The sequence below is a fragment of the Limnohabitans sp. genome (assembly GCF_044361645.1).
GTDB lineage: Bacteria > Pseudomonadota > Gammaproteobacteria > Burkholderiales > Burkholderiaceae_C > Limnohabitans_A.
The window spans coordinates 1-45,283 of sequence record NZ_JBIKIL010000014.1; the positions used below are offsets into that span (position 1 = coordinate 1).

The 45,283-nt window shown below is 59.1% G+C and carries 42 protein-coding genes, 3 tRNA genes and 1 pseudogene; 22 read left to right on the plus strand and 24 right to left on the minus strand.

Features of this window, described 5'->3' with window-relative positions; all coding sequences use genetic code 11:
* Positions 1-108, minus strand: a 108-nt coding sequence (gene rpmB, locus ACIQ39_RS03785) for a 50S ribosomal protein L28 (protein ID WP_396433321.1), incomplete at its 3' end; no start/stop codon positions are given.
* 389 nt (positions 109-497) lie between these two features.
* On the minus strand, positions 498-1,457 hold the full coding sequence (gene trxB, locus ACIQ39_RS03790; protein WP_396433281.1) for a thioredoxin-disulfide reductase: 960 nt from the start codon (positions 1,455-1,457) through the stop codon (positions 498-500).
* 205 nt (positions 1,458-1,662) lie between these two features.
* Between trxB and ACIQ39_RS03795 the strand changes: the two genes are divergently transcribed.
* The 7 genes from ACIQ39_RS03795 (at position 1,663) to ACIQ39_RS03825 (ending at position 9,795) form a co-directional block, all read left to right on the plus strand.
* Positions 1,663-4,074 (plus strand): DNA translocase FtsK, encoded by a 2,412-nt coding sequence (locus ACIQ39_RS03795; RefSeq protein WP_396433282.1) that lies wholly within the window; start codon positions 1,663-1,665, stop codon positions 4,072-4,074.
* Positions 4,075-4,079: 5 nt separating this feature from the next.
* Positions 4,080-4,766 (plus strand): outer membrane lipoprotein chaperone LolA, encoded by a 687-nt coding sequence (lolA, locus tag ACIQ39_RS03800; protein ID WP_396433283.1) that lies wholly within the window; start codon positions 4,080-4,082, stop codon positions 4,764-4,766.
* A 15-nt stretch (positions 4,767-4,781) separates the two neighbouring features.
* Positions 4,782-6,080, plus strand: coding sequence for a replication-associated recombination protein A (locus ACIQ39_RS03805; RefSeq protein WP_396433284.1), 1,299 nt, complete (start codon positions 4,782-4,784; stop codon positions 6,078-6,080).
* Between the two features lie 183 nt (positions 6,081-6,263).
* Positions 6,264-7,193, plus strand: coding sequence for a branched-chain amino acid ABC transporter permease (locus ACIQ39_RS03810; protein WP_396433285.1), 930 nt, complete (start codon positions 6,264-6,266; stop codon positions 7,191-7,193).
* 10 nt (positions 7,194-7,203) lie between these two features.
* On the plus strand, positions 7,204-8,280 hold the full coding sequence (locus ACIQ39_RS03815; RefSeq protein ID WP_396433286.1) for an ABC transporter ATP-binding protein: 1,077 nt from the start codon (positions 7,204-7,206) through the stop codon (positions 8,278-8,280).
* 11 nt (positions 8,281-8,291) lie between these two features.
* Positions 8,292-9,077 carry an ABC transporter ATP-binding protein gene (locus ACIQ39_RS03820; protein ID WP_396433287.1) on the plus strand — a complete coding sequence of 262 codons (786 nt, stop codon included), beginning with the start codon at positions 8,292-8,294 and terminating at the stop codon, positions 9,075-9,077.
* Position 9,078: 1 nt separating this feature from the next.
* Positions 9,079-9,795 carry an ABC transporter ATP-binding protein gene (locus tag ACIQ39_RS03825; RefSeq protein ID WP_396433288.1) on the plus strand — a complete coding sequence of 239 codons (717 nt, stop codon included), beginning with the start codon at positions 9,079-9,081 and terminating at the stop codon, positions 9,793-9,795.
* Between the two features lie 2 nt (positions 9,796-9,797).
* On the opposite strand, the gene ACIQ39_RS03830 is transcribed toward ACIQ39_RS03825, so the two are convergent.
* Both ACIQ39_RS03830 and ACIQ39_RS03835 read right to left on the minus strand, forming a co-directional pair.
* The gene (locus ACIQ39_RS03830; RefSeq protein WP_396433289.1) at positions 9,798-10,772 is read right to left on the minus strand and encodes a Bug family tripartite tricarboxylate transporter substrate binding protein; all 975 of its coding nucleotides are present in this window, start codon (positions 10,770-10,772) and stop codon (positions 9,798-9,800) included.
* A 26-nt stretch (positions 10,773-10,798) separates the two neighbouring features.
* Entirely contained in the window at positions 10,799-11,839 is a 1,041-nt protein-coding gene (locus ACIQ39_RS03835; RefSeq protein ID WP_396433290.1) for a CDP-6-deoxy-delta-3,4-glucoseen reductase, read from the minus strand.
* A 47-nt stretch (positions 11,840-11,886) separates the two neighbouring features.
* On the opposite strand from ACIQ39_RS03835, the gene ACIQ39_RS03840 reads away from it, so the two are divergent.
* The 6 genes from ACIQ39_RS03840 (at position 11,887) to ACIQ39_RS03865 (ending at position 16,341) form a co-directional block, all read left to right on the plus strand.
* Positions 11,887-12,849, plus strand: coding sequence for an SDR family oxidoreductase (locus ACIQ39_RS03840; protein ID WP_396433291.1), 963 nt, complete (start codon positions 11,887-11,889; stop codon positions 12,847-12,849).
* Complete coding sequence (locus ACIQ39_RS03845; protein ID WP_396433292.1) at positions 12,846-13,247, plus strand: RNA-binding S4 domain-containing protein; 402 nt, start codon at positions 12,846-12,848, stop codon at positions 13,245-13,247. Before ACIQ39_RS03840 ends, ACIQ39_RS03845 begins: the two co-directional genes overlap by 4 nt.
* A gap of 799 nt (positions 13,248-14,046) precedes the next feature.
* Complete coding sequence (locus ACIQ39_RS03850) at positions 14,047-14,745, plus strand: hypothetical protein (protein WP_396433294.1); 699 nt, start codon at positions 14,047-14,049, stop codon at positions 14,743-14,745.
* Between the two features lie 59 nt (positions 14,746-14,804).
* Positions 14,805-15,065: a type II toxin-antitoxin system RelE/ParE family toxin gene (locus ACIQ39_RS03855; RefSeq protein ID WP_396433295.1), complete on the plus strand. Its 261-nt coding sequence runs from the start codon at positions 14,805-14,807 to the stop codon at positions 15,063-15,065.
* Complete coding sequence (locus ACIQ39_RS03860) at positions 15,062-15,364, plus strand: addiction module antidote protein (protein ID WP_396433296.1); 303 nt, start codon at positions 15,062-15,064, stop codon at positions 15,362-15,364. The genes ACIQ39_RS03855 and ACIQ39_RS03860 overlap by 4 nt, the downstream gene beginning before the upstream one ends.
* A 158-nt stretch (positions 15,365-15,522) precedes the next feature.
* Positions 15,523-16,341: a hypothetical protein gene (locus ACIQ39_RS03865; protein WP_396433297.1), complete on the plus strand. Its 819-nt coding sequence runs from the start codon at positions 15,523-15,525 to the stop codon at positions 16,339-16,341.
* Here ACIQ39_RS03865 and ACIQ39_RS03870 read toward each other — a convergent pair.
* The 5 genes and pseudogenes from ACIQ39_RS03870 to ACIQ39_RS03890 all read right to left on the minus strand — a co-directional run bounded on the left by ACIQ39_RS03870 (position 16,338) and on the right by ACIQ39_RS03890 (position 21,871).
* The gene (locus ACIQ39_RS03870) at positions 16,338-16,793 is read right to left on the minus strand and encodes a YiaA/YiaB family inner membrane protein (RefSeq protein ID WP_396433298.1); all 456 of its coding nucleotides are present in this window, start codon (positions 16,791-16,793) and stop codon (positions 16,338-16,340) included. The genes ACIQ39_RS03865 and ACIQ39_RS03870 overlap by 4 nt on opposite strands.
* Positions 16,794-16,822: 29 nt before the next feature.
* Positions 16,823-17,899, minus strand: coding sequence for a toxic anion resistance protein (locus ACIQ39_RS03875; protein WP_396433299.1), 1,077 nt, complete (start codon positions 17,897-17,899; stop codon positions 16,823-16,825).
* 778 nt (positions 17,900-18,677) lie between these two features.
* Positions 18,678-18,762: transfer RNA gene (locus ACIQ39_RS03880), tRNA-Leu, on the minus strand.
* A gap of 423 nt (positions 18,763-19,185) precedes the next feature.
* Positions 19,186-19,863 carry an outer membrane beta-barrel protein gene (locus ACIQ39_RS03885; protein ID WP_396433300.1) on the minus strand — a complete coding sequence of 226 codons (678 nt, stop codon included), beginning with the start codon at positions 19,861-19,863 and terminating at the stop codon, positions 19,186-19,188.
* A gap of 62 nt (positions 19,864-19,925) precedes the next feature.
* A pseudogene (locus ACIQ39_RS03890) lies at positions 19,926-21,871 on the minus strand (Ig-like domain-containing protein).
* Between the two features lie 231 nt (positions 21,872-22,102).
* Here ACIQ39_RS03890 and cysM point away from each other — a divergent pair.
* The 3 genes from cysM to ACIQ39_RS03905 are packed head-to-tail and all read left to right on the plus strand — an operon-like array spanning position 22,103 to position 23,816.
* The gene (gene cysM / locus ACIQ39_RS03895) at positions 22,103-23,005 is read left to right on the plus strand and encodes a cysteine synthase CysM (protein WP_396433301.1); all 903 of its coding nucleotides are present in this window, start codon (positions 22,103-22,105) and stop codon (positions 23,003-23,005) included.
* 14 nt (positions 23,006-23,019) lie between these two features.
* On the plus strand, positions 23,020-23,589 hold the full coding sequence (locus ACIQ39_RS03900; protein WP_396433302.1) for an NUDIX domain-containing protein: 570 nt from the start codon (positions 23,020-23,022) through the stop codon (positions 23,587-23,589).
* Positions 23,589-23,816: a sulfurtransferase TusA family protein gene (locus ACIQ39_RS03905; protein WP_396433303.1), complete on the plus strand. Its 228-nt coding sequence runs from the start codon at positions 23,589-23,591 to the stop codon at positions 23,814-23,816. The genes ACIQ39_RS03900 and ACIQ39_RS03905 overlap by 1 nt, the downstream gene beginning before the upstream one ends.
* Before the next feature lie 212 nt (positions 23,817-24,028).
* On the opposite strand, the gene galU is transcribed toward ACIQ39_RS03905, so the two are convergent.
* The 4 genes from galU to ACIQ39_RS03925 form a co-directional block, all read right to left on the minus strand.
* Complete coding sequence (galU, locus tag ACIQ39_RS03910; RefSeq protein WP_396433304.1) at positions 24,029-24,907, minus strand: UTP--glucose-1-phosphate uridylyltransferase GalU; 879 nt, start codon at positions 24,905-24,907, stop codon at positions 24,029-24,031.
* A gap of 25 nt (positions 24,908-24,932) precedes the next feature.
* The gene (locus tag ACIQ39_RS03915) at positions 24,933-28,037 is read right to left on the minus strand and encodes a valine--tRNA ligase (protein WP_396433305.1); all 3,105 of its coding nucleotides are present in this window, start codon (positions 28,035-28,037) and stop codon (positions 24,933-24,935) included.
* 200 nt (positions 28,038-28,237) lie between these two features.
* Positions 28,238-28,861 (minus strand): L-threonylcarbamoyladenylate synthase, encoded by a 624-nt coding sequence (locus ACIQ39_RS03920; protein WP_396433306.1) that lies wholly within the window; start codon positions 28,859-28,861, stop codon positions 28,238-28,240.
* Positions 28,862-28,955: 94 nt separating this feature from the next.
* Positions 28,956-29,810, minus strand: coding sequence for a 3',5'-nucleoside bisphosphate phosphatase (locus tag ACIQ39_RS03925; RefSeq protein ID WP_396433322.1), 855 nt, complete (start codon positions 29,808-29,810; stop codon positions 28,956-28,958).
* Positions 29,811-29,957: 147 nt separating this feature from the next.
* Between ACIQ39_RS03925 and ACIQ39_RS03930 the strand changes: the two genes are divergently transcribed.
* Complete coding sequence (locus ACIQ39_RS03930) at positions 29,958-30,206, plus strand: YfhL family 4Fe-4S dicluster ferredoxin (protein ID WP_396433307.1); 249 nt, start codon at positions 29,958-29,960, stop codon at positions 30,204-30,206.
* A 15-nt stretch (positions 30,207-30,221) separates the two neighbouring features.
* Here ACIQ39_RS03930 and pth read toward each other — a convergent pair whose 3' ends face one another.
* The 7 genes from pth to ACIQ39_RS03965 all read right to left on the minus strand — a co-directional run bounded on the left by pth (position 30,222) and on the right by ACIQ39_RS03965 (position 36,107).
* A complete protein-coding gene (gene pth, locus ACIQ39_RS03935) occupies positions 30,222-30,857 on the minus strand; it encodes an aminoacyl-tRNA hydrolase (protein WP_396433308.1) in 636 nt (211 codons plus the stop codon).
* A gap of 132 nt (positions 30,858-30,989) precedes the next feature.
* Positions 30,990-31,616, minus strand: coding sequence for a 50S ribosomal protein L25/general stress protein Ctc (locus ACIQ39_RS03940; protein WP_396433309.1), 627 nt, complete (start codon positions 31,614-31,616; stop codon positions 30,990-30,992).
* A gap of 100 nt (positions 31,617-31,716) precedes the next feature.
* On the minus strand, positions 31,717-32,694 hold the full coding sequence (locus tag ACIQ39_RS03945) for a ribose-phosphate pyrophosphokinase (RefSeq protein ID WP_396433310.1): 978 nt from the start codon (positions 32,692-32,694) through the stop codon (positions 31,717-31,719).
* Between the two features lie 42 nt (positions 32,695-32,736).
* A tRNA-Gln gene (locus ACIQ39_RS03950) sits at positions 32,737-32,813 on the minus strand.
* Positions 32,814-32,847: 34 nt separating this feature from the next.
* Positions 32,848-33,693 carry a 4-(cytidine 5'-diphospho)-2-C-methyl-D-erythritol kinase gene (ispE, locus tag ACIQ39_RS03955; protein ID WP_396433311.1) on the minus strand — a complete coding sequence of 282 codons (846 nt, stop codon included), beginning with the start codon at positions 33,691-33,693 and terminating at the stop codon, positions 32,848-32,850.
* Positions 33,694-33,765: 72 nt separating this feature from the next.
* Entirely contained in the window at positions 33,766-34,179 is a 414-nt protein-coding gene (locus tag ACIQ39_RS03960) for a lipoprotein insertase outer membrane protein LolB (protein WP_396433312.1), read from the minus strand.
* A gap of 122 nt (positions 34,180-34,301) precedes the next feature.
* Positions 34,302-36,107: a tetratricopeptide repeat protein gene (locus ACIQ39_RS03965; RefSeq protein ID WP_396433313.1), complete on the minus strand. Its 1,806-nt coding sequence runs from the start codon at positions 36,105-36,107 to the stop codon at positions 34,302-34,304.
* Between the two features lie 70 nt (positions 36,108-36,177).
* Here ACIQ39_RS03965 and mutM point away from each other — a divergent pair, with 70 nt between their 5' ends.
* A complete protein-coding gene (gene mutM / locus ACIQ39_RS03970) occupies positions 36,178-36,993 on the plus strand; it encodes a bifunctional DNA-formamidopyrimidine glycosylase/DNA-(apurinic or apyrimidinic site) lyase (RefSeq protein ID WP_396433314.1) in 816 nt (271 codons plus the stop codon).
* The gene (mutY, locus tag ACIQ39_RS03975; protein ID WP_396433315.1) at positions 36,990-38,057 is read left to right on the plus strand and encodes an A/G-specific adenine glycosylase; all 1,068 of its coding nucleotides are present in this window, start codon (positions 36,990-36,992) and stop codon (positions 38,055-38,057) included. Before mutM ends, mutY begins: the two co-directional genes overlap by 4 nt.
* 62 nt (positions 38,058-38,119) lie before the next feature.
* On the opposite strand, the gene rapZ is transcribed toward mutY, so the two are convergent.
* Genes rapZ through ACIQ39_RS03990 form a run of 3 tightly spaced genes read right to left on the minus strand, consistent with a single transcriptional unit; the run spans position 38,120 to position 41,571 of the window.
* Positions 38,120-38,983, minus strand: coding sequence for an RNase adapter RapZ (gene rapZ / locus ACIQ39_RS03980; protein ID WP_396433323.1), 864 nt, complete (start codon positions 38,981-38,983; stop codon positions 38,120-38,122).
* Positions 38,980-40,674 carry a DNA repair protein RecN gene (recN, locus tag ACIQ39_RS03985; RefSeq protein ID WP_396433316.1) on the minus strand — a complete coding sequence of 565 codons (1,695 nt, stop codon included), beginning with the start codon at positions 40,672-40,674 and terminating at the stop codon, positions 38,980-38,982. The genes rapZ and recN overlap by 4 nt, the downstream gene beginning before the upstream one ends.
* Positions 40,675-40,677: 3 nt before the next feature.
* Positions 40,678-41,571 carry an NAD kinase gene (locus tag ACIQ39_RS03990; RefSeq protein ID WP_396433317.1) on the minus strand — a complete coding sequence of 298 codons (894 nt, stop codon included), beginning with the start codon at positions 41,569-41,571 and terminating at the stop codon, positions 40,678-40,680.
* 28 nt (positions 41,572-41,599) lie between these two features.
* Here ACIQ39_RS03990 and hrcA point away from each other — a divergent pair, with 28 nt between their 5' ends.
* Together hrcA and ACIQ39_RS04000 are read left to right on the plus strand one after the other, a co-directional pair.
* Complete coding sequence (hrcA, locus tag ACIQ39_RS03995) at positions 41,600-42,604, plus strand: heat-inducible transcriptional repressor HrcA (RefSeq protein ID WP_396433318.1); 1,005 nt, start codon at positions 41,600-41,602, stop codon at positions 42,602-42,604.
* Between the two features lie 36 nt (positions 42,605-42,640).
* Positions 42,641-42,717, plus strand: a tRNA-Ile gene (locus ACIQ39_RS04000).
* Between the two features lie 526 nt (positions 42,718-43,243).
* Here ACIQ39_RS04000 and ilvA read toward each other — a convergent pair.
* Complete coding sequence (gene ilvA / locus ACIQ39_RS04005; RefSeq protein WP_396433319.1) at positions 43,244-44,791, minus strand: threonine ammonia-lyase, biosynthetic; 1,548 nt, start codon at positions 44,789-44,791, stop codon at positions 43,244-43,246.
* A 288-nt stretch (positions 44,792-45,079) separates the two neighbouring features.
* Between ilvA and ACIQ39_RS04010 the strand changes: the two genes are divergently transcribed.
* The coding region (locus ACIQ39_RS04010; RefSeq protein ID WP_396433320.1) for an OsmC family protein at positions 45,080-45,283 on the plus strand (204 nt) is incomplete at its 3' end.

The window sequence follows — 45,283 nt, forward strand, 5'->3', positions numbered from 1 at the left end:
ACGGTATTGCAGGTTCGGCAGGAACCGGCGCTTGGTTTTGTTGTTGGCGTGGGAAACGTTGTTCCCGGTCATTGGGCCTTTGCCCGTTACGTCGCAAACGCGTGCCATGTGGACACTCCGATACTTTGAAAACAGCCGGTGCCGATGGGCCTCATGCGCAGTTGCATGGGGCCTGGCGCTCCAGCCTCACCTCGCCAAGTTGGGTGGCGGTATCCCAGATCGCTGTATTCGTGGTTCCAAACAGATGCTTGGACGCTTGCAGCAAAGCTTTGGATTATAGCCAGAAAGCGGGTGCTTGGACTCTTTGGACATTCTTTTGTGACAAAACAAGAGGGGTTTCAGCCTTGGCGGTGAGGCGTTGCGGGTGCCTGCCGGGGTTCAAAGGCGCTTCGCTTTGCCACATCACTACGGCAGGCACCCACAAATCTTCGGGAGAGATTCGCTGATGGTGCTCAAACGCCATTTGGCCCGCTGAGCTGCTGCCAAATGGCAGGGCCTCAGCCGTTGTTCTGTTCCAGAAAACGCTGCGCATCGAGCGCGGCCATGCAGCCTGTGCCGGCGCTGGTGATGGCCTGGCGGTACACGTGGTCTTGCACGTCGCCTGCGGCGAACACGCCGGGCACCGAGGTCTGGGTGGCAAAGCCTTTCAGGCCACTTTGGGTCACGATGTAGCCGTTTTCCATGGCGAGTTGGCCTTGAAAGATGTCGGTGTTGGGGGCGTGCCCAATGGCGATGAAGCAGCCTTGCAGTGGTACATCGTGCAAGCTGCCATCTGTCGTGCTTTTCAGGCGCACGCCCGTCACGCCCGAGGCATCACCCAGCACTTCCTCCAGGGTTTGAAAGGTTTTCAACTCGATCTTGCCTGCGGCCACTTTGTCCATCAGTTTGTCCACCATGATGGGTTCGGCCTTGAACTTGTCGCGGCGGTGAATCAAATACACCTTGCTGGCGATATTGGACAGGTACAGCGCTTCTTCGACGGCGGTGTTGCCGCCCCCCACCACACAGCAAACTTGGTCTCGGTAGAAGAATCCGTCGCAGGTGGCGCAGCCGCTCACGCCACGGCCCATGAAAGCGGCCTCTGTGGGCAGCCCCAGGTATTTGGCTGATGCGCCCGTGGCGATGATCAGGCTGTCGCAGGTGTAGCTGCCACTGTCGCCGATCAGGGTGAAGGGGCGCTGGTCGAGTTTCACCGTGTGGATGTGGTCAAACACGATTTCGGTATTGAAGCGCTGGGCATGTTCCAGAAAGCGCTGCATCAGGTCTGGGCCTTGCACGCCGTGCACGTCAGCGGGCCAGTTGTCCACCTCGGTGGTGGTCATGAGTTGGCCGCCTTGGGCCATGCCCGTGATCAAAAGGGGTTTCAAGTTGGCGCGGGCGGCGTAAACGGCGGCGGTGTAACCGGCTGGGCCAGAGCCGAGGATCAGGACTTGTGCGTGTTGAGCGGTAGGAGACATGTAAAAGGCGGTCCGTTAAAGTGACAAGGGGCGAGATGACAATGGCCATGGATCTGAAAATCAAGCCCCATTGTAAGAAGCGCCCAAACTCAAGGCACCAGAGGGCTTTGCCAAGCCTGCTGCGCAGGTCGTGTTGGGTGGTCAAGGGGGTCAATTGCGGGCCGTCAGCTTGGCCTTGTTGATCGGGTAAGCTTGACGCATTCTTATGACTTATTCATTGAACACTTTGACCCGTGGCCCCGCACCCGAGGCGGGCGCCCCCGAGCCACCTTCTTTGTGGTCACGTTTTGCGCAAGAAATTTTGCTGCTGATGGGCGCTGTTGTGGTGTTGCTGTTGACTTTGGCTTTGTGGAGTTACCACCCACATGACCCGGCTTGGAGCACTTCGGGTGAGTCTCAGGTGGTGCACAACTGGGTGGGCCGGTGGGGTGCATGGGTGGCCGACTTGACGTATTTTGTGGCTGGTTATTCGGCCTGGTGGTGTTTGGCCGTTGGCTTTCGGGTTTGGTTGGTGGCTTTGGCGCGTTGGTTGCGCGGCAGCGCTGCACATGGGCGACGCGATGCACATGAGACGGCGGCTTGGCGGCAAAGTTCGTGGGTTTTTTGCTTGGGCTTGCTGATCCTGATGGTGGCCAGCAGTGGTCTTGAGTGGTCGCGCCTGCACCGCCTGGAGTCGAATTTGCCGGGGCACAGCGGCGGGGTGTTGGGTTACTGGGTCGGCTCTGCTGGGGTCAGCGGTTTGGGCTTCAATGCTTCTGCGCTGTTGGGCATTGCCATGTGGGTGCTTTCTTTGTCCGTGGTGTTTCGGTTTTCCTGGGGCCAAGTGGCCGAAAACATTGGCGCACGCCTAGATGGCCTGATCCAGTCGCGACATGCCCAACGCGAGATCCAAGAGGACATGGCTTTGGGCCAACAAGCACTGCGTGAGCGCCAACAAGCTTTGACCCCCTTGGCCATTGAGCCTGCTTGGGACCCGGATGACGCTTTGACCAGCACCCCTCAGACAGAGTTGCCTTTGCCGCCGGTGCCAGTCTTGGCACCCCAAGCTGCAACTCGGGTCATTGAGGCCGGTGTGATGCAAGTGCCGCGCAGCGACAGGGTGGCTAAAGAGCGTCAAAAACCGCTGTTCAACGAACTCCCCGACAGCAAATTGCCGCAGGTGGATTTGCTCGACAGCCTGTCCGCCCGCCAAGAAACCGTCTCGCCCGAAACGCTGGAGATGACCAGCCGTTTGATCGAGAAAAAGCTCAAAGACTTTGGCGTCGAGGTGCGGGTGGTGGCGGCCGCCCCCGGCCCGGTGATCACGCGTTATGAGATCGAACCCGCCACGGGGGTCAAGGGTGCACAGGTGGTGAACCTGGCCAGAGACTTGGCGCGTTCGCTCAGTCTGGTCTCGATTCGGGTGATCGAGACGATTCCGGGCAAGAACTACATGGCGCTGGAGTTGCCCAACGCCAAGCGCCAGTCCATCAAACTGAGTGAAATCTTGGGCTCGCAGGTCTACAACGAAGCCAAGTCCATGCTGACCATGGGCTTGGGCAAGGACATCATTGGCAACCCGGTGGTGGCCGACCTGGCCAAGATGCCCCATGTGCTGGTGGCCGGTACCACCGGTTCGGGCAAGTCGGTGGGCATCAATGCCATGATCTTGTCCTTGCTCTACAAGGCCGAGGCGCGCGATGTGAGGCTCTTGATGATCGACCCCAAGATGCTGGAGATGTCGGTCTACGAGGGCATTCCGCACTTGCTGGCCCCGGTGGTCACCGACATGCGCCAAGCGGCGCACGGCCTGAACTGGTGCGTGGCCGAGATGGAAAAGCGCTACAAGCTGATGAGCAAGATGGGGGTGCGCAATTTGGCCGGCTACAACGTCAAGATCGACGAAGCCACGGCCCGCGAAGTGTTCATCTACAACCCCTTCAGCCTGACACCGGACGACCCCGAGCCGCTCAAGCGCTTGCCCCACATCGTGGTGGTGATCGACGAGTTGGCCGATTTGATGATGGTGGTGGGCAAAAAGATCGAAGAGCTGATTGCGCGATTGGCCCAAAAAGCCCGCGCTGCGGGCATCCATTTGATTTTGGCCACACAACGCCCCAGCGTGGACGTGATCACCGGCCTGATCAAGGCCAACATCCCCACCCGCATCGCCTTTCAAGTCTCCAGCAAGATCGACAGCCGCACGATTCTTGACCAAATGGGGGCCGAGGCCTTGCTGGGCATGGGCGACATGCTGTACATGCCCTCGGGCACGGGTTTCCCGATTCGGGTGCACGGCGCTTTTGTCAGCGACGAAGAAGTGCACCGCGTGGTCAGCTACCTGAAAAGCCAGGGTGCGCCCGACTACATCGAGGGCGTGCTCGAAGGGGGCACGGTGGACGACGACGGCGGCATGTTGGGCGAGGGCGACAACGGTGAAAAAGACCCGATGTACGACCAGGCGGTCGAGGTGGTGTTGAAAAACCGCAAAGCCAGCATCTCCTTGGTGCAACGCCACTTGAAAATCGGCTACAACCGCGCGGCCCGTTTGGTCGAAGACATGGAAAAAGCGGGTCTGGTCAGCAGCATGAGCGGCAGTGGCCAGCGCGACATTTTGGTGCCCGCTCGGGCAGAGTGACACCGATGAAAAACAATTTCTGGTCAAGACACCATGCACTGGCTTTGCTGGGCCAGATCTGCCTGCTGGGGCTGGTGTTGGCATGGGGCGTGCCTGCCCATGCCGATGCGGTGGATCTGTTGGCCCAATACATGAAACAGGCCAGCAGTGGTCGAGCGCAGTTCACCCAGGTGGTCACCTCGCCCAGCCGCGCTGGACAAGCACCCCGTGCCAAAACTTCGAGCGGCAGTTTCGAGTTTCAAAGGCCGGGCAAGTTTCGCTTTGACTACCAAAAGCCATTTGTGCAAGCCTTGGTGGCCGATGGCCAGACGCTGTGGTTGCACGATGTCGATTTGAACCAAGTCACCGCACGCCCGCAGGCGCAGGTGTTGGGGGCCACCCCGGCGGCCTTGCTGACATCGGCGTCCGATTTGCAGGCCTTGAAAAAAGATTTTCAGTTCTCTTCCGAACCCGATCAGGGCGGGTTGAAGTGGGTGAGGGCCACGCCCTTGACACCCGATGGGCCCATTCGCAATGTGATGGTGGGCTTGCGTGCTGCGGCCAGCGGACCGGAGCTGGCCATGCTGGATGTGCAAGACAGTCTGGGTCAGCGCTCGGTGCTCAGTTTTTCCGCGGTCGAAACCAACCCCGTCTTGCCTGCCAGCACTTTTGTCTTCAAGGCGCCGGCAGGGGCGGACGTGATTCGGCCTTGAGGCACAGCTGCACGCATGACAGCGGCACTCCAAACCCCCCAAGCGCCTTTGGCTGAGCGTTTGCGCCCACAGCATTTGGGCGAGGTGATTGGGCAGCAGCATTTGCTGGGCGAGGGCATGGCGCTGCGCCTGGCGTTCGAGTCGGGCCAAGCCCACAGCTGCATTTTGTGGGGGCCGCCCGGCGTGGGCAAAACCACCATCGCCCGCTTGATGGCCCGCGCGTTTGACGCGCAATTCTTGAGCATCAGCGCGGTGCTGGGGGGCATCAAAGACATCCGCGAAGCGGTGGACAAAGCCGAAGCCGCGCGCACCGGCCTGCAGCCCCGGCGCACCATCATGTTTGTCGACGAGGTGCACCGCTTCAACAAAAGCCAGCAAGACGCGTTTTTGCCGCACGTCGAAAGCGGCCTGTTCACCTTGATTGGTGCGACCACGGAAAACCCGTCCTTCGAGGTCAATTCGGCCTTGCTGTCGCGCGCGGCGGTGTATGTCTTGCAACCCTTGAGCGAAGACGACCTGGCCCACATCGTGACGCGGGCGCAGGCCATCCAAGCCATCCCCACCATCGAGCCCGAGGCTTTGGCCCGTTTGCTCGCTTATGCCGATGGCGATGCCCGGCGCATGCTCAACACGCTGGAGACCTTGGCCATGGCGGCCAAGCAAGAGGCCATCGACCCGGTGACCGATGCCTGGTTGATGCGGGTGCTGGGCGAGCGCATGCGGCGCTACGACAAGGGCGGTGAGCAGTTCTACGACACCATCAGCGCCTTGCACAAGTCGGTGCGTGGCTCCGACCCCGATGCTGCGCTGTACTGGTTTGTGCGCATGCTCGATGGTGGGGCCGACCCGCGTTACATGGCCCGCCGCTTGATCCGCATGGCCAGCGAAGACATTGGCCTGGCCGACCCGCGTGCGCTGCGCATGGCGCTGGATGCGGCCGATGTCTACGAGCGCTTGGGCAGTCCGGAAGGGGAGCTGACACTGGCGCAGTGTGTGATTTATCTGGCCATTGCCCCCAAGTCGAATGCGGCCTACAAAGCCTTCAAAGCGGCCAAGGCCTGGGTTAAACAAGACGGCACGCGCCCAGTGCCCATGCACTTGCGTAATGCGCCCACCCAGTTGATGAAAAACCTGGACTACGGCAAAGGCTACCGCTATGCGCATGACGAGGAGGACGGCTTTGCCGCCGGTGAGCGTTATCTGCCACAGGGCATGCCCGAACCGGGCTTTTACAAACCGGTCCGACGCGGTTTGGAAATCAAAATTGCTGACAAATTGGCAGAGCTGCGAAACAAAAACGCGGCCACAGGGTAATTCCCGACGGGATTGAATACCAATCGGATACTTTCAGTCACTACAATCCAGCCACCCCGCCGAGTGCATCGCAACTCTGGCGGGGTTTTTGTTAATGGTCGGTGCCCGCCCACAAGGCGGACCTGAGTTCAGAACAACCGAAGCGAAGACCTGTTAAGCGCGGGTCACCACACGGAGTAATTTATGGACGTCTTCCTCCAGCAGGTCATCAACGGCCTGGTCATGGGCAGCATGTACGCCTTGGTAGCCTTGGGCTACACCATGGTCTACGGCATCATCAACTTGATCAATTTTGCGCACGGTGAAGTGCTGATGGTGGGTGCCCTGACCAGTTGGTCTGTCATCGGCATGATGCAAGGTGCCATGCCCGGCGCACCGGGTTGGGTGATTTTGATTTTGGCGACATTGATCGCTTGTGTGGTGGCTGTGGTGCTCAATTTCACCATTGAGAAAATTGCCTACCGCCCTTTGCGCAACAGCCCCAAGCTGGCCCCATTGATCACGGCCATTGGTGTGAGCATCTTGTTGCAAACCTTGGCCATGATCATCTGGAAGCCCAACTACAAGGCCTACCCCACATTGCTGTCGAGCACGCCCTTCAACATGGGTGGCGTGGTGATCACGCCCACCCAAATCATGATCTTGGGCGTCACCGCCGTGTCGCTGGCCATTTTGATGTGGCTGGTCAACTACACCCGGCTGGGGCGCGCCATGCGGGCCACCTCCGAGAACCCGCGTGTGGCCGCTTTGATGGGTGTCAAGCCCGACTTGGTGATTTCGGCCACCTTTGTCATTGGCGCGGTTTTGGCGGCGATTGCGGGCGTGATGTACGCCTCCAACTACGGCACGGCGCAACACCACATGGGCTTTTTGCCTGGCCTCAAAGCCTTTACTGCGGCGGTGTTCGGTGGCATTGGCAATTTGGCCGGTGCTGTCATTGGCGGCATCTTGCTCGGCCTGATTGAGGCCATTGGCTCGGGCTACATTGGCAAACTCACTGGCGGCGTGTTGGGTAGCCACTACACCGACATTTTTGCCTTCATTGTCTTGATCATCGTGTTGACCCTGCGCCCCTCGGGCCTCATGGGTGAACGTGTGGCCGACCGTGCTTGAGGAGTCAAACATGACCCACCACAAAACGCTTCAATACTTCTTGATTGGTGTTGCCTTGCTGATTTTGCCGCTGGTGCTGCAGACCTTCGGCAACGCCTGGGTGCGCATTGCCGACATGGCCTTGCTCTACATTTTGTTGGCCATTGGCTTGAACATTGTGGTGGGTTACGCAGGTTTGCTTGACCTGGGCTTTGTGGCCTTTTTTGCCGTTGGTGCCTACATGTATGGCTTGCTCTCGTCGCCGCATTTGATCAACACCTTTGCCACCATGGCGGGCATGTTCCCAGAGGGCATGCACATGCCGATTTGGCTCATCTTGCCCGCTGCGGTGGGCTTGGCGGGTTTGTTTGGCATTTTGCTGGGTGCACCCACCCTCAAGCTGCGCGGCGACTACTTGGCCATTGTGACCTTGGGTTTTGGTGAAATCATCCGAATTTTTCTGAACAACCTTGACCATCCGGTCAACATCACCAATGGCCCCAAGGGGCTGTCGCAGATTGATCCCATCACGATTTTTGGCGTCAACCTGGGTCAAAAGCTGACGATCGGTGACTTTGAAATAGCCTCGGTCACTTTGTATTACTACCTTTTTTTAAGCCTAGTGCTGGTGGCCATTGTGGTGTCGCACCGCTTGGCCTTGTCGCGCATTGGTCGGGCCTGGATGGCGATCCGCGAAGACGAAATCGCCGCCAAGGCCATGGGCCTGAACACGCGCAACCTCAAACTTCTGGCGTTTGGCATGGGGGCCACTTTTGGTGGCGTTTCGGGCGCGATGTTTGCCGGTTTTCAGGGCTTCATCTCGCCCGAGTCCTTCAGCCTGATGGAGTCGGTGATGATCGTGGCCATGGTGGTGCTGGGGGGTCTGGGCTATTTGCCTGGCGTGATTTTGGGGGCCGTGTTGTTGTCGGCCTTGCCCGAGGTGCTGCGTTATGTGGCCGGGCCTTTGCAAGAGATGACGGGTGGCCGTTTGGATGCGGCCATCTTGCGCCAATTGCTGGTGGCTTTGGCCATGATCGTGATCATGCTGATGCGACCGCGCGGGCTTTGGCCGGCCCCTGAGCATGGCCAATCGCTCGTGACCAAATGAAGGAGCAGGCCATGAACCCCATTGCCAAGCAAGATACGGTGTTGAATGTGTCGGGTATCTCCAAGCGCTTTGGCGGCCTGCAAGCGCTGACCGATGTGGGCATCACCATCCAGCGCGGCCAGGTGTATGGCCTGATCGGGCCCAACGGCGCGGGCAAGACCACGTTTTTCAACGTGATCACAGGCTTGTACACGCCTGACAGCGGCCGCTTTGAGCTGGCGGGCAAACCTTACCAGCCTACAGCGGTGCACGAAGTGGCCAAGGCAGGCATTGCCCGCACTTTTCAAAATATTCGTTTGTTTGCCGAAATGACGGCCCTCGAAAACGTCATGGTGGGCCGCCATGTGCGCACCCACTCGGGTTTGCTGGGCGCTATTTTTCGCACCCCGGGCTTCAAAGCCGAAGAGGCCGCCATTGCCCTGCGCGCGCAAGAGCTGCTCGACTATGTGGGCATTGGCAAATACGCCGACTACAAGTCCCGCACCTTGTCGTATGGCGACCAACGCCGCCTGGAAATTGCCCGCGCCTTGGCGACTGACCCGCAACTGATCGCGCTGGACGAACCCGCAGCGGGCATGAACGCGACCGAAAAAGTGCAGCTGCGCGAGCTGATCGACCAAATCCGCAAGGACAACCGCACCATTTTGCTGATCGAGCACGATGTGAAGCTGGTCATGGGCTTGTGCGACCGCGTCACCGTGCTCGACTACGGCAAGCAAATCGCCGAAGGCACGCCTGCCGAGGTACAAAAAAACGACAAAGTGATCGAAGCCTATCTGGGCACAGGAGGGCACTGAGATGGCCAATGTTTTTTTGAAAGTCAAAAACCTGCAGGTGGGCTACGGCGGCATTCAGGCGGTGAAAGGCGTGAGCCTTGAAGTCAGTGAAGGCGAGTTGGTCTCGTTGATCGGCTCCAACGGTGCGGGCAAAACCACCACCATGAAAGCCATCACGGGCAGTTTGCCCTTGCAAGCTGGGGACATCGAGTACTTGGGCAAAAGCATCCAAGGCCAAGGCCCATGGGACTTGGTGAAACAAGGCTTGGCCATGGTGCCCGAGGGCCGTGGCGTGTTCACCCGCATGTCGATCACCGAAAACCTGCAAATGGGCGCGTACGTTCGCTCAGACACGTCGGGCATCGCCGACGACATCGAAAAAATGTTCACCATCTTTCCGCGCCTGCGTGAGCGCAAGGACCAGCTGGCGGGCACCATGTCGGGCGGCGAGCAGCAAATGCTGGCCATGGGCCGTGCCCTGATGAGCCGCCCCAAGGTTTTGCTGCTCGACGAGCCGTCCATGGGTTTGTCGCCCATCATGGTGGACAAGATTTTTGAAGTGGTGCGCGACGTGTACGCGCAAGGTGTCACGGTGCTGTTGGTGGAGCAAAACGCCAGCCGCGCCTTGGCCATTGCCGACCGCGCCTATGTGATGGACTCGGGCCTGATCACCATGACCGGCGTGGGCAAAGACATGCTTGAGGACCCGAAAGTGCGCGCCGCTTATTTGGGCGAGTAGTTTCAATCCACCCGTGCCCCGCTGGCCTTGACCACGCTTTCGTAGCGTGTCAGTTCTTTTTTCATGAACGCGCCAAACTGCGCGGCTGTGTTGCCCACCGGCTCGGCCATCAACTGGGCGAATCGGGTTTGGGTCTCGGGCGCTTGCAGCGCGGCCACGAAGGCTTTGTTCAGCCGCTCCAGCACATCACCCGGTGTGGCAGCGGGGGCGACCAAGCCCCACCAGGTGTCGATCTCAAAATTGGCCATGGTCTCGCTCATGGCTGGAATCTCGGGCAGCGCTTTGCTGCGCTGCGCGGTGGTCACGGCCAGCGCTTTGAGGCGACCCGCTTTGATGTTGGCCGCAGCCGTGGCCAAGTTGTCAAAATTGAAGTCCACCTGCCCCGACAGCAAGGCCAGCTGCGCCGGGTTGCCACCGTTGTAAGGAATGTGCACCGCAAAAATACCGGCATCCCGCTTGAACATTTCACCGGCCAGGTGGCCCGCGCTGCCGTTGCCACCCGAGCCAAAGTTGAGCTTGGCGGGCTTGGCCTTGGCATATGCCACCAAATCGGCCAGGCTGTTGATCTTCAGGCGCTGTGCGGTCTCGGCGTTCATCACCAACACGTTGGGCACGCGCAGCATTTGCGTGATGGGCGCGAAGTCTCGGCTGGCATCAAAGGGCATCTTGGCAAACAGCCAGGGGTTGATGGCATGCGTGGCCGTGGCTGCAATGCCGATCGTCAAACCGTCTGGCACCGCCTTGGCCACCAGGTCGGCCCCTAAGTTGCCGCCTGCGCCGGGGCGGTTTTCAATGATCACCGTGCCCAGGCTGTCTTTCACGCGTTCGGCCAAGGCCCGCGCCGTGACGTCGATCGGGCCGCCGGCGGCATAAGGCACGATGATGCGTATGGGTTTGCCTTGTGCCCTGGCAGGGGCCCAAGCAGGGGCGCTGAGTGCGAGGCCGCTGGCGGCAAATTGGCGACGGGTGATGGACATGGGGGTCTCCGTGAAACAAGTCAACTTCAAGCCTTGGCCTTGTCGGCCTCAGAGGTGAACGAGTCGGCATAAAACTCCTCCTCAGGCAGACCGCCTTGCGCCACGTAGTCGCGCTTGGCCGAGTCCACCACGATGGGCGCGCCGCAGGCATAGATCTGATGGCCCGACAAATCCGGCAAGTCTTGCAGCACCGCCTGGTGCACAAAACCGGTGCGGCCGGTCCAGCCGTCTTCGGCCTCGGCGTTCGAGATCACCGGCACATATTTCAGGTGGGGCATCTCGGCCAAGCGCGCTTCTATCCAGTCGGCCATGTACAGGTCAGCAGGTCGCCGACCACCCCAGTACAGCGTGGCGGGGCGGGTGATGGCGCGGTGCTGCATGTGCTCGATCAGCGCCTTGATGGGCGCAAAGCCTGTGCCCGAAGCCAGCAGCACCATGGGCTTGCTGCTGTCCTCGCGCAGGTAAAAGCTGCCGTAAGGCCCTTCGGCGCGCAGGATGTCTTTTTCCTTCATGGTGCTGAACACCGGGTCGGTGAACTTGCCGCCCGGCATGTGGCGTATGTGCAGTTCCACCGTGGGCGGAGCCACCTCCAAGGTGTGCGGCGCATTGGCCATGCTGTAACTGCGGCGCGATCCGTCGCGCAGCAAAAACTCGATGTACTGACCGGCGTGGAACTTCATCACGTCGTTGGCGGGCAGTTGCAGTTTCAGCACGATCACGTCGTGCGATTTTTTTTCCAGAGTGACCACGCGCACCGGCATCTTCTTGACGGGCAAGCCGCCTTCGGCGGTCACTTGTTTGGATTCGAGCACCACATCGCTCAGGGCGGTGGCGCAGCAAGTCAGCACCAGGCCTTGGGCTTCTTCATCTGCAGACAGGGCTTTGTCTTGGTGCGGGCCATGCACCACGGTGCCCGAGATCTTTTTGCATTTGCAAGAACCGCAAGCGCCGTCTTTGCAACCATAAGGCAAGCCAATGCCTTGGCGAATGCCAGCAGCCAGCAAGGTTTCGCTGCCGTCGGCGGTGAAGCTGCGGCCACTGGGCTGCACAGAAATTTGAAAGCTCATCTTTTGGGTATCCTAGAGGGCGTGAATGTGACCCGGAAACCCTGATTTTGCCTTCAAACCAAACCCCCTTGGGCGCACTGCCTGCCCGCTTTCGCCGCCAGCGCGTCTTGATCGTGGGCTGTGGCGACGTGGGCTTGCGCACAGCCGGCCAGTTGGGTGCACCGCAAAGCCAGCGTGTGCGCCTGATGGCGCTGACTTCTTCGCCCGAACGTGTGCGCTTGCTGCGCGCTTGCGGCATCACCCCTTTGCAAGGCAATTTGGACGATGCGGCCAGTTTGAAGCGTTTGGGCGGCATCGCGCACCGGGTGATCCACCTGGCCCCGCCCCCCACCGACCGCCAAGGCGCCTCAGACCGCGACCCGCGCAGCTTGGCTTTGGTGCGTGCTTTGCGTTTGCGCTCGGCCCCACAAGCCCTGGTCTATGGCTCGACCACCGGTGTTTATGGCGACTGTGCAGGTCAAAGCGTCGATGAAACGCGCACCGTGAACCCCCACACCCCCCGCGCCCAGCGCCGGGTGGATGCCGAAAACCTGATGCGTTTTTTGGGGCGCAGCGGCGTGCGGGTGAGCATTTTGCGCATCCCCGGCATCTATGCACCAGACCGCGAAGGCGGCACGCCGCTTGAACGCTTGCACAAAGGCACACCCGTGCTGGTGGCGAACGAGGACGTCTACACCAACCACATCCATGCCAACGATTTGGCGCGGGCTTGTGTGGCGGCCTTGTGGCGCGGTAAACCGCAACGCGTCGTCAACGTTACGGACGACACCGATTTGAAAATGGGCGACTACTTTGACCTGGCCGCCAGCCTGTATGGCTTGCCCAAACCGCCGCGCATTTCGCGCAACGATGCCAACACCGCGCTGCCGCTGATGCTGCTGAGTTTCATGCGCGAGTCTCGGCGTCTGGACAACACCCGCATGAAGCAGGAGTTGCGCCTGCAGCTGCGTTACCCGCATGTGCGCGAGGGTTTGAGCCCGCAGGGCGCTTTGTTTTCGGGGGCGGTATGACTTCTTTGCGCATTGACAAGTGGCTGTGGGCGGCCCGTTTTTACAAAACCCGCAGCCTGGCCAGCGAGGAGATCGTTAAAAACCGTGTGCAGGTCAATGGCCAGGACGCCAAGCCGTCCAAAGAAGTCAAACCCGGCGACACGGTGTGTCTGCGCCAAGGCGCGGTGGCGCGCACGGTGGTGGTGCAGGGCTTGAGCGGCGTGCGCGGCCCAGCCCCTGTGGCCCAGCTGCTTTATGCTGAAACACCTGAGAGCATCGAAGCCCGCCAAAAAGCCGCCGAGCAGCACCGCCTGGCCCGCGAGCCCGCGCTCAGCATCGAACAAGGCCGCCCCACCAAACGCGACCGCAGGCAAATCGAGCGCAATTGGAACGATCGGTGGAGTGCGGGGATTGATTGACTTTTTCTGCTGCTGGTCCATGTTCTGCGTGAACCCAAACTGATGCGAGTCATGTCCCTGCGCCGTGCATCTAAACAGGCAAGGAGGCTGTATGCCCAAAACACACACGAAGCCCGCTGCGACCGATTGGGAGCGTGTCAAGCGTGAAGCCGCCCAAGAAGCGCCTATTGCTCATGCCGAAGACGATGTTCCCTATGACCCCAACGATGCAGCTGCTGCGGCTGCTTATTGGCAACAAGCCAGCATCAAGCGAGGCCGGGGCAGGTCAGCCGTCGCAGTGAAGCGCCCCACCCTGAACATGCGCGTGGATGCCATGTGCTCGAAGCCTTCAAGGCCACGGGGCAGGGTTGACAAACGCGGATCAATGCCGCCTTGCGCGAAGCCGTGGCCCAGGGGTTGACCAAGGCATGAAAGCCACAGAGCCCGCGAAACAGTGAAGGCCTCGGCTGAGGTGGCTCCTAGCTCATCTCCTTGTGTCGGGGAAAATAAGGAAAAAAGGCCAACCCGTGTAGGTCGGCCTTGATTCGTTTGGAACCTGCATGAATGCTGAGTCACCAAAGATGGTGCCCGGGGCCGGACTCGAACCGGCACGCCTTGCGGCGGGGGATTTTGAGTCCCCTGAAGTAGTCATTTTTCTGAGTTGATTGATACTCCCCAAAATGGGGGGCATCCAGTCAGTAAACGGTCTGTATATCAACAGGACGCAGCGGCCCGTTCAAGCAAATCAGCCGCGATTGACTACACCGCCGTCCATGACCTGACGCATGGCTTGCAATAACGTGCCGTCTGCCCTGATGGCGTGGCCTTTACCCTGTTGAAAGACGGCGACAGCAAGAGTCTGCGCCAGAGCTTGACCCGAGTCGGCGGCAAGCACTGGCAGTCTGATACCCGCATCAAGGACTGGCTGTTCACCCGTGCGCTGGGTGAGTGGCCTGCCGCCACTTTGGGCGTAGCAAGGAAGGAAGCCCAAGGCCTGCGCTATTCGGCAGAGCAAGGCATTGACTCAGGTCAGGGCGAAGCATTCGAAAAGTCAGCCAAAGCCCAAGCCAAAACCGCAATAGAACGCGCCGCCAAATTCACCTTTGGTGCACTGATGGCCGATTACGCCAACGAGCTGGAGCGCCAGGGCAAGACTTCACACGCGAAGTTGCGGGGAATGGTCAGGCTGCACCTGATAGATGGTGCACCAAGGCTTGCCAACGCCGCCACCGCTGGCGTGGAATGGGTGCCGACCATCGAACCTGTGGGCCAGTTCCAGGCAAAGCGCATCCGATCAGGCGTGGAGACTGCATTGGCCAGCCCGCGCGTGAGCCAAGAGATTCGCGGTCACCTGCTGAGCCATGGCGTGACCGGTGTGCAAACTGGCCGTTATGACGGGCATGAGTACGCGCCGCAAAAGCTGGAGGCATTGGAAACCCTTCACCGAAACCAGCGCCAGCGTGGTGCATATTTCATCAAGAGCCGTTGCATGGGGGTACGCTATAGGATACTTTTATGAAAATCCGAATTTACGCAGACAGGCAAGCTTCAAAACTTTTGATTGCTTGGCTTTAAGCCTTGAAAGACTTGCGTGCCAAAGCACAAATTCAGGCGCGAATGGTTCGCATGGCTGCTGGCAACTTTGGCGACTGCAAGCCCCTGCGCGATGGCGTGCAAGAGCTGCGTATCGACCATGGGCCAGGGTACAGCGTGTATCTGAGCAGGCAGGGGCCGATTCTGGTGTTGCTGCTGTGTGGCGGCGACAAAGCCGACCCAAGCCGTGACATTGAACGTGCCATTGAATATCTGAAAGACTGGAAAGAAAGAGGCAAACCATGACCGCACCCCGCGATGTGAGTTTTGACGACTACATGGTTAAGGCCATGAAAGACCCCGTACAAGCTGCTGCTTACATTGAGGCCGTGATTGACCTTGAAGACCCGGCCGCACTGCTGGTGGCCCTGCGACATGTGGCCAAAGCGCACGGCATGGCAGAGGTGGCCCGCCGTGCAGATGTGGGCGATAAAACCTTGTTCAAAGCCCTGAGCGCCACCGGAAACCCCACATTGGCCACGGTTCACAAGGTGCTCGCCGCTGTGGGCCTGCGCCTGAGCGTGGAGCCTTTGACGGCTGCATAGCTAATATTGGATGACGTGGACTACAACTGAGAGGCGCACCATGAACCTGCACAGCCCCGCACAACCCCGCACAAGCATTGTCCCGTGCGCATAAATCACGGAAAATGCATTGGATTAAAAGAATTCTTTTATGTTCAATAAAAACTTGCGTGTGAACCATGAACGATCTGAAAAAAAATAAAAACTACGTTGTAGCCAAAGTGCAAGTGAATCGTCGTACCCAAGCTGCCGCGCGTGAGGCCCAGCCAGTTGTGGCGCGTTCTGTCTTGCAGCGCATCAGCAAGGCGCAAGCCAAGCGCCAACTTGGTGCTTCTCTGTCGAAACGCTTGGCGGTAGCTGATCAAGCGCCAAGCCCTGCTCGATTGCTCAGCGCAAGCTCGGTGTTTCAAGCAGTCTGCGCCTCTTTCAGTGCCGTTGGGTTGGGTCTGGGTTTGATACAACGCTCGGGCTACATGATTGGAGGCGGTGCTTTGGCGCTCAGCTTGGTGGCGATGTGGGTGTTACTCAGCCGAAGATCGCGAGCCCATGAGGCTGTACATCCAAGTCTGAAAACATCCGACTTGGCTGACCCCGAGGCCTTGGCTCGTCTGGATACAGCGATGGAAAATATGTCAGCACAAGCACCACCTGAAATGGTGACTCAGCTGGTGCAGCTCAAAGAATCAATCATGCGTTGCATGTCGCTAATGAGGGCCAGCACCGATCAGGGCAGCGGGGTCACTGAAGAGGGTTTGTACTTGCGAGAAACGGTACGCCGTTACATTCCTGACTCAATCGATGCCTGTTTGCTGGTGCCCTCAAAAGACAGGTCAACTTTGGTCATGGATGACAGCAAGTCGGCGCTGGAATTGCTGCACGATCAGCTGCAAATGATTCAACAGCGATTGGATGCTTCAGAGGCCAAGTTGAGCCAGATGGCGGGCGAAGCGCTGGTGCGGCAACAGCGCTTCTTGGTATCAAAAACCAATGGAACTTAACGTACCTCTGGGGTGACTTCCAAAGTCTCGTTGGCAGCGCGGTCCATCAAGTCGGCTTCGTGTTGATCGCGCACGGTTTTGGCGACAGTAAAAGTAGTGCTGACCAAGAACAACCAACTTACCAACATAAAGCCTTTTTGCCAATCGCCAATCTCCATTCGCCACAGGCCCCAAGCGGTCAAGCAAAAGGCGGCCCCAAAGGCAATCCAGACGGTGGTGATCCATGAAGGGGTGTCAACCTGGCCGTCACGGTTGTCGCGCACCATTTTGGCGACCGAAAACGAAGAAAATAAACAAAAAAACAGGCCAATGGCTAAGAATGCGCGGTCCAGCTCTTGTCCTGGAAGCAGCAAAACGCCAATGGCGCTTGCGCAGAATGCCAAGCCAAAGCTGATCCACACTTGGGTGCGCCAGCCGGCGGTGTCGCGTTGCATCACATATTGCGAAGTCATAAAAACCCTTTCTTATCAATTGAAAAATTTCAAAGTGCGACCGGCCCACTGAGTGCTTGTTTGCTCGCCTCGCGGGCCTGTTGTTGGCGAGTGCGGTCGATGTACTGGTCGGCCCTGGCCAGTTGTTCTTTCAACATCGCGTTGTTTTGCCCCATGACTTCTATGGATTTGGAGCGGAAGTTGTCCATCGCATCCATGGCAGAGAAGGTCTGGTCAAACATTTCCTTGAGTTTTTCGATGCCCAGTAATGGGTTTTGCGAAAACTCATGGGTTTTTTCAACATGTGTGCCCAATTGCCTTCCCGTTTCGGCAACCAGGTTATCGATGGAGTTGTTCACGCCCGAGAGCATCTCCATGACCTTGATCTGGTTGCCTGTTGCGCGTGCCACGGTTTGGGCAACAGCCAGGGCGCTCATGCCTGTCGTTGCCACGCGTGAGCAGCCATTCATCATTTCGCGGCCGGTTTTCTTGAGCACATCGAGCGCCAGATAACCATTGGTGCATACGGCTTGCTGGGTCATCATGTCTTGCAAGTTTTGACGTGCGTAAAACAGCACTTCTTGTTGCAATGCTTTGGCCTTGATGGGGTCGCTTGACTGCAGCGCATCGACTTTCAGTGCCAGCTTGGCATCCAACTGTTCTGCAAAGCGGATGGCCGCTGAAAGCTTTTGCATCGCTTCCCACAATTTGCTGCGGGTGGCTTCAATGTCTACCACATCGCGCTGCATGTCGTCGCGTGCAGCGTACAGCTGTTGCATGCTCTTTTGTAATTGCACGCCTACGCTTTGATATTTGCGAAAATAGGTTTGAAGTTTGTTGCCGAAGGGAATCAGCCCCAAAAATTTTTGTGGTTGAAACAAATCTCCAGCTTTGCCCGGATTCAGTTCGTCCAAATGGCCTCGCATTTCTTGGATCGCCTTGAAGGCGGAACTGTCTTCAACGCCTGCAAAGTTTTTTTGCATCAGGCGGCCTTGCATCAGTCCAGAGGCCACGGAGACCTCTTCACGGCCCAACGCAAAAGCACTGTCTAACTTGGCTTTGAAGGCCTCGCTCTGCACATCTTCTTTGAGCAGTCCATCAATGAAACGATCAACTTGGAGATCCACCGCTGTCTGGGTCTCCTTGGGCAAGGGAACAGCAGATTTGGCGACATCGACTGCCAGAGGTGAAAGTGCCTCAGGTGGGGTCAGAGTAAAGCTTGCGTTGTCTATTTGTTGCGCTTGCAATTTTGAAGACATAAATTCCTTGCGACAGTGCTGGTGGTTGCTTGCCTGAATCGTGAAAAAACATCCATCGATGCAAGCGGGTTTGTTTTCAAAATTGTCAAATCGACACAAGGTCCAATTTGGTGAATGGAATTATTCGGGTCGAGAAAAATTTTCATCAACGATTGTAATTGTTTTGGGCATTGTGTATAAATAAATTAAATATTTTTGTTTCAAAATAACAAGGTCAAAGTACTGAAAAGACAAAAAGTCAAGTCGTTTTGTCTTACACCGTCTTTTGTCTCTGTCATCCCGGCCCCGAGCCGCGATTCTGAAAGCTCAGGGCTGACAGCAAAGGGCGGCTGTGCACACTGGATCCCAGGTCTTCGCCCGGGATGACAAAAAATTTGGGCATCAAGCATGGGTCAAATGCATCGCGCCGGATCCATAGTCAAGCCGCCTTGCATGAATGGGTGTCAACCCATGTTGAAAGGCAAGCTTCAAAGGGGCAAGGGCGGGCCATTCAATCGAGCTTGCCAATGCGACTGGTCTGAGATCGAAGAAACCTGGGGCAAGCGCTGGCTGGCGTTTGGGAACCGATGGAGGCTAGATTTGGCCGGAGCTTTTTGCAGTGGCCAAGAAAAAAGCCGCAAGTTGCAAAAAACTTGCGGCTTTGGCCTGGTGCCCGGGGCCGGACTCGAACCGGCACGCCTTGCGGCGGGGGATTTTGAGTCCCCTGAGTCTACCAATTTCACCACCCGGGCGGTATTTGTGAAGAGGCAAATTATGGCACATTTTCAGAGTGATCAGCCCAAGTCGCGTTCAATTTGAAAAGATGGGCGTTTGCCATCAGGCCTGCTGACAAGAGCCTGTGTCTGCCAGTTCGACGTGGCAGTTTGCTCGCAAGCATGAGACCCGTGCACGGGTGGTGGCTGGTCTTGGCCATCGCTGCTGAGCGTTTGCGCTTGTGTTGAGCGCACGCCAATGTGGGTGATTTCAAAGCCAAGCACCGATTCGGGCTTAGGGTTTGACTTGGTTTCAGGCTTTTGGCGTTGCTGGCAAAGGGGCTGGCATGGGTGCGGCAACTGGCAGGGCAACTGGCTGGGCAACTGAAGGCGGCGTTGGGGCAGCGGGGGCAGAGGCGATCAGCATGGACTGGGTTGCAGTTGCCGCCTCAGGAGCTTGCGCTAGGCTGGGTGCTGGAGGTTTGGGGCCCCCCACCTGTAAACCAGGCCGAGCGTCACCATGTCCACATCACCCCGGCGCCCTACCGCATCGTTGATGCGATAACGCTCTGCCTCTAAGCGCAGGCTCAAGGCCGGGGTCACGGCGTACTGCGTGCCAAGGCCATATTTGATATTGGCTTGGCGTTGGCTGGGCGAGGGATCGGTCACGGTGACTGCCCCGGTGGTCGTGAAGCGGTCTTGTGTATGGGCATAGGCGACGCCAACACGCCCCATCAATGACCAGCGCGCGTTCATCGGCAAAGTGCCGACCAAGTCCAAATTCAAACCCTGGATTCGAGCAGATCCGCGCAGGCTGGCGGCGGGTGTGGTGGTGGTGGTGAAGCCAAAACGGCCCAAGTCGAAGTAGCCTGCCTCAATGGCCCAGTTGGGGTGGATGGGCACACCCAAGTAAGCTTTGTGGCCCGTGTCGTGGCCGTCATGCCTTATTTGGGTGGTGCTCAGTCCCTGGCCGAGCAAATGGGCTTGTATGCGGGCGCTGTCGATGCTGGCTTGGGATTGGCCCACACCCAGACCCATGTAAACACCCGTGGCATGGAGGTCTTGTGCAAAAAGCCTGGGGCTGGCCATGAAGGCGATTGCCCATAACAAGGCGTGAGGTGGGCATGTGAAGGGGTTCATTTTTTTCCTGATGGTCAGATGCATGGCGTGGGTCTGTGGCAAGGGTGTTGTGAGCGTTGGCATCACGGGTTTGGCACCGTGATCGAGCAAGCGTCGCAGGTCATGGCGGCAGCGGCAGCGCCTTGGTTCAAAGCACGGCCTTCCAGCTGCGCACCGGTTTCCAGGGTGATTGCCGTGCTGGCCAACAAGCTGCCTTTCATGACCGAGTTGACGCCCAAAGTGATAGCGCTGCCCGCTGACCAAAAACGTTGTGCGCTTTGGCACCGCCACTGAGCACGATTTGACTGGTTGACAAGGTGTTGATCGCCGTGGCGCTGCGAATCACAAATACAGCGTTGGGGTCACCCTGTGCGTCCAGCGTCAAGATGCCGCCTGCCGACAAATCGATGGTGGTCAGCGATTCGTACAAGCCGGGATAAAACGTCAAGCCCTCCAAATTGGTGTTGATGGGTATTGGCGTGCCCCGAGCAGCGCCTGTGGCGTTTATGAAGGCCGCCAGCGCGTCGGCTTTGGCGTTGCTCAACAGCACCGCATCGACCAAGGCGCAGGACGGACCAGAACTGTCAACCGCATAAATATGACCCACCACTTCGGGGCAGGTCAGGGGCGCACTGAAGCCAGTGATATTGGCACCGGTGTCGGGCGTCAAGCCCACATCACCTGTGATGAGCGAGGTGGGGATGTTGGTGATGGTGGCTGACCCCAAGATGGCGAAATTGGACGCCGAGCCCAAGGCCACTGGGCTTTGGCACTCGCCCGCGCCGGTGCTGAAGCGCCACACCTTGTCGGCCAACAGGGCATTGCCAGCGAGGTCTTTCACACCGGTCAAGCCGCCGTGCACGACAGCGGTGTAAGCCGTCGCTGCAGCCAGCTTGGCGCTGGGGTTGATGGAGGCGATCTGGGTGAGGGCATCGTAGGTGACCACGGCCGCCACAGCCGCTCCCAGCTGATTCGATGGCGTGAGGGTGAGCGTTGTGCTGGTGATGCTGAGCGGCTCCATGGGCTTGCTGAATGTGGCGTTCACGGTTTTATTGGTGCAAATGCCTGTGCTGGTATCGGCCGGGTTGACCATGGTCACCAAGGGCGCTGTGGTGTCCGCAAGCTCGCTGGTGGTGAAGGTCCAGACTTTGGGGACCTGCATCGGATTGCCTGCCAAGTCGGTGACCGCCGTGTTGACGGTCACAGTGAATGCGGAGTTGCTCGGCAGCAATTGGTCGGGTTTGAAGCTGGCAGTGCGCGCTCCGACGGCGTAGCGCACTGCGCCGGTCACAGGGGTGTCGTCCGGGCCTGATGTGAGGGTCAGACGGTTGGCGTTCAAGCTGGCAGGGTCCATGTCTTCGCTGAAGCTGACGGTGACTTGGGTGTTGGTGGCTGCCACCGCGTTCTGTGCGGGCACGTGTTGGGTCACGGTGGGGGGCTTGTTGTCGCTGGCCGAACCTGTCTCGAACGACCATGCGAAGTCGTTGGACAGTGCGATGCCATTCGTGTCTTGCGTGGCTGTGGTGACGGTGGCTTGGCAAAGCGTGCTCAAGGGCAGTGTTGCTGCTGGTGTCAAAGCAGCGACACGGCTGTTGGTCTCATAGCTGACAGTGCTGTTGATCGCTGTGCCTGCAGGGCACTGCAGCGTGAAGCTTTGGGGGTTCAAGCTGCTGGGGTTCATCGCTTTGTTGAAGGAGGCGGTGACGCGGGCATTGATGGCCACCCCTGTAACCACTGGGTTACGGGCCAAAGGGGCGGTGGCGCTGACGCTGGGACTCAGGGCGATGCGATCTTGCAGACCCAAAATCGGGTCTTTGCTGCCCCCGCAAGCGAAGATCAAGACAGTGCTCGCCAAAGTCAAAACCAAGCGCCATGGGGCAAGGTGAGTGCTCAATTGGGATGGACGCATAAAGGAATTCCTGTCTCGGTGCTTTGAGGTGCGACAAAGCGGGGTCATGGCCGGGGCGGCGTGTCGAATGTGAGGGACTGCCCCACGGGGCTGTGTGGATGGCGTGGCTGGCGAGGTCATTGCAAGCCTTTCTTCGTAACTTCAGTCTGTGTCAAATCGTCGGCGATTTCAGTGCGTTGGAGCACATTGCGTTTGAGGCGAGCGGCTTGAGAGCGCTGTATTTGGCGCATTCCCACGCCGGTGATGGGCCTTGTGGGCGCGCAGACTTGCCGCATGAAGGCGGGTTTTCACCGCCATTTCAGACGCAACCACGGTCTTCAGGGATGTTCAAGTTATGGCAAAGTACGTTCCATGATTTATCCAACCATCGAAGACGCGATTGGCAAAACACCCTTGGTGCTTTTGCAACGCTTGGGGGCCGCCGACAGGGCGGCGCGGGACAATGTGATTTTGGGCAAGCTCGAGGGCAACAACCCGGCCGGTTCGGTGAAAGACCGCCCGGCTTTGTCCATGATCCGCCGGGCCGAAGAGCGCGGCGAGATCAAGCCAGGCGACACCTTGATCGAGGCCACCTCGGGCAACACCGGCATTGCGCTGGCCATGGCCGCGGCCATCAGGGGTTACCGCATGATTTTGATCATGCCCGAGGATTTGTCGATTGAGCGCGCCCAGACCATGAAGGCCTTTGGTGCCGAGTTGATCCTCACGCCCAAAAGCGGCGGCATGGAGTACGCCCGCGACTTGGCCGACAACATGGCCGTCCAAGGCAAGGGCCGCATCTTGGACCAGTTCGCCAATGCCGACAACCCGCGCATCCACTATGAGACCACCGGCCCCGAAATCTGGGAGCAGACCGGCGGCAAGGTCACCCACTTTGTCAGCGCCATGGGCACCACAGGCACCATCACCGGCGTGTCTCGGTTTCTCAAAGAAAAGAACCCGGCGATCCGCATCATCGGTGCACAGCCCAGCGAGGGCTCGCGCATTCCGGGCATACGCAAGTGGCCGCAGGAATACCTGCCCAAAATTTACGACCCCAGCCACGTCGATGAGCTGATTTATGTCAGTCAAAGTGACGCCGAGGAAAGCTGCCGCCAGATGGCGCGCACTGAAGGCATCTTTGCCGGCATCTCGGCGGCAGGGGCGTGCTGGGTGGCCCAGCAAGTGGCCAAGACGGCGCAAAACGCCACCATCGTGTTCATCGTCTGTGATCGCGGTGACCGTTATTTGTCGACCGGCGTTTTCCCTGCCTGAACGGAGTTTTTGCCATGGCCGAATACCGTTTTTGCCCCCTGTGTGCCAATCCCTTGGCCTGGCTCTCGCAAATGGAAGACGGGGGCGAGACCCTGCGCCTGCGTTGCACCGCCTGTGATTTCACGCACTGGAACAACCCCACGCCCGTGTTGGCGGGCATTGTGCAGGTGGGGGAGCAAATTTTGCTGGCCCGCAATGCGGCTTGGACAGGACGGCGTTTTGCGCTGATCACCGGTTTCATGGAGGCCGGTGAAACACCCGAAGAGGGCATCACCCGCGAGATCGCCGAAGAGACCAACCTCACCGTCTCCGCGCTCAAGCTGGTTGGGGTGTACGACTTCCAGCGCATGAACCAGGTCATCATCGCCTACCATGCGGTGGCCCAAGGACAGGTGCGTTTGTCACCCGAGTTGGCCGAGTACCAGATGTATGACTTCAAAGACCTGATCTGTTGGCCCGCAGGCACAGGCTACGCCTTGGGCGATTGGTTGCGCACCATCGGCATCGAGCCGAAATTCATGACCTGGGAAGAGCGTGCAGCGCAAAGCCAAGAACAAAGCCAAGAACAAAACCAGGACACATGATGCAGATCGACAAAGAAATCGACACCAGCGGCCTGAACTGCCCCTTGCCCATTTTGAAGGCGAAGAAAGCGCTGAATGACATGGCCAGTGGTCAGGTGCTCAAGATCACCGCGACCGACCCAGGCGCTTGGCGTGATTTCGAGGCCTTTGCCCGTCAAACCGGGCATGAGTTGGTCATGCAAGAAAAAACCGACACGGCATTTGTGTTTGCACTCAAACGCCGCTGATTCAAGACCTCACTGCGAGCAGCGCAGCAACGCGGCATTCTGGTGGCACATGGGTGCTGTGCCCGGGTGCTTGGCTGGATCGCCACGCTTGGCTCGCGATGACGGCTTCAAACTGCGGATCGCCGGCTTCAGCCCTGACGTAGGGCCTGAGGCCAAGCATCTCATGTCGGCTCTGTTGCCGCCGACCTGCCATCGGGCTGCGCCCCAAAAGATCAGAGGCTCAAGCCTTTGAGGTATTCGCGGAACGAGGCACCCACTTGCGGGTGCTGCAAAGCCAGCTCTACGGTGGCTTCTAAAAAGCCCTCTTTGCTTCCGCAGTCGTAACGCTTGCCTTGGTACTGAAAGGCGTAAACCGCCTCACGTTGCAACAGACGTGCAATGGCATCGGTCAACTGAATCTCGCCGCCCACGCCCGTGGGCTGGTGGCGGATCTCATCGAAAATGCCCGGCGTCAAAATGTAACGGCCTGCCACGCCCATGCGCGAGGGCGCTTGTTCTGGGCTGGGTTTCTCCACGATGTGCTCCACGCGAATCAGCTGCTTGCCAGCAGGTTCACCCGCCACAATGCCGTAGCGCCTGACCTGGTCCAGCGGCACCTCTTGCACGGCCAAAACCGAGCGGCCTTGCTTGGTGTAGGCCTCGACCATTTGAGACAACACAGAAGGCCCTGGGTTGACCATCAGGTCATCGGCCAGCAGCACCGCAAAGGGCTCATTGCCCACCAGCGGCTCGGCGCACAGCACCGCGTGGCCCAGGCCCAGCATGCGGTTTTGCCGCACATAGGCACACACCATGTCGTCGGGCTGCACCGAGCGCACCAAGGCGAGCAACTCGTCTTTGTGTGCGGTTTCGAGCTCGTTTTCAAGCTCGTAAGCCGTGTCAAAGTGGTCTTCGATGGCGCGCTTGCTGCGGCCTGTGACAAAAATCATGTGGCGCACACCAGCCGCATAGGCTTCTTCCACCGCGTACTGGATCAGCGGCTTGTCCACCACCGGCAGCATCTCTTTGGGCGCGGCTTTGGTGGCGGGCAAAAAACGCGTGCCCAAACCGGCCACGGGGAACACGGCTTTGCGGATGGTGTTGTGTTGCATGGGGTGTCTTGGGCTGGCGGGCGGTTCAGCCCAGGCGTTGCAGTTGCTGGCGAATTTTGTCCAGCGTGTCTCCGAAGTCGGCCACGCGTTTTTTGGCTTCGTCGATCACCGCAGGCGGGGCTTTGGCCACAAAGGCCTCGTTGCCGAGTTTGGCCTTGGCCTTGGTGATTTCGCCTTCGAGGCGGGTGATTTCTTTGGCCAGGCGAATTTTTTCGGCCGCCACATCGACCTCGATGAACAAGCACATGCGCGTGCCGCCCACCATGGCCACCGGTGCCGATTGGGCTGCGCTTTGCCAAGCGGCTTCGTCGTCAAAGATTTTGACTTCGCTCAGCTTGGCCATCGACTGCAAAACGGCCGCGTTGGCGCGCATGAACTCGGCATTGCCCAAAGCGAACAGCGGCATTTTGGTGGAGGCAGGCACATTCATCTCGCCGCGCAGATTGCGGCACGCGTCCACCAGCGATTTGAGCTGCACCACGTTGGCCATGGCCTGCTCGTCGATCTTGTTCAGCTGCGCCTCGGGGTAGCGGGCCACGCTGACCGAGGGACCGGCAAGGCCAGCCACCGGTGCCACTTTTTGCCACAGCTCTTCGGTGATGAAGGGGATGATGGGGTGCGCCAAACGCAAAATCGCTTCGAGTGTGCGGATCAGGGTGCGGCGGGTGGCACGCTGCTGTGCGGGGTCACCGGTCTGGATTTGCACCTTGGCAATTTCCAAGTACCAGTCGCAGTACTCGTTCCAGACGAATTCATAGATGGCGCTGGCCACATTGTCCAAGCGGTAATCGGCAAAGCCTTTGGCGACTTCGGCCTCGGTTTGCTGCAGCGCCGAGGCGATCCAGCGGTCGGCCTGGCTGAACAACATGTATTGGTAAAACGGGCCGGCGGCAATGGCTTCGCCGTTTTCACCCGTGCGCGGTGGCGCGCATTCGGCCTTGGTGTGTTCTCGCAAACCGCAGTCTTGGCCTTCGCAGTTCATCAGCACAAAGCGGGTGGCGTTCCAAAGTTTGTTGCAAAAGTTGCGGTAGCCCTCGCAGCGCTTGGAGTCAAAGTTGATGCTGCGGCCCAGGCTGGCCAGCGCGGCAAAGGTGAAGCGCAAGGCGTCGGCACCATAAGCGGGAATGCCTTCCGGGAATTCTTTTTCGGTCTGCTTGCGCACCTTGGGCGCGGTCTCGGGTTTGCGCAGGCCTTGGGTGCGTTTGTCCAGCAAAGGCTCCAAGGTGATGCCGTCGATCAGGTCCACCGGGTCCAGCACATTGCCTTCGGACTTGCTCATCTTCTTGCCTTGGGCGTCGAGCACCAGGCCGTGGATGTAGACGTGTTTGAAGGGCACTTGGCCGGTGAAGTGGGTGGTCATCATGATCATCCGGGCGACCCAGAAGAAGATGATGTCGTAGCCGGTCACGAGGACGCTGCTGGGGAGGTAGAGGTCGTAATCACTTTGGCTTTTGTTGGCGTTGGCGTTTCCGTTGGTGCCGCTGCCGAGCGTGCCGGACTCGGCCTTGCTCCTACTCGCTTCGCTCGCCATGTCGCTGCGCCCGAGCCCGGCACGCTCGGCAGCTGCGTTGTCGGCAACTTTACCGTTGTTGGGCCAGCCCATGGTGCTGAAAGGCACCAGCGCTGACGAATACCAGGTGTCCAAGACGTCTTCGTCGCGCTTGAGCGTTTTGCCTGGCGAGAGCTTGTCAGCCTGTGCTTGCGCCTGGGCTTCGTTGCGCGCCACGTAGACTTTGCCGTCTTCGTCGTACCAAGCCGGAATCTGGTGGCCCCACCACAGCTGGCGCGAGATGCACCAGTCCTGGATGTTGTTCATCCACTGGTTGTAGGTGTTGACCCAGTTCTCGGGCACGAATTTGACCTCGCCTGACTGCGCCGCGTCGATGGCTTTTTGCGCAATGCTTTTGCCGGTGGGGTCTTGGTCACCGACCTTGTTCATGGCGACAAACCACTGGTCGGTCAGCATGGGCTCGATCACTTGGCCGGTACGTGCGCAGCGCGGCACCATGAGTTTGTGCTTTTTCACTTCAACCAAAGCGCCTGCGGCTTCCAGATCGGCCAGCACGGCCTTGCGGGCGACAAAACGGTCCAGGCCCCGGTATTTTTCTGGGGCGTTGGTGTTGATCGTTGCGTCCAGGTTCAGCACGCAAATCATCTCCAGCTTGTGGCGCTGGCCGACTTGGTAGTCGTTGGTGTCGTGTGCCGGCGTGACCTTGACCACGCCGGTGCCGAAGTCTTTGTCCACGTAATCGTCGGCGATCACGGGGATGCTGCGGTTGCACAAAGGCAGCTTCACCTGTTTGCCGACGAGGGCGCTGTAACGCTGGTCTTCGGGGTGCACCATCACGGCCACGTCGCCCAGCAGGGTTTCAGGCCGGGTGGTGGCCACCACCAGACCTTGAACGCTTTCGCCGTTGACGGATTGCGGGCCATCGGCAAAGTCATAACGGATGTGCCACATGCTGCCGTCTTCTTCGGCGCTTTCCACTTCCAGGTCAGACACCGCGCTTTGCAACACCGGGTCCCAGTTCACCAAGCGCTTGCCACGGTAAATCAGGCCCTGCTCATACAACTGCACAAAGGTCTCGGTCACCGTCTTGGACAGTTTCGGGTCCATCGTGAAGTATTCGCGGCTCCAGTCCACGCTGTCGCCCATGCGGCGCATTTGGTTGGTGATGGTGTTGCCAGATTGTTCCTTCCATTCCCAAACCTTGCTCACAAAGTTCTTGCGCGCCTCGGCCGGCGTGGGGCCCATGTCGTGGCGGCTGATGCCTTGGGCCTGCAGCTGGCGCTCGACCACGATTTGCGTGGCAATACCGGCGTGGTCGGTGCCCGGAATCCAAGCGGTATTGAAGCCCGACATGCGGTGGTAACGCGTCAGGCTGTCCATGATGGTTTGGTTGAAGGCGTGGCCCATGTGCAGCGTGCCGGTCACGTTGGGCGGGGGCAGCTGGATGGCAAACGCCGGGGCCGTGGCCACGGGGGCAGCCGTGCCGCGAAAGCCCGCCACGCCGTAACCGCGCTTTTCCCACTCGGGCCCCCAGTGGGCCTCCAAGGCTGCCGGTTCAAACGATTTGGACAAGCTGTCAAGGCCGGGCTGATGGGCCACAGTGCGGGGGGCGTTGCTCATGGGGGTCTTTTCAAATGTGAAAACGGCAACTCAGCCAGTGCCGTGCGGAACCATCATGGTCCAAAGCTGTGGATTTTACCTAGCCTGCATGCGCCTGAGCGGACGCAGTTGGGCGTGCAACAGGGGCTTGTTCAGCATGGCCTTATGCACCCGAAGGCTCGGTGCCCGAGATCAGCCATGTCAACGCTCAGCTGCCTGCCTCACAGCCCCAGCAATGCCGGATCGCCTTGCCCGCGCCGCAGCACCGAGGGCTCGTCAGCGCCCATGTCGATCACGGTGGTGGGCTGCAGCGAGCAAGCCCCCGCATCAATGACCGCAGCGACTTGGTGCTCTAGGCGTTCGCGAATTTCTTCGGGGTCGTTTAAGGGCGAGGCGTCACCCGGCATGATCAAGGTGGTCGCCAACAAGGGTGCACCGTGCAGGCTCAAGAGTTCTTGCAGCACTTTGTGCTCGGGCACGCGCAGGCCGATTGTTTTGCGCTGAGGGTGGCTCAATCGGCGAGGCACTTCTTTGGTGGCTTCCAAAATGAAAGTGAAGGGCCCGGGCGTGGCCTGTTTGATGGCACGAAACTGCCAGTTGTCCACCCGAGCGTAGTTGGCCAACTCGCTCAAGTCGCGGCACAGCAGGGTCAGATGGTGTTTCTCGTCCACGCCACGAATGCGGCGCAATTGGTCGGCAGCGTTCTTGTCATCCAATTGGCAGACCAAGGCGTAACTGGAGTCTGTGGGCACGGCCAGCACACGGCCTTGGTTGAGCAACTGCACGGCTTGTTTGAGCAGGCGCGCTTGCGGGTTGTCTGGGTGGACGCTGAAAAATTGGGCCATGGCCAGCTTCAGTCAGAGGTCTGCCAGGCGATCACGGGGCGGCACGAACGATGAGCAAAAAGAAAGTCTTGGAACGGTTTTGCGGTCAAGGTGTTCACTGGATGCGGTCTGCCAAAACTTCCCAGACAGGGGTCAGTTGGCTGGGCAGGAAGGGCAAGGCACCCAGATCGATGCGGCTCTCATCGGGGCTGTGAAAATCACTGCCACGCGAAGCGGCCAAGTCAAATTCAAGGGCTGTTTCCGCGTAACGCACCGCTTCTTGCGATGAGTGGCTGCCGGTGATGACCTCGACCCCGCGCCCACCATGGGCCTTGAACTCGCTGAACAGCGCGTACTCTTCATTGGGGGTAAAACCGTAGCGTGCCGGATGCGCAATGACCGCCACGCCGCCCGCATCGCTGATCCACTGCACCGCCTCTTGCAGCCGCGCCCAGCGGTGGGGCACGAAGCCAGGTTTTCCTTCGGTCAAAAATTTGCGAAACACCTCGGAGGTGTCACTGCATACACCGGTTTCAACCAAGTGCCGCGCAAAATGGGTGCGCGAAATCAACTCGGGGTTGCCCACATATTGGAGGGCACCCGCATAAGCGTTGAAGATACCCACTTTGGCAAGGCCGTCTGACATTTCTTGGGCGCGCTCGCCACGCCCACCGCGCGTGCGGCGCAAGCCCGCCACCAGGGCGCTGTTGTGGGCGTCAAAACCCAAACCCACAATGTGCACCGTTTGGTGGGCAAAGGTGACTGAAATCTCGGTGCCTGTGAGGTAGGGCAGGCCCAGTGCACGTGCTGCGGCCAAGGCGCGGTCTTGCCCGCCAACCTCGTCGTGATCGGTCAATGCCCAAATTTCCACGCCATTGGCTTTGGCGCGTTTGGCCAAATCTTCTGGGGTCAGGGTACCGTCGGAGATGACGGAGTGGCAGTGCAGGTCGGCATTGAGCATGGTGACTATTCTAGGCGCATGGCGTGCATTACGGCTTGCTTGTAGGGGCATTGCGGCTGTTGCCCTGCGCTGAACAGCCCTGCAGTTTTTCAGGCGCAGGCCTCTGGCCGATAATCAAGCCATGACCACCATGCAGACTTTTGCGGAGTGCAGCCCATGGCACTGATGATCACTGACGAATGCATCAACTGCGATGTGTGCGAGCCCGAGTGCCCCAATCAGGCCATTTACATGGGCGAAGAAATTTACGAAATCGAGCCCTCTAAATGCACCGAGTGCGTGGGCCATTTCGACGAACCCCAATGCGTACAAGTGTGCCCCGTGGCTTGCATTCCTTTGCATCCGCAGCACATTGAAAACCAAGAATCTCTCTGGGCCAAATACCGCCGCCTGCAAGGGCAGTAGGGTGCAAAGCCCGCTTCAGTCGGGCAATGGGGCATGGGGTTCGGGGGGCGTGACTGGCCGGGGTGGTTTGGGCCGGGGTGGTTTGCTGGTGTGGATCTGGGCCATGGCTTTTTCCATCTGCCCGCCCAACAGCAGTGGCAAAGCCAAGACCGAACGGTGGATGCTGTCGTCAATGCCTTTTCGGTGCGCCAATATGGGTTTTTTCAACACCCAACTGACGACTTCGGCCTTGTCGCCCGGGTGACCAACGCCAAGGCGCAAGCGCCAGTAATCGGCGGCGCCCAACTGGGCGTGGATGTCTCGCAGCCCGTTGTGCCCAGCATGGCTGCCGCCTAATTTGAGTTTGGCTTCGCCCGGCAGTATGTCCAGCTCGTCGTGCGCCACCAAAATCTCTTGCGGTGTGATTTTGAAAAACCGAGCCAACGCACCGACCGATTTGCCCGACAAGTTCATGAAGGTCTGGGGCTTGAGCAACCAGAGAGTTTGCCCCTTGACCAGGGTGCGGGCCACCATGCCGTGGTAGCTGCGTTCGGGCACCAGCGAAACTTGGAGTTCGCGGGCGACAGCGTCGATCCACCAAAAGCCAGCATTGTGGCGGGTGTCTTCGTATTCTTGGCCGGGGTTGCCCAGGCCGACGAGCAGTTTGATCATGGTGCGAGATTATCCGTGCTGCGGGTTCACAGCGGCGAGTTCAGACCCTCCAGCCACCATGCAAAAGGCCCGCTTGCGCGGGCCTTGAAAAGCCAATCTGCAGTGCCAAGGCCAAGCCTGGCCCAGATCAGATTACTTTTTGCCTTTGCCTTTTTTGGCATCTGCAGGCGCAGCGACCACTGGCGCGGCGACCACTTCTTCGACTGGGGCCACAGCTGTGACCAAAACCGGGTTTTTCTTGCCGTGGGTGATGGCTTTGCAGCCAGCGGGCAAGCTGATGTCGTTCAGGTGCAGCGACACGCCTTTGGTCAAACCCGTCAAGTTCACCGCGATGAACTCAGGCAAGTTGGCGGGCAAACAAGCGATTTCGAGCTCGGTCACGACGTGGTTAACGGTGCACTTGTCGGTCTTGACTGCTTCAGATTCCTCTTCACCGTTGAAGTGCAATGGCACTTTCATGCGCAAAGTGGTGTTGGCATCCACGCGCTGAAAGTCAATGTGTTGCACCAATTGTTTGAAAGGGTGCATTTGGTAGTCCCGCAGCAATACTTTGCTGGATTGACCGTTGAACTCCATGTCCAGAATCGAAGCGTGGAAAGCTTCTTTTTTCAGGGCATGCCAAAGCGCGTTGTGGTCCAACTCGATCAGTTGCGGGGCCAATGTGGAGCCGTATACGATGCCCGGTGTGCGACCGGAATTGCGGAGACGGCGGCTCGCACCCGTGCCCTGCTTGGCGCGCTCAAAAGCGACAAATTTCATGATTTTCTCCTGCTGGGTTGCACCGCGACCAGTGCCACCCTGACTCAAAAAAGCCAGTCAATCCACCAGGATGACCGGCCGCTATTGGCCTTTTTTCCGATCAAGCTTGGTCAGAAAAAAGGCTCATCACCGACTCACCCTTGGCAATCCGGTGAATCGTTTCGGCGATCAACGGGGCCACAGAGAGTTGGCGAATTTTGGTGCACGCTGCGGCTTCGGCCGACAGTGGGATGGTGTTGGTGACCACCACTTCGTCCAAGGCTTCACCCCTGGCAATGCGGTCGATGGCCGGACCCGAAAAAATCGGGTGTGTGCAGTAAGCGTAAACTTTTTTGGCCCCGCGCTCTTTGAGCACTTCGGCGGCTTTGACCAAGGTGCCTGCGGTGTCGATCATGTCGTCCATGATCACGCAATTGCGCCCATCGATCTCGCCAATCACGTGCATGACTTCGCTCACGTTGGCTTTGGGCCGACGCTTGTCGATGATGGCCAGATCGCAGCCCAGCTGCTTGGCCAAGGCGCGAGCGCGCACCACGCCGCCCACGTCGGGCGAGACCACGATCAAATCGTCGTAATTTTGTTGGCGCAGGTCGCCGAGCAGTACCGGCGAGGCGTAAATATTGTCCACAGGAATGTCAAAAAAGCCCTGAATTTGGTCGGCATGCAAATCCATGGTCAACACACGGTCGACGCCCACGGCTTGCAGCATGTTGGCCACCACTTTGGCCGAAATCGGCACCCGGGTTGAGCGCGGGCGGCGGTCTTGGCGGGCATAACCGAAGTAGGGAATCACAGCACTGATGCGCTCGGCCGAGGCACGTTTCAGCGCGTCCACCATGATCAGCAACTCCATCAGATTTTCGTTGGTGGGGGCGCAGGTGGACTGCACCACGAACACCTCTCGGGCCCTGACATTTTGCTTGAGTTCAACAGTGACTTCACCGTCAGAAAACCGGCCCACATCGGCAGCACCAAGTTGAGTGCCCAGGTGCTTGGCGATCTCAGCTGCCAAAACCGGGTTGGCGTTGCCGGTGAACAGCATGAAGTCGGGGGTGTTCGAAGCAGGCTGCATGTGCATTCCAGCGATCAGAAAAAATGGGCCTGTACAAATGAACGTGTTTGGCAGGGGAAGAAGGACTCGAACCTTCGAATGCCGGAATCAAAATCCGGTGCCTTAACCAACTTGGCGACTCCCCTACACGGGTTGACCACTGAAACAGCAGCCAACCGATCAACTGTCAATGGCGGCCCAACCTTGCAAGGGGTGGGTTGCCAAATTGCTGCATAGCCGTGCCGAAAAGTGATCGGGGACCGAAACTTTAAGTGTGCTGTCCCTGCAATGGGCAAACACGGCACTGCCAGAACCCGTCATTTTGGCTTGCATTCCGAGGCTGTTGAGCGCAAAAAGCGCTGGCTCAATTTCGGGACACAAAGCCTGTGCGATGGGTTGCAAATCATTGCGACCGAAGCCGTATGGATCTGCAGCAAAGAGCAAGATTGTAGCAGCGTTTGTATCGCGTTTCAGGTCGGGGTGCGCAAAAATGCGAGCTGTTTCAATGCCTGTGGGCGGTTTGATCACCCAAAATTGGGCCGGTGCCAGGTCAATGGCTGTGATGCTTTCACCAATGCCCTCTACCCAGGCGTTGTGTCCGCTCAGGAAAAAGGGCACGTCGGCCCCCAACTGCAGGCCCAAGGATGTCAGCTCGGGCAAGCTGAGCTTTAACTGCCACAGCCGGTTGAGTGCCAGCAAGCATGTGGCCGCATCCGATGAGCCCCCTCCCATTCCAGCTTGGGCTGGAATGTGTTTTTCCACCCCAATGTGCACACCATCGGTGCAGCCTGTGTGTTGTTGCAGCAAGTGGGCCGCGCGGGTAATGAGGTCTTGCGCTGGCAAGGGCGTGGTCAGGTCTTCGCGGCTGATGCCGGGGCCGGCACGTTTTTCAAAATGCAAAGTGTCGCACCAATCAATCAGCATGAAAGCCGATTGCAACAAGTGGTAAGCATCAGGGCGACGTCCTGTGATGTGCAAGAACAAATTGAGTTTGGCCGGGGCAGGGACGTCGTACAGCGATTTCATGCCCGGATTATCGCCATCGGTGGGCCGCAGGGAGGCGGGCCTAAAACCTGGCGGCCCATATTCAGCGGTCTGTCAGCGGTCTAAAACAATGCGCACCGCAGTTGCTGGTGTGGGCACCAGGCGTTCAGCCGAAATGCGCCCTTGGGCATGACCCGACAAATCGGCATTCCAGCCCGGTACTTGGGCTGGGCGACCCGCCAACCATTCAAACAAAGCTGCAATCGGCAGTTCGGTGCCTGTCAAGCGTTCGACCAAGGTTGGCAGATTGCTGCTTTCTACGGCTTGCGAGCCTTGGGTCAGTTGTGCCCAATCGGGGGTCCATACCAAGCGTGCCAAGGTGGTGCCGATCGGACTGAGCATCAGCAGTTCGCCTTTTTGGGCAGAGCCTTGCAGCTCAAAACTGGCGCTCATGGATTCGGGGGGGTGTTTCAAGACCTGAATGGCCATGCGACCCGACCAATAAGCCTGGGGGTCGTCTACAGGCATGCGGGGCGATGCGCAGCTTGTCAGGAGCCAGCTCAGCGCCAATGCCGCCCCTGCTACCCAGTGGCTGCGCCCTTGCTCGGCGGGTGGCAAAGGCTCAGCAGATGGTCTGAGCTTGCACGCATTCATGGCTTGAAGTCAAAGCGTTGAAAGGTTTCCAGCAGCGTAGAGTTGTCCGATTTGAGCATCAAACCTTCACGCCAAATGGTCGCCGCTTGCTGGCGCTCGCCCAAGACCCAAAGCACCTCGCCCAAGTGGGCTGCGATTTCGGCATCAGGTCGGCTTTTGAAGGCTGCTTGCAAAACCTCAAGGGCTTCGGCCATGCGACCTTGGCGATAGGCCACCCAACCCAAACTGTCTTGGATGTAGGCATCATTTGGTGCCAGCTGCAGGGCTTTGGTGATCAGTTGTCGGGCTTCGTCGAGTCGGGTGTTGCGATCGGCCAAGGAGTAGCCCAAAGCGTTGAATGCGTGGGGGTCTTCGGGTTTGCGCTGCATCAGCTGACGCAGCAGGGTTTCCATCTCGTCATAGCGCTTGAGCTTTTCGCACACCATGGCCAATTCAGACATCAAATCGGTGTTTTGAGGCTGTGCTTTGAGGGCGTCATTGACCAAGGCATAGGCCTCATCGACGCGCTTGTTCTCGCGCAACCAAAGCGACTGCACCAAGACTTTGCGTGTGGCTTGCTCGGCGTTGCTGGTTTTGATTTGTGACAACACCAACCAAGCCTCATCCAGCAGGCCTTGCTGGGTCAGCAAATCGGCTTGGCGACTGGCCAATTTTGTGGGTTCTGCATCGGGCGGTACTTGAGCCAACCATTCATTGGCCAGCGCCCATTGGCCTTTTTGTTGCGCCAATTGCGCCAAAGCCATCAGGGCCTCAGTCAAGCCAGTTTGTTCATTCGGATTGGTCATTGACTTGGCCAAATCCACGTGTTTGCGCAGTTTTTGCTCGGCTTCAGTGCGTTTGCCTGACTCCAGTAAAAACAGACCATGCACCAACCACGCGGCAGCGAAATCGGGGTGCTTGGCATTGAGTTGCGACAGCTGCATCTGGGCCGCTGCTTGTTGCCCTTGTCCGATCAACAAGCGTGCATAGCCCAGCCGAATCTCGGGTGGGACGTCTGTTTGCATGGCTTTTTCAAGCAAAGGTCCCATCTCAGCAGGCGCCACGCCAGACAAACTCAAAGCCAAGATCAATGGGCCAGGAGCCTTCGGGTCAGCCGAGTGGCCTTGGCGTGTGGCCGCCACTGATAAAGCCGCTTGCCCAGCTTCTCGCCGCATGCGGCCCACTGTGGTCCAGGCCGCAGCGGCTGTGTTGGCTTGTTTGAGTGCAAAAGACAAAGCCTTTTCAACCGTGTCAGCGGCCAATTTTTTATCTGATACGCGCGAGAAAACGCTGGGTACTGAGGCAATGGCGGCGTTTTGTTCGTCAGCGGGCAAATCTTGAATCGATGTTGCCAAAGCTTTGCCCGCCTCGTCCACGCGGTTCAGGGCCAAGAGTATTTGCAACAGGTACCGGTTGGCTTGCGTGCTTGCGGGCACAGCGCTTTTCCAGGCTTGCGCTGCCTGCAGTGCCGCCTCGCCAGAGCGTGAGCGCAGTGCCACATCGACCGCGCGCTGAAAAAGTTGGGGGTCGTTGGTTTTTCGAGCCGCATCCAAAATCATGGAAAAACCGCTGCCCGCAGAGCCTGCCTGAACGTTGAGCTCACCGAGCAACAATTGGTAGAACAGCGCAGCATCGAGTGCTGAGCTGGCTGGCGGTGCAAGGGGAGAGCCCGCAGCGGACAGTGCCGCCTGCGGCGTGGCTGCAGGGCTGGTGGCTGGAGTCAGCACAGGTGATGCGGGTGGCGAAGCATCGGGCAAAGCCGGTTGCGCCCAAGCGCTCAAAACGCAGGAGGTGACAGCAGCGAATCGAAACCAGAATTTCATGGCTTCATCATAATCCAGCCACCTGCAGGCGCGATCAGCCCAGCCCAAGTCCCTTTTTGCCCCCAAGCCTATGCCCGAACTCCCCGAGGTTGAAGTCACCCGCCGCAGCTTTGCAGACCGCATCGCATCGGCCCACATTTTGGCGCTGCACATGGGCAAGCCCTTGCGCTGGCCCTTGGGCGTGCCTGCCACCCACCTGGTGGGCCGTCAGGTGTGGGGCGTTCGGCGACGCGGCAAGTATTTACTGCTCGATTTGGATCAAGGCTTGCTGTTGCTGCACTTGGGCATGTCGGGCAGTTTGAACTTTGCGCCCAGCCAAGCCGAAGCTGGGCCGCACGACCACATGGACTTGGTGACCGACCGAGGCGTGCTGCGGCTGCACGACCCGCGCCGCTTTGGAGCCGTGGTGTGGGCGCCTTGCGAAGATTCACCCCAAGCCCAAAAGCTCTTGGGCCGCTTGGGCGTGGAGCCCTTGAGTGCCCAATTTGACGCGGCGGCTTTTGCGCAAGCCTTGAAGAAACGCCAAAGCGCCATCAAGCAAGTGCTGCTGGCCGGAGACGAGGTGGTGGGCGTGGGCAATATTTACGCCTCTGAGGCCTTGTTCATGGCGGGCATTCGCCCCACCACCCGGGCGGCGCGTTTGTCCAAGCCCCGTGTGGCCCGTTTGCACGCGGCCATTGTGCAGGTGCTGACCCGCGCCGTTGAGCAAGGTGGCAGCTCGCTCAAAGACTTCGTCAATGCCGAGGGCCGCACCGGCTACTTTCAATTGGAAGCCGCGGTGTACGGCCGTGCAGGCGCGCCTTGCCGGGTGTGCAGCACGCCCATCAAGTCCATGCTGCAGGGCCAGCGCACCACTTTTTACTGCCCCAGATGTCAAAAACCATGAGCCTCTTGCACCACTTGCACCACTTGCACGACTTGCCCGAGGGTTTTGCGCGCCGCATGGTGGCTTGGCAGCAGCAACACGGTCGCCAAAGCCTGCCTTGGCAAAACACCCAAGACCCTTACCGCGTCTGGTTGTCCGAAATCATGCTGCAGCAAACGCAGGTGAGCACGGTGCTTGACTACTTTCCCCGTTTTCTGGCGCGGTTTCCCGACGTGGCCACTTTGGCCGCTGCAGCGCAAGACGATGTGCTGGCGCTGTGGAGTGGCCTGGGCTATTACAGCCGCGCGCGCAACTTGCACAAGTGCGCCCAAGCGGTGATGGGGGCGTTTGGTGGGGCCTTTCCACGGCGCGCCGAAGACCTGCAAACCTTGCCCGGCATTGGCCGCTCGACCGCAGCGGCGATTGCGGCGTTTTGCTTTCAAGAGCGCGCAGCCATCTTGGATGGCAATGTCAAAAGGGTGCTGACACGGGTGTTGGGTTTCCAAGACGATTTGGCGCTGGCCAAAAACGAAAAGGCTTTGTGGGCGCTGGCGCAAGACCTCTTGCCCGCGCAAGCCAGCGACATGCCGCGCTACACCCAGGCCTTGATGGACCTGGGGGCCACGCTGTGTTTGCCGCGCAAAGCGCTGTGCGAGGCCTGCCCGGTGTTGTCGGTGTGCCAGGCCAAAGCGCAAGATGCGCCGCTGGCCTACCCTGTGAAAACCCGCAAACTCAAGCGCAGCAGCGCCACGCTGTGGCTGCTGTGGGCCGTGAACGCGCAAGGCCAGGTGTGGCTGCAAAAACGGCCGGACAAGGGCATTTGGGCGGGTTTGTTCAGCTTGCCGGTGTTTGATGCCGAGGCGCAATTGCTCGCGGCTTGGCCGCAAGGCCAGGCACCGACCTATATTGAGCCTTGGAAGCATGTGCTGACGCACCGTGACTTGCATTTGCACCCCGTGCAGCTGAGCGGCTCGGGCAATTTCGCGCCGGCGGGTGAGGGGCAGTGGGTCGATGCCGGTGCATGGCCTGACCTGGGTTTGCCTGCGCCGGTTCGCATGCTGCTGGCGTCCTCCAGAGCCACTTGAACCGGGTCAGGCGGCTGCGTGGCCGGTGGGGCGGGGTGCCGCCTCCAGAAAAGCGTTTCAACTCAGATGGCGTCGAGTTCGCGGTGGCGCTTGAGGGTGAGCCAGCGTGCGCCAAAGCTTTGTGCCAGCTGCTCGACCATGAAAACCGAGCGGTGTTGGCCGCCTGTGCAGCCGATCGCCACCGTGACGTAGCTGCGGTGGTCGCGTTCGATGGCGGGTATCCAGTGCTTTAAAAAACCCTCGATCTGCAGTTGCATTTGCACAAACTCTTCCGACTGGCGCAGGTAGGCCTGCACCGGCTCATCGCGACCGGTCAAGGGCTTGAGGGTGCTTTCGTAGTGTGGGTTGGGCAGCATGCGCACGTCAAACACATAGTCGGCATCGGTCGGAATGCCGCGCTTGAAGCCGAAGGACTCGAACACCAAGGTCAGCTGCGCCAAAGGGGCGCTGACCAGGGTCTTGATGTAGGTTTGCAACTGCGCAGAGCGCAGCAAACTGGTGTCGATGACATGGGCGCGTTCGCGCAAGTCGGATAAAAGCTCGCGCTCAAATCCAATGGTTTCTACCAAAGCCCTGTCGCTTTGGGGCTTGTTGCCGCCCGACAAAGGGTGCTTGCGCCGTGATTCAGAGTAACGCCGTTGCAAAGTGTCAGAGTTGGCATCTAAAAAAACCGACTTCACCGTCATGCCCATGTCGCGCAGCAAGGCCATTTGCTCGGGCATGAGGTGCAAGGAGTTGGCGCTGCGCACGTCAATGGCAATCGCCAGCCGTTGTTCTTTTTGTTGTTCTTCGAGCTTGACAAATGAGACCAGCAACTCCGGCGGCAAGTTGTCGACGCAGTAATAGCCGGCGTCTTCGAGGGCATGCAGCGCCACCGATTTGCCAGAGCCGGACATGCCGGTGATGAGGATGATGTCCATGCTCAGCTTTGAGTGGCTTTGCGGCCTGGGGGTTTGGGAGGGGGATCGCCCAACATTTCGCGGGCATGTGCCAAGGTCGTGGCCGACAACTTTTCGCCGCCCAACATGCGGGCAATTTCGCTCACGCGCGTCTCACCGCTCACGCTGCGCACTTGGCTGCTGACCTGGCCTTGGGCGGCAGACTTGCTGACCAGCAGGTGGTGGTCGGCGCAGGCGGCCACTTGGGGCAGGTGCGTCACGGCCAGCACCTGGCGGTGCAAACCCAATTGTTTCATGAGGCGGCCCACGGTCTCGGCCACAGCGCCGCCCACACCCGAGTCCACTTCGTCAAAAATCAGCGTGCCTGCTTGACCCAGTTCACTGGTGCTCACAGCAATGGCCAGTGCGATGCGCGAGAGTTCACCGCCCGAGGCGACTTTGCCCACGGGGCGCGGCGTGCTGCCCTCGTGTCCGGCGACCAAAAAGCTGACATCCTCCGAGCCGTGCTGAGCGGGGGCCTCCAGGGCTTGCAAGAGCACCTCAAAACGCCCGCCTTGCATGCCGAGTTGCTGCATGGCGCTGCTGACTGCTTGGGCCAGGGGTTTGGCCGCTTGCTGGCGCTGGCGCGAGACCGCTTTGGCCGCTTGGGCACAGGCGGTTTGCGCAGCTTGTGCGGCCTCTTGCAGGCTGACGAGGTCGGCTGCGGCGTCAATTTTGGCCAATTCTTGTCGCCACGTCGCCAAAGTGTGCGGCAAGTCGACAGGCGTTTTTTTGTAACGGCGCGCCAGCGACAACCATTGGCCCATGCGCTCGTCCAGCTTTTCCAACTGCGCTGGGTCCGGGTCGGTTTTGCGCAGATAAGTGTGCAGGCTGTGGGCCACGTCTTCGGCTTGGGCTTGGGCCGAAGTGAGCTGCTCGGCCAAGGCCTTGAATTCGGGTTCAAACTGCCCCAGCGACTGCAAGGACTGGATGGCGCGGGACAGCTGGCGCAAAGCGCCTGCCTCGTTGTTGTTGTCTTCGCCCCCGAGCAAAAGCTTGGCTTGGTTCGCCCCGTCGATCAGGGCCTGGGCATTGGCCAATCGGCTGTGCTGCGTGCTCAGCTCTTGCCATTCGTCCACCAAGGGCATGAGTTTTTCCAACTCACCAATTTGCCAAGCCAGCCTCTCGCGTTCGTTGGCCAGTGAAGTTTGCGCTTGTTGCGCGTCAAGCAGGGTTTGCTGCGCTTGTCGCCAGGTTTGCCAGCTGGCTTTGAGGGGGCGGGTGTCGATGCCCGCATACGCATCAAGCAGGCCCCGCACGGCGTTGGGCCGGGTCAGGCTTTGCCAAGCGTGCTGGCCGTGGATGTCTAAAAGTTGCTCGCCCAACTCGCGCAGTTGCGTGGCGGTGGCCGGGCTGCCGTTCACCCAAGCGCGGCTTTTGCCGGCAGAGTCTACGGTGCGGCGCAAGAGCAAATCGGCGCTGGCCTCAAAACCGGCTGCTTCCAGCCAGGCCTGAATGGCAGGGGTGGGCTCGAACTCGGCGCACACCTCGCAGCGGCTGGCCCCTTCGCGCACCACGCCCGATTCGGCGCGGGCCCCCAAGGCCAGTTGCAAAGCGTCAATCAAGATGGATTTGCCAGCGCCCGTCTCGCCGGTCAAGACGGAAAAGCCTGTGGCCAAATCCAGCTCCAGGCTTTGCACGATCACAAAGTCGCGCAGGGTGATGTGCCTCAGTGCCATGGCTTAAGCACCCTCGTTCCAATGCATTTTTTTGCGCAAGGTGTCAAAGTAGTTCCAGCCTGCGGGGTGCAAAAACCGCACGGTGTGCTCCGAGCGCTTGACCACAATCCGGTCACCCAAAATCAAGTCGGCCAGAGATTGCATGTCGAAGTTGGCGCTGACGTAGCGCCCAGCCACGATCTCGATGCTGATCTCGGACGACTCAGGCAGCACAATGGGGCGGTTGGACAGCGTGTGCGGTGCAATCGGCGCCATGACCCAGCCGCCAATGGCCGGGTGCATCAAAGGCCCCCCCACAGACAAAGAATACGCGGTGGAGCCTGTTGGCGTGGCGATGATCAAGCCGTCTGCGCGTTGGTTGGACACAAAACGGCCATCGACCTCGACCCGCAGCTCCACCATGCCGGAGGTGCCACCGCGGTTGACCACCACATCGTTCATGGCCAAAGCGCTGAACACGCAGCGCTGGTCGCGCATGACCTGCGCTTGCAGCAGGCTGCGGTTTTCGGTTTGGTGCTGGCCCTGCAGCATGGGCAGCAACGCATCTTGGTAGCTTTGCAGGGGGATGTCGGTGATGAAACCCAGCCGCCCTTGGTTGATGCCCATCAGGGGTAAATTGAAACGGGCCATTTGGCGGCCAATGCCCAGCATGGTGCCGTCGCCGCCAATGACCAAGCCTAAATCACACTGTTGGCCAATCTCGGTCATTCCCAGCACGGGGTATTGGTTCAGGCCGGTGTGCGAGGCCGTTTCTTGGTCCAGCACCACGTCGCAGCCTTGCCGTGTCAGGAACTGGGCCACGTCGTCCAGCGCGCGCCGGGAACTCTCCAGCGCTCCACCGTGTGCAGTGGTGTGGTATTTGCCAAAAAGTGCAACGTGACGGAACTTGGATCTCATTCGCAAATTACATCATTAAAATGACCAGATGCTAGATGATCGTGCCAAGTTATTGCTCAAAGCCCTGGTGGAACGCTATATCGCGGACGGCCAACCTGTGGGCTCTCGCACGCTCTCCAAAGCCTCCGGCCTGGATTTGTCACCCGCCACCATCCGCAACGTGATGTCCGACCTGGAAGAGCTGGGTTTGATCGCCAGCCCCCACACCTCGGCCGGGCGTATTCCGACCAGCCGGGGCTACCGATTGTTTGTGGACACCATGCTCACGGTGCAGCGCGATGGCCTGGAAACTCCGGCCCTGATTCCTGATCAGCCGCAAAAGGTGATCGCCAGCGCGGCCAACTTGCTGTCCAGCTTGTCGCATTTTGTAGGTGTGGTCATGACACCACGCCGGCCCTCGGTGTTTCGGCATATCGAGTTTTTGCGCCTTTCCGAGCGGCGTCTGCTGGTCATCATTGTCTCGCCCGAAGGCGATGTGCAAAACCGCATCTTGTTCACCGAGACCGACTATTCGCAAAGCCAGTTGATTGAAACCTCCAATTTCCTCAACACCCACTACGCAGGCATGGCCATCGAGCAGGTACGCTCGCGGGTGCAGCAAGAACTGGTCAGTCTGCAAAGCGAAATCGCCACGCTCATGCAAGCGGCCGTGCAAGTCAGCACCGAAGCCCTGGCCGAGGACCAAAACGAAGTGGTCATTGCCGGTGAGCGCAACTTGCTGTCTGTGAGCGACTTTTCCAGTGACATGAGTCACCTGCGACGGGCGTTTGAATTGTTTGAGCAAAAAACCCAGCTCATGCGCTTGCTGGACGTGTCCAGCCAGGCCGAAGGCGTGCGGATCTACATTGGCGGAGAAAGCCAGATCGTGCCCATGCAAGAGCTGTCGGTCGTCAGCGCCCCCTACGAAGTGGACGGCCAGATCGTGGGCACCCTGGGTGTGATCGGCCCCACCCGCATGCCCTATGACCGCATGATCCAGATTGTCAACATCACCTCGCGCCTGGTCAGCAACGCACTCAGCCAGTCCAAATAAACCCCAACGCCGCCCACTACAATCACGGCTTCGGTGGGGGCGTTAGCTCAGTTGGTTAGAGCAGAGGACTCATAATCCTTTGGTCGACAGTTCAAGTCTGTCACGCCCTACCATTTACATCCTCGAAGTCACTTTGTACAACGCTGCAAAGTGACTTTTTTGTTGGGTTGAGTCAAGTTGAGGCACTCTGTCAGTACAGGAGTGCCACGCTGGGGGCAGTGTTCTATGACGAAACGCCACGCTGACACACCGCAGGCGATAGACTCAGCCATTGCCAAATCCAGCAAACAACGCTCCGTTGACGCACTGATAGCGGCATCGCCCAGCGTCTTGCTATTGCGTGACGGTGAACTGGTCTTGTATCGCCGCACACGCAGTCTGCTTTACCAATGCCGCTTCAAGTTGCCGGGCGGAAAGTGGCACAGATTCTCAACACGCAAAGCCAGTTTAGAAAACGCCATTTTGTAGTCTGCGCTTTAAAACGTAAATTCAATCAAATCAACCACTTGCGTTTGCGAACAGTCGAAGTTGGGAAGCCAAACCCAATCTGCAAGCGGCCCTGTTGATTCAATTGACCGACCACGAACCAGAACCGTCAATCGCTTGGCAGCTCTGTAAATGGGTTGGAGCGGCCTGATCTCACCCCCGCAAAAACAACTTGTAAACCGGGTTGTCCGTCTCTTCCGCATACGGATAACCTAGGGTTTTCAGGAACTTCTCAAACGCCTTGTCGTCCTTGGGGGGCACCTGCAGGCCCACCAAAATGCGGCCGTAGTCGGCGCCTTGGTTGCGGTAATGGAACAAGGAGATGTTCCAGCCTGGGCGCATCAGGCTCAAGAACTTGAACAATGCGCCCGGACGCTCGGGAAACTCAAAGCGCAGCAGGCGCTCGTCTTGTGACAGGTCCGAGTGCCCGCCCACCATGTGGCGGATGTGTTCTTTGGCCAGTTCGTCGTGCGTCAGGTCGATGGCCTTGAACTGGTGTTTGTTGAACTTGGCGGTGATCTTGCTGCTCTCGCCTTTGCCGTGCGTGCTCAGGCCCAAAAACACATGGGCTTTTTCAGAATCACTCATGCGGTAGTTGAACTCGGTCACGCTGCGCGGGCCACCGGGCAGGCTGCCGATCAACTCCAAAAAGCGCTTGAAGCTGCCGCGTTCTTCGGGAATGCTCACCGCAAACAGGCCTTCTTTTTCTTCGCCCACATCGGCCCTCTCGGCCACAAAGCGCAGGCGGTCAAAGTTCATGTTGGCGCCGCACAAGATGGCGGCAAAGGTCTGGCCCTTGCACTGGTGGGCGGCCACGTATTGCTTGACCGCTGCCACGGCCAGTGCGCCAGCGGGCTCCACGATCGAGCGGGTGTCCACAAACACATCCTTGATGGCTGCGCACACCGCGTCGGTGTCCACCGTCATGTAGGCGTCGACCAAGTTGCTGGCCACCCGGAAAGTTTCTTCGCCCACCAGCTTCACGGCGGTGCCGTCCGAAAACAAGCCCACATCGGCCAAAGTCACGCGCTTTTGGGCGGCCACCGACTGGATCATGGCGTCCGAGTCGTTCATCTGCACGCCAATCACCTTCACACCCGGGCGCACGGCCTTGATGTAGTTGGCCACGCCCGCAATCAGTCCACCCCCGCCGATGGCCACAAACACCGCATCGAGTGGGCCGGGGTGCTGGCGCAGCATTTCCATGGCGATGGTGCCCTGGCCCGCGATCACATCGGGGTCGTCAAAGGGGTGCACAAACGTCAGGCCCTGTTTCTTTTGCAAGCTCAGCGCGTGCTGGTAGGCGTCCGAATAACTGTCGCCATGCAAAACCACATCGCCCCCCAGGCCCTTGACCGCGTCAATCTTGACTTGCGGCGTGGTGGTGGGCATGACGATGATGGCGCGGGTGCCCAAGCGGCTGGCGCTCAGGGCCACGCCTTGTGCGTGGTTGCCGGCCGAGGCACAGATCACGCCCTTTTTGAGCTGCTCGGGGCTCAGCTGCGCCATCTTGTTGTAAGCCCCGCGCAGCTTGAAGCTGTGCACGGGCTGCTGGTCTTCCCGCTTGAGCAGCACTTGGTTACCCAGACGGCGAGACAGATTTTTGGCAATTTCCAGGCCCGTCTCATGGGCAACGTCATACACCTTGGCATTGAGGATTTTGATCAGGTAATCGGCGGGGGTCAGGTGTGGGGTCGTCATGTCTGGTGCGACGGCAGTGGTGCCGCATCGCTTAAAAAAGTGTGCGCTTGATGATAACGGTCAAAAAAAATGCCCCAAGTCTTGCGACTTGGGGCAAATCCACCTTTTCAGAGGGTGGAGGAGACAACTGGGCCGTGCAAAAAAGCGCGTCTATGCTCAATTGTACGGGTGTTTTTGTTGCATTGCAGCAAGTTCGCGGTGTCCATTTGCAAAAACTTGTAAAGTTGAACACCTGCAAGACCACTCAAAATCCGTGCGTTCAGCGCGGTCGATACACAAGGAAACAAAATGGAATGCACAGTCACCTGGACCGGCGCTGCCGGCACCCGCTCCGGCATGGGCTTTTTGGCCGAAACCGGCTCTGGTCACATGATCGCCATGGACGGTGCCCCCGATGCCGCCAAGCCCGAAAATGGTGGACAAAACCTCGCCCCGCGCCCCATGGAAACCCTGTTGGCAGCGACCGGCGCTTGCACCGCTTACGACGTGGTG

Bases quoted from the DNA above. Each gene is read 5' to 3' on its own strand.
- trxB (WP_396433281.1), bottom strand. From the start codon at position 1,457: ATGTCTCCTACCGCTCAACACGCACAAGTCCTGATCCTCGGCTCTGGC.
- ACIQ39_RS03795 (WP_396433282.1), top strand. From the start codon at position 1,663: ATGACTTATTCATTGAACACTTTGACCCGTGGCCCCGCACCCGAGGCG.
- lolA (WP_396433283.1), top strand. From the start codon at position 4,080: ATGAAAAACAATTTCTGGTCAAGACACCATGCACTGGCTTTGCTGGGC.
- ACIQ39_RS03805 (WP_396433284.1), top strand. From the start codon at position 4,782: ATGACAGCGGCACTCCAAACCCCCCAAGCGCCTTTGGCTGAGCGTTTG.
- ACIQ39_RS03810 (WP_396433285.1), top strand. From the start codon at position 6,264: ATGGACGTCTTCCTCCAGCAGGTCATCAACGGCCTGGTCATGGGCAGC.
- ACIQ39_RS03815 (WP_396433286.1), top strand. From the start codon at position 7,204: ATGACCCACCACAAAACGCTTCAATACTTCTTGATTGGTGTTGCCTTG.
- ACIQ39_RS03820 (WP_396433287.1), top strand. From the start codon at position 8,292: ATGAACCCCATTGCCAAGCAAGATACGGTGTTGAATGTGTCGGGTATC.
- ACIQ39_RS03825 (WP_396433288.1), top strand. From the start codon at position 9,079: ATGGCCAATGTTTTTTTGAAAGTCAAAAACCTGCAGGTGGGCTACGGC.
- ACIQ39_RS03830 (WP_396433289.1), bottom strand. From the start codon at position 10,772: ATGTCCATCACCCGTCGCCAATTTGCCGCCAGCGGCCTCGCACTCAGC.
- ACIQ39_RS03835 (WP_396433290.1), bottom strand. From the start codon at position 11,839: ATGAGCTTTCAAATTTCTGTGCAGCCCAGTGGCCGCAGCTTCACCGCC.
- ACIQ39_RS03845 (WP_396433292.1), top strand. From the start codon at position 12,846: ATGACTTCTTTGCGCATTGACAAGTGGCTGTGGGCGGCCCGTTTTTAC.
- ACIQ39_RS03860 (WP_396433296.1), top strand. From the start codon at position 15,062: ATGACCGCACCCCGCGATGTGAGTTTTGACGACTACATGGTTAAGGCC.
- ACIQ39_RS03865 (WP_396433297.1), top strand. From the start codon at position 15,523: ATGAACGATCTGAAAAAAAATAAAAACTACGTTGTAGCCAAAGTGCAA.
- ACIQ39_RS03870 (WP_396433298.1), bottom strand. From the start codon at position 16,793: ATGACTTCGCAATATGTGATGCAACGCGACACCGCCGGCTGGCGCACC.
- ACIQ39_RS03885 (WP_396433300.1), bottom strand. From the start codon at position 19,863: ATGAACCCCTTCACATGCCCACCTCACGCCTTGTTATGGGCAATCGCC.
- cysM (WP_396433301.1), top strand. From the start codon at position 22,103: ATGATTTATCCAACCATCGAAGACGCGATTGGCAAAACACCCTTGGTG.
- ACIQ39_RS03900 (WP_396433302.1), top strand. From the start codon at position 23,020: ATGGCCGAATACCGTTTTTGCCCCCTGTGTGCCAATCCCTTGGCCTGG.
- ACIQ39_RS03905 (WP_396433303.1), top strand. From the start codon at position 23,589: ATGCAGATCGACAAAGAAATCGACACCAGCGGCCTGAACTGCCCCTTG.
- galU (WP_396433304.1), bottom strand. From the start codon at position 24,907: ATGCAACACAACACCATCCGCAAAGCCGTGTTCCCCGTGGCCGGTTTG.
- ACIQ39_RS03915 (WP_396433305.1), bottom strand. From the start codon at position 28,037: ATGAGCAACGCCCCCCGCACTGTGGCCCATCAGCCCGGCCTTGACAGC.
- ACIQ39_RS03920 (WP_396433306.1), bottom strand. From the start codon at position 28,861: ATGGCCCAATTTTTCAGCGTCCACCCAGACAACCCGCAAGCGCGCCTG.
- ACIQ39_RS03930 (WP_396433307.1), top strand. From the start codon at position 29,958: ATGGCACTGATGATCACTGACGAATGCATCAACTGCGATGTGTGCGAG.
- pth (WP_396433308.1), bottom strand. From the start codon at position 30,857: ATGATCAAACTGCTCGTCGGCCTGGGCAACCCCGGCCAAGAATACGAA.
- ACIQ39_RS03940 (WP_396433309.1), bottom strand. From the start codon at position 31,616: ATGAAATTTGTCGCTTTTGAGCGCGCCAAGCAGGGCACGGGTGCGAGC.
- ACIQ39_RS03945 (WP_396433310.1), bottom strand. From the start codon at position 32,694: ATGCACATGCAGCCTGCTTCGAACACCCCCGACTTCATGCTGTTCACC.
- ispE (WP_396433311.1), bottom strand. From the start codon at position 33,693: ATGAAATCGCTGTACGACGTCCCTGCCCCGGCCAAACTCAATTTGTTC.
- ACIQ39_RS03960 (WP_396433312.1), bottom strand. From the start codon at position 34,179: ATGCCTGTAGACGACCCCCAGGCTTATTGGTCGGGTCGCATGGCCATT.
- ACIQ39_RS03965 (WP_396433313.1), bottom strand. From the start codon at position 36,107: ATGAAATTCTGGTTTCGATTCGCTGCTGTCACCTCCTGCGTTTTGAGC.
- mutM (WP_396433314.1), top strand. From the start codon at position 36,178: ATGCCCGAACTCCCCGAGGTTGAAGTCACCCGCCGCAGCTTTGCAGAC.
- mutY (WP_396433315.1), top strand. From the start codon at position 36,990: ATGAGCCTCTTGCACCACTTGCACCACTTGCACGACTTGCCCGAGGGT.
- recN (WP_396433316.1), bottom strand. From the start codon at position 40,674: ATGGCACTGAGGCACATCACCCTGCGCGACTTTGTGATCGTGCAAAGC.
- ACIQ39_RS03990 (WP_396433317.1), bottom strand. From the start codon at position 41,571: ATGAGATCCAAGTTCCGTCACGTTGCACTTTTTGGCAAATACCACACC.
- hrcA (WP_396433318.1), top strand. From the start codon at position 41,600: ATGCTAGATGATCGTGCCAAGTTATTGCTCAAAGCCCTGGTGGAACGC.
- ilvA (WP_396433319.1), bottom strand. From the start codon at position 44,791: ATGACGACCCCACACCTGACCCCCGCCGATTACCTGATCAAAATCCTC.